Genomic DNA, 54534 nt, shown 5'->3' with positions numbered 1-54534 from the left:
GGACTTGCCCACCAAGTAGCGGTTGTAGTTCCACTTCATCGCCAGCGAGTAGAAGTTGTCCTTGCCGCCATCCTGGTATTCATAGTCAGTGCGGTTGACCAACGAACCGAGGGAGAACGCGCCCAGTTCGTCATCCCAGAATTGGTAGCCCGGGCCGGTACCCACGGTGCGCTGGCGAGACAGGTCTTCGACTTTGTCGCGCTTGTAGGTCAAGCGCCCCTGCCAGAACCAGTGTTCGGTGAGAAAGCGGTCCAGGTCGTACTCCAGCGCCCAGTTGTCGGTGGTGGTCACGTCGTCCTGGAATTCGCGGTTGTATTCGCCCTGGGCGGTATGGCGCCACTGGCCATGGCGGGCGGTGGTCTTGAAGTCGATGTCGTAGTCGTTGGTGTCTTTTTCCGCGCGCTTGTAGTCCAGCGCCATGTCGACATTGCCCTTCCACACCAAGTCTTCGATCACGGGCTTGGGCTTGATGATCTGCTGGATGCTCGCCAGTTCGACAGTCTTGGGCGCCTCACCATTGGCCAGAATGACCTTGCCGTCATCAGCCGCCTTCAGGGATTTGGCTTTCTCGCCGGTGTAGGCATCCTGCTTGACCAGCAATTCCTGATCGCTTTCCAGGGTCTTGACCTGTTTCCAGTCCACCGGGATGGCGCCGGCATAATCGGTCTGGATCAGCAGTTTGCCACCGTCGAAAACCTTGATCTTGCCGGTCAGGCGGTCACCATTTTTCAACCAGACGGTATCGGCGAGCAGCGGGGTGGAGGCGCTGAAAACAGCAAGGCATAGCAGGGTTCTGGACAACATAAGCGAATACAGGCTCAAGTTTGGCGGAAAAAACGGGCATTATCGGGTTGGATAACTTCTTAGCAAGGACTGACTCGGGTATTTGAATCGAGTTCCGTTCCCAGCGTTACATTTGCAGACATTTCCCGCGAATAGACGGATATTTTCATCGGATATGCCCACCGTGAACAAAACGATCGACGCCCCGCAAAGCCCGGCCGAAATGCGCCGCACCGTGCTGTACCTGACCCTTGCCCAAGTGCCCGAGGGTTGCGTCATCAGCTATGGGGAGCTGGCGCACCTCGCCGGTTTGGGTCGTGCCGCACGCTGGGTGGGCCGCACCCTGAGCCAACTGCCCGAGGACACCAAATTGCCCTGGCACCGCGTGTTGGGTGCCGGTGGTCGGATAAGTCTGCCGGTGGGCAGTGCCTCAGGGGACGAGCAACGCGCGCGTTTACGCGCTGAAGGCGTCAGCATCCTGAACAATCGTGTTGATATTCAGCGTCATGGCTGGCGCCCGGTAGAGCACAGCGGTTAGAGTGCGCGCTTTATTTGCGTAATTCTGAGGCAGACTCCAGCCCATGCCCCGTAAAACCTGGCGCGCCGCGCTCGCCGCCTATGCCAGCCCCTCGACGTTAGTGCTGCTGTTGCTCGGCTTTGCTGCCGGCTTGCCTTACATGTTGGTGTTCTCGACGCTCTCGGTGTGGTTGCGTGAGGCCGGTGTGGCCCGCGAAACCATCGGGTACGCGAGCCTGATCGGCCTGGCCTATGCCTTCAAGTGGGTCTGGTCGCCCTTGCTCGACCAATGGCGCCTGCCACTGCTCGGCAAGCTCGGACGTCGTCGATCCTGGTTAGTCTTGTCCCAGACGCTGGTTATCCTCGGATTGATCGGCATGGGGTTCTGCGATCCGCAAAAACACCTGTCCTGGCTGATCGCTATCGCGGTCATCGTCGCCTTCGCTTCCGCCACCCAGGATATTGCGGTAGACGCCTACCGCCTGGAAATCGCCGACGACAGCCAGCAGGCCGCGCTCGCCGCCAGCTATATGTCCGGTTATCGCGTGGCCGCCCTGCTGGCCACCGCAGGCGCACTGTTTTTTGCTGAAGGCTTCGGTTCCACCGGGTTCAATTACAAGCACTCGGCATGGACCGGCACCTACGTGCTGTTTGGTGTACTGATGGTGCCTGCACTGCTGACCACCCTGTTCATGCGCGAACCCAATGTGCCACTGCGTACCCAATTGCAGGCCGGACGCTACAGCTTTGCTCACCAGTTAGTCTCGGTGTTCGTGTTGATCGTGCTGTTGGTGTCGGTGCCGGCGATGTTCACCCAGCTGTACAACACTGACTTCGCCAGCGTGCTGTTCCATGGTGTCAGCCTGCTCGACTTGTTGCTGGAAGACCGCGCGTTCCTGCGGGCCATCCTCTATATCATCCTGACCACCCTGTGCCTGTCGACCATGGGCCGCCGGGGCCTGGCGCCGGTACTCACGCCGGTCAACGACTTTATCCTGCGCTACCGCTGGCAGGCCTTCCTGCTGTTGGGGCTGATTGCCACCTATCGCATGTCGGACACGGTGATGGGCGTCATGGCCAACGTGTTCTATATCGACCAGGGTTTCACCAAGGACCAGATCGCCGGCGTCAGCAAGGTCTTCGGCCTGATCATGACCCTGCTGGGTGCCGGTATGGGCGGCCTGCTGATCGTGCGTTTCGGGATCCTGCCGATCCTGTTTATCGGCGGCATTGCATCGGCCGGCACCAACCTGCTGTTCGTGATGCTCGCCGACATGGGCCCGGACCTGCAGATGCTGATTTTCACCATCTCCCTGGACAACTTCAGTTCAGGCATGGCGACCTCGGCGTTTGTCGCGTACTTGTCGAGCCTGACCAACCTGAAGTTCTCTGCCACCCAATATGCGTTGCTCAGTTCGATCATGTTGCTGCTGCCGCGCTTGATCGGCGGGTATTCGGGGGTGATGGTCGAGAAGTTCGGTTACCACAACTTCTTCATGATCACCTGCCTGCTGGGTGTGCCGACGCTGATCCTGATCGCCTTGCACTGGTTTCAGGAAAGCCGGCGGATTCGGTTGAATCCAGCCAAAGAAGACTGAAAACACGCGGTGAATGTGGGAGCGGGCTTGCCTGCGATTGCATCACCGCGGTGTAACTGACACACCGTGTTGCCTGCATCACAGGCAAGCCAGCTCCCACAGAAGCCCTGCTCCAGCAACCAGATGCCTGTACGTCGGCGGCAAGCGCCCGTACAATCCCAAGTCATTTCAAGTCCAAGCAACCGACAACGGCCTACCATGCGCACCAGTCAATATTTGCTCGCCACACAGAAAGAAACGCCTTCCGACGCGGTCGTGATCAGCCACCAGCTGATGCTGCGCGCCGGCATGATCCGCAAACTGGCCTCGGGCCTGTACACCTGGCTGCCCATGGGTTTGAAGGTGATGCGCAAGGTCGAAGCCATCGTTCGTGAAGAAATGAACGCTGCCGGCTCTCTGGAAGTGTTGATGCCGAGCACCCAACCGGCTGAACTGTGGCAGGAATCCGGGCGCTGGGAAGAGTACGGCCCTGAATTGCTGCGCTTCAAGGACCGTCACGGCCGCGACTTCTGCGCCGGCCCGACCCACGAAGAAGTGATCACCGACCTGATGCGCAACGAGTTGAGCAGCTACAAGCAGCTGCCCCTCAACCTGTATCAGATCCAGACCAAATTCCGTGACGAAATCCGCCCACGTTTCGGTTTGATGCGTGGCCGCGAGTTCATCATGAAGGACGCCTATTCGTTCCACGCTGACCAGGCGTCCCTGCAGGTCACCTACGACCGCATGCACACCGCCTACTGCAACGTGTTCACCCGCCTGGGCCTGAAATTCCGCCCGGTTGAAGCAGACAACGGCTCCATCGGCGGTGCCGGCTCCCACGAATTCCACGTGCTGGCCGAATCCGGTGAAGACGACATCGTGTTCAGCAACGGTTCTGACTACGCGGCAAACATCGAGAAAGCCGAAGCCGTGCCACGGGAAACTTCGCGCCCTGCGCCAAGCGAAGAGCTGCGCCTGGTGGACACGCCTGAGACCAAGACCATCGCGGCCCTGGTGGAAAAATTCAATCTGCCGATTGAAAGGACCATCAAGACCCTGATCGTGCGCGCCGAGGAAGAAGGCAAGCTGATCGCCCTGGTGATCCGCGGCGACCACGAGCTCAACGAAATCAAAGCCGCCCAGCAGCCTGGTGTTGCCAGCCCGCTGGTCATGGCCACCGACTCAGAACTGCGCGACGCCATTGGCGCCGGTGCGGGTTCCCTCGGCCCGCTGAACCTGCCGTTGCCAATCATCATCGACCGTTCGGTTGAGCTGATGAGCGACTTCGGCATTGGCGCGAACATCGATGACAAGCACTACTTCGGCGTGAACTGGGAACGTGACCTGCCGGTTCCGACCGTGGCCGACCTGCGCAACGTGGTGGCCGGCGACCCGAGCCCGGACGGCAAGGGCACCCTGGAAATCAAGCGCGGCATCGAAGTCGGGCACATCTTCCAGCTGGGCAACAAGTACAGCAAGGCGATGAAGTGCGAAGTGCTGGGCGAGAACGGCAAGCCGATCACCCTGGAAATGGGCTGCTACGGCATTGGTGTTTCCCGCGTGGTTGCGGCTGCCATCGAGCAGAATAACGACGAGAAAGGCATCATCTGGAGCGACGCCCTGGCGCCATTCCAGGTTGCCCTGGTACCGCTGCGCTACGAAACCGAGCAAGTACGCGAAGCCACCGACAAACTGTATGCCGAACTCACGGCGGCCGGTTTTGAAGTGCTGCTGGATGATCGGGACAAGAAAACCAGCCCGGGCATCAAGTTCGCCGACATGGAACTGATTGGCATCCCGCACCGGATCGTGGTCAGTGACCGCGGCCTGGCCGATGGCAACCTGGAATACAAGAGCCGGACCGAAGCCGAAGCCCAACCGTTGCCGGTGGCTGACGTGCTGTCTTTCCTTCAGGCGCGTATTCGTCGCTGAAAACCAGATCAAGAGTCGTCATGTTCAAGCGAAACACCATAGCCCTGGGGGGCGCCACGTTATGTGGCGCCCTGCTGGTCAGCGGCTGCGCCAACCAAATGTCGCAACGCAGCGAACACGAGGAACGTATCGAGCGAAAATTGCTCGATCACAGCCTGCAGATCGACGTGGGCGAACCCAAGGTACTGGAGCTGCCGCAACGCAGGGTTCGCATTCACGAACAAAAGACCTTTGAGGTCACCGAATTCGAAGTCACCCGTCGTTACGACCGCTACACGCCCTACCAGCCTTGGCGCAAACTCTACGAGATGCCCTTTGGCGCGGTGGCGCTTGTGGCGGGCGTCGGCGCTAACGTGGCGAATGTCTTTGCCCTGGGCAACCTGCCTTCCAGCATGACCCGCGATTGGCTCACCTACGGCGTGGACGGGATCAACCCGTTCATGAACGTGCAATCCAACGGTCGGGCGCAACAGAACCTGGCGGGTATCGATGAAGTCCAGCGCGACAAGCGCGTGGAGTATTCGAGCCTGCCCTGGAGCGAGCGCCCGGTACAGGTGACGGCTGGCAAGCAAACCCATGAACTGACCACCGACCGTAATGGCGTGCTGCGCCTGAACCTGCTGGACAGCCCGTTTGCCGAGCAGGACCTGAACCGCATCAGCACTCTGAAGATCAGTGTGGAAGATGCCCAAGACGATGTGCACTCAGACTCGTCCCTGGCCGTCAGCGGCACGCTGCGCAGCAAATTGCTCGAAGCCCACGCCTTGATCTACGACGACCTGGAAGACGACGAAGTCAACGAGTGGGTACACCGGGTCAAGCGTCTGTCGGAGCTGGGCCTGGAAGAAGAAGCCAGCGAGCTGGAACAAAGCCTGATCGAACTGACCCGCAATGATCCGGAATTGCAGCAGGAATTCTTGCAGGCATTGACCAAGGATGCGGGTCGCCTGGTGGCGGATCCCGGGGAACGCTGAAGCACTTAATGTGGGAGCTGGCTTGCCTGCGATGACGGTCTGGCATTCAACATTGAGGTTGACTGTTACTCCGCTTTCGCAGGCAAGCCAGCTCCCACATTTTTATCCGGTTTCTACCAGGGAAATTGGAGCTGCTCGTTGCCGTTACTCAAATCCAGCAAGCGCACACCTATTCCCAGCAATCGCACCGGCTTGCCGCCGCGATTGAACGCCTGGGTCAGCAACTGCCGGTAACTCTCCAGATCCCGCCCTGCCCCGGCCTGCTCCAGGGTGGTCTGGGTAAAGTCGTGAAACTTCACTTTGACAAACGGCTTGCCCGCCCGATAACTGCTGTCGATGCGTGCCATGCGCCCGGCCAGGGTGTCCATCAGCTCAGGCAGTTTTTCCAGGCAACTGGGCAAGTCCGGCAGGTCGACATCGTAGGTGTTTTCAACGCTGATGGATTGCCGGCGGCTGTCGTTCTGCACCACACGGTCATCAATCCCACGGGCCAGGCTCCAAAGCCGCTCGCCGAAGCTTCCAAATTCACGCACCAGAGCCAGCTTGTTCCACTCTCGCAGTTGCAGGCAGTCTTCGATCCCCAGCCGCGTCAGCTTGTCGGCCGTTACCTTGCCCACGCCATGGAGCTTTTTCACCGGCAGCGCCGAGACAAAGTCTTCCACCTGATCAGGGGTGATCACAAACAGCCCGTTGGGCTTTTTCCAGTCGCTGGCGATCTTGGCGAGGAACTTGTTCGGCGCCACGCCCGCGGAAACGGTGATGTGCAATTGATTGGAGACCCGCCGGCGAATGTCCTGGGCAATGCGCGTGGCACTGCCGCCGAAATGCGGGCTGTCAGAAACGTCCAGGTAGGCTTCGTCCAGGGACAACGGCTCGATCAGGTCGGTATAGTCACGAAAGATCGTCTGGATTTCCTTTGAGGCTTCTTTATAGGCATCCATGCGCGGCTTGACGATGGTCAGGTCCGGGCACAGCTTCAAGGCGTGCCGGGACGACATGGCCGAACGCACACCGTAGGCCCGTGCTTCATAGTTGCAGGTAGCGATCACGCCGCGACGGTCTGCCGAGCCGCCAACCGCCAGGGGCTTTTGCGCCAGGGTCGGGTCGTCGCGCATCTCGATGGCGGCGTAGAAGCAATCACAGTCAACGTGGATGATTTTGCGCTGCGTCATATATAAGGCAGTGGTTCTGGGCAGAAAACGAACAGGCGGGCAGTATCTCACTCACACCTGTATATAGCACCAGTAGTTTGAATCTTCCGCCTAAGCGGTAGGAAAATTCGTAGATGAATTCATTTTCTCAATCGAAACACACCCCCCAATAGAGCTGAAAGCCTCGGCCAGACTGGCCCCGAGCCCGATCAAGGGGCCACCTTGGAGAGCTAACCGATTGAACCACAAGCGCTTTTCTTTGAATCAGCGGTTGACACACTCCCGTTCCTCTGTAGAATGCCGACACACAGACGCGGGATGGAGCAGTCTGGTAGCTCGTCGGGCTCATAACCCGAAGGTCGTCGGTTCAAATCCGGCTCCCGCAACCAAACATCAAAAAAGGCTGCTCGAAAGAGTGGCCTTTTTTGTATCTGACGAAAAAGTCCTTTTGAAACAATGGCATGGCATCTTTCATGAAACCGTACACGGTTTGTAGAGTCCATCTCATTGCAAGCTATGCTAAGTCTTCAAGCACTGTCCTTCTACGACCATTGGGCGCTGTCGCCGCACCGCGCGATACGCGTTAATATTTGTAATTATTTTGTACATAGGGATTGGTAACTTGGCTGGATACCTCCATCCTGTCGCGCACAATCCACGAGGTGATTGATGCGCGCCAACTCGTCTGAACCACAAGACTCTGTCACAGCGACACAACCGATCACTCCCACCCGTTTGCGCTGGCTGGATCTGTTGAGCAAGTACCGCCAACCCATCGGATTGGCCGTCACCTTGTTGCTGTTCGCAATCGCCCTTATCGCCTGTCGCCACCTGCTGCTTGAGCTGGACCTGTACGCGCTCCACGATTCGATCCTGGAAGTGCCGAAGCCTGCCCTGCTCGGCGCATTCGGTGCCGCTGTTGCCGGTTTCATCATTCTGTTGGGCTATGAATTTTCCGGCGCCCGTTATGCCGGCGTGAAACTGCCTGCCAAGACCCTGGCCTACGGCGGCTTTACCGCTTTCGCCATCGGCAATGCGATTGGCCTGTCGATGCTCTCGGGTGGTTCGGTACGCTACCGTTTATATGCACGGTACGGCATCGGCGCCTCCGAAGTGGCCCGCATGACCGTGTTTGCCAGCCTGGCCCTGGGGTGCGCACTGCCGCCACTGGCTGCGCTGGCCACCCTGAGCAACCTGCCCGCTGCGTCCAACGCGCTGCATTTGCCCGCGAGCTTGCTCGGCGGCATCGCCGGCGCTGTGTTGTTGTTAACAGCCGCACTGTGCATCGGCATCTACCGCCGCCGCCTGCCGGAACAACCGTACCCGGACAACCTACTGGTCAAGGCCGGGCGCCGCACCCTGCGCCTGCCAGGCCGTCGCCTGACCTTCCTGCAACTGATCATCACCGCCCTCGACGTTGCCGCGGCCGCCACCGTGCTGTATATGCTGCTGCCGGAAGCGCCACCCTTTGGCCCATTCCTGCTGGTGTATCTGCTGGCCCTGGCCGCCGGCGTGCTCAGCCATGTACCGGGCGGCGTCGGGGTGTTCGAAGCAATCCTGCTGGCCGCCTTCGCCGACAAGCTTGGCGCCGCACCACTGGCCGCCGCATTGCTGCTGTACCGGATGATCTATGTGGTACTGCCGCTGTTGATCGCCTGTGTGTTCCTGCTGGTCAATGAAGCCCAGCGCCTGTTCCATACGCAACAGAGCCTGCGGGCGGCCTCGGGCCTTGCTGCACCCATCCTGGCCGTACTGGTTTTTTTGTCAGGCGTGGTCTTGCTGTTTTCCGGCGCAACCCCGGAAATCGACTCACGCCTGGAAAACATCGGCTTCCTGATTCCTCATCGCCTGATTGACGCTTCGCACTTTGGTGCCAGCCTGATCGGCGTGCTCTGCCTGCTCTTGGCCCAGGGCCTGCGTCGCCGGTTGTCCGCCGCGTGGATGCTGACCATGGTGCTGCTGCTGACGGGCGCCCTGCTCTCCTTGCTCAAGGGTTTCGACTGGGAAGAAGCCAGCCTGATGACCATGACCGCGGTGCTGCTGGCGATCTTCCGACGCTCGTTCTATCGCGCCAGCCGCCTGACCGAACTGCCCTTCTCGCCGCTGTATCTTGTTGCCAGCGTGTGCGTACTCGGTGCGTCGATCTGGCTGCTGCTGTTCGCCTACCAGGACGTGCCCTACAGCCATCAGCTGTGGTGGCAGTTCACCCTCGACGCCAACGCCCCGCGCGGCCTGCGCTCGTTGCTGGGCGCCGCCGTGGTGTTGGTGGTGGTGTCGCTGACCTGGCTGCTGCGTACCGCGCGCCCGATCATCCACCTGCCAACGCCTGAGGAACTGGAGCGCGCCACCAAGATCCTGATGAACTCGGCGCAACCCGATGGCGGCCTGGCACTGACCGGCGACAAAGCCCTGCTGTTTCACCCCAACGACGAAGCGTTCCTAATGTACGCTCGTCGCGGTCGCAGCCTGGTGGCCTTGTACGATCCGATCGGCCCGACCCTGCAACGGGCCGAGATGATCTGGCAGTTCCGCGACCTGTGCGACATTCACCACGCCCGTCCGGTGTTCTACCAGGTGCGCGCCGAGAACCTGCCGTATTACATGGACATCGGCTTGACCGCGATCAAGCTGGGTGAAGAAGCCCGGGTCGACCTGAAACGCTTTGACCTGGAAGCCAAGGGCAAAGAGATGAAGGACCTGCGCTACACCTGGAACCGCGGGACCCGTGATGGCTTGTCCCTGGAGATCCACGAACCCGGCCAGGCCCCGATGGAGGAGCTGAGAGTCATCTCCGACGCGTGGCTGACCGGCAAGAACGTGCGGGAAAAAGGCTTTTCCCTCGGACGATTCAGCGACGACTACCTCAAGCACTTTCGTATTGCGATCATTCGCTTCGAAGGGCATCCGGTAGCGTTTGCGAACCTGCTTGAGACCTACAGCCACGACCTGGCCAGTCTCGACCTGATGCGTGCGCACCCGGACGCGCCGAAACTGACCATGGAATTCATGATGGTCGGCCTGATTCAACATTATAAGAACCACGGCTACGCCCGCTTCAGCCTCGGCATGGTGCCGTTGTCGGGCCTGCAACCACGACGCGGCGCCCCGCTGACCCAACGCCTGGGCTCGATGGTGTTCCGTCGTGGCGAGCAACTGTATAACTTCCAAGGCTTGCGCCGCTTCAAAGACAAGTTCCAGCCTGACTGGGAACCCCGTTATATGGCCGTGCCCGCAGGACTTGATCCGCTGGTGGCACTGGCCGACACCGCCGCCCTGATTGCGGGTGGCTTGACTGGATTGGTGAAACGCTGATGATTCGACGCTCCTGGCGGTATGTATTGGCAATCTTGGTGGTACTGGCACTGATCCTCGGTGGTGGTTACTGGTACTGGAACCGCCCTGCACCGCAACCGACTCTGGAACAACTGCCCCAGGCCGATGGCACGGTCCTGACCCGCGTAACTCCAGGCACCGCACCTAAAGCCCGGGTGGCCGTGGCCGTGCTGGCCGACGAAACCCTGACCGACAGCCAGCTGATCGCCCTCAGCCAGGGCGGCGCGGCGCAGATCGTCCAGGTGATCTTGCCCAAGGACGACTGCAAGCTGCAGGAACAAGCCCTGCAAACCGCCCTGGGCCAGCTTGCCGGCCCGGCGACCCTGGTCAGCGGCATCGGCCCTGGCGCATCGCTGGCCTGGCGCTGGCTGGCCGCACAGAACGACGACAAGGCCAATGCCATCTCCGTCGGCTTCGCGCTGGCGCAGCCGGGCTGCAACGACCCGCTGCCGAAAACCTCGGCCCACGGTAGCTGGCTGGTGGCCTGGAACGATAACCCTGACGATGATGCCGCCAGTTTCGTACGCGACACGCCGCGCGCCACCACCAGCATCAGCGACTACGACGTTCACTACCCGCAAGTGCTGAACAACGAGCTGCGCAAGCAACTGGTGGGTTCGGACAACGGCGGCCTGGCGATCCCGGTGGTCGAAGTGCCGGCTGGCCAGGCCAAGGACACCGTCACCCTGTTCCTCTCCGGTGACGGCGGCTGGCGTGACCTGGACCGCGACGTGGCCGGTGAAATGGCCAAGATCGGCTACCCGGTGGTCGGCATCGACACCCTGCGCTACTACTGGCAGCACAAGACCCCGGAACAAAGCGCCAAAGACCTCACCGAGCTGATGCAGCACTACCGGCAGAAATGGGGCACCAAGCGCTTCGTGCTGACCGGTTACTCGTTCGGCGCCGACGTGTTGCCGGCCATCTACAACCGCCTGCCGGAAAACGAGCAGCAGCGTGTAGACGCGATCATCCTGCTGGCCTTCGCCCGCACCGGCAGCTTCGAGATCGAAGTGGAAGGCTGGTTGGGCAACGCTGGCAAAGAAGCCGCTACCGGCCCGGAAATGGCCAAGCTGCCGCCTGCCAAGGTTGTGTGCATCTACGGTGCCGAGGAAGTCGACGAGAGCGGCTGCACCGATAAGACCGCAGTCGGCGAAGCCGTGAAGCTGCCTGGCGGCCATCACTTCGACGAGAACTACCCGGCGCTGGCCAAGCGTTTGGTCGATATCATCGAGAAGCGCCAGGGCAAGACCCCCGCCGAATAAGCGCCCACAAAAAAGCCCCCGCTGCCGCAAGGCACCGGGGGCTTTTTGTTGGGCTTACATTTCTACTTGAGTGCCGAGCTCGATCACCCGGTTAACCGGCAGCTTGAAGAAGCGCAGGTTGCCATTGGCGTTCTTGAGCATGAAGGCGAACAACCCTTCACGCCAGCGCGCCATGCCCTTGATGCGGGAGGCGATCACGGTTTCGCGGCTGAGGAAGTAGGTGGTGCGCATCGGGCTGAAGTCCAGGTCATCCAGATGGCACAGTTTCAGCGCCTCGGGCACGTCCGGCTCATCGACAAAACCGAAGTGCAGGATCACCCGGAAGAAACCCTCACCATAGGAATCAACTTCGAACCGACGCTGGGCGGGTACACGCGGGATGTCTTCGTAGACCACCGTCAACAACACCACCTGTTCATGCAACACTTGGTTATGCAGCAGGTTATGCAACAAGGCGTGAGGCACGGCATCCGGGCGCGCGGTCAGGAACACTGCGGTGCCTTGGACGCGATGAGGCGGCTGCACACGGATACTGCTGATAAAGATCGGCAGCGGCAGCCCACCTTCGTCCAGCCGGTCCACCAGCAGCTCCTTGCCGCGCTTCCAGGTGGTCATGAGGATAAACAACACAATCCCCGCCAATACCGGAAAGGCACCGCCCTGCACGATCTTGGGCACGTTGGCAGCGAAGAACAGCCCATCCACCAGCAGGAAACCGATCAACACCGGGATCGCCAATACCGGCGGCCATTTCCACAGCAACAGCATCACCGCCGACACCAGGATGCTGGTGATCAACATGGTGCCGGTCACCGCCACACCGTAGGCCGAGGCCAGGGCGTTGGAAGATTCGAAGCCCAGCACCAGCAGGATCACACCCACCATCAGCGACCAGTTCACTGCGCCGATGTAGATCTGGCCTTGTTCGGCGCTGGAGGTGTGCTGGATGTGCATGCGCGGGATGTAACCGAGCTGTATCGCCTGGCGGGTCAGGGAGAACGCCCCGGAGATCACCGCCTGCGAGGCGATCACGGTGGCCAACGTCGACAGCGCCACCAGCGGGACCAGAGCCCACTCCGGTGCCAGCAGGTAGAACGGGTTACGGGCCGCCTCTGGATTTTCCAGCAGCAGCGCACCCTGACCAAAGTAGTTGAGCACCAGCGCCGGCAGCACCAGGGCGAACCAGGCACGGGCAATCGGCTTGCGCCCGAAGTGGCCCATGTCGGCGTAGAGCGCTTCAGCACCGGTCAGTGCCAGCACCACCGCGCCGAGAATCGCCACGCCCATGCCAGGATGAGCGGTAAAGAAGCGCACGCCCCACACCGGATTCAGCGCATTGAGCACTTCAGGGTGCTGACTGATGCCGTGCACACCCAAGCCGGCCAGCACCAGGAACCACACCACCATCACCGGCCCGAACAACTTGCCGATGCGGTCAGTGCCGTGTTTCTGGATCAGAAACAGCCCGACCAGCACCACCAGCGAAAGCGGCACTACCCAGCGCTCAAGGCCATCAAAGGCCAACTCCAGGCCCTCCACCGCCGACAATACCGAGATCGCCGGGGTGATCATGCTGTCGCCGTAAAACAGCGCCGCACCGATCAGGCCGAGAATCACCAGCACCGAACGCAACTTGGGATAAGGTGCCGCCGCCCGCCGAGCCAGTGCCGTCAGGGCCATGATGCCGCCCTCGCCCTGGTTATCCGCGCGCAGGATAAACAGCACATACTTGATCGAAACGACCCAGACCAGCGACCAGAAAATCAGTGCCAGGATCCCGAAGACCCCGTCATGATTGACCTGAACCCCATAACCGCCAGCAAACACCTCTTTAAGGGTGTAGAGCGGGCTGGTGCCGATATCGCCGTAAACCACACCCACTGCCGCCACGAGCATGCCGATCGGCTTTGCGTTGGACTGCTCGGCACCTGCTGCCTGACTACTTGCCTGACCCATCAACCACTCCTGCCCTTTGACCTGCGGTCTTTTATAAACAGCGCGCCTGCTGCGGGCGCCTATGCTGTCCACAGCATGCGCTGTTTTACTTCTCGTTACAGACGATTTATTGACCGAGGAAATTCACTCAGGTGCAACGGCGCGAAGCATAGCGCAGCACTCGTCGTATTTCCCTGCATAAAGCTGGTCAAGAGCGATTCCCGTCGCTAGAATTGCGCACTTTTTGATCAGAGGCGCGCTAAGCGCCCGTCCGCCGCCTTTCGTGCACGACTGGTGGCGTCATTCAATACCGAGGTTAGACATGTCCACCACCATCGCAAAAGCCAACCCCAAGGTCGGCTTTGTATCCCTGGGTTGCCCAAAGGCTCTGGTCGACTCCGAACGCATCCTTACGCAACTGCGCATGGAAGGCTATGACGTCGTGTCCACCTACCAGGACGCGGACGTGGTGGTGGTCAACACCTGCGGCTTCATCGACTCAGCCAAGGCCGAGTCCCTGGAAGTGATCGGCGAAGCCATCAAGGAAAACGGCAAGGTGATCGTCACCGGCTGCATGGGCGTGGAAGAAGGCGCCATCCGCAACGTTCACCCGAGCGTGCTGGCCGTGACCGGCCCGCAGCAGTACGAGCAAGTGGTCAACGCCGTGCACGACGTAGTGCCGCCGCGCCAGGACCACAACCCGTTGATCGACCTGGTGCCGCCGCAAGGCATCAAGCTGACTCCGCGCCACTACGCCTACCTGAAGATTTCCGAAGGCTGTAACCACAGCTGCAGCTTCTGCATCATCCCGTCGATGCGCGGCAAGCTGGTGAGCCGCCCGGTGGGCGACGTACTGGACGAGGCCCAGCGCCTGGTGAAATCCGGCGTGAAAGAGCTGCTGGTGATCTCCCAGGACACCAGCGCCTATGGCGTCGACGTCAAATACCGCACTGGCTTCTGGAACGGCGCACCGGTGAAAACCCGCATGACCGAACTCTGCGAAGCCCTGAGCAGCCTCGGCGTGTGGGTGCGCCTGCACTACGTTTACCCGTACCCGCATGTCGACGAGCTGATCCCGCTGATGGCCGCCGGCAAGATCCTGCCGTACCTGGACATCCCGTTCCAGCACGCCAGCCCGAAAATCCTCAAGGCCATGAAACGCCCGGCCTTCGAAGACAAGACCCTGGCGCGCATCAAGAACTGGCGCGAGATCTGCCCGGACCTGATCATCCGCTCCACCTTCATCGTCGGTTTTCCCGGCGAAACCGAAGAAGACTTCCAGTATCTGCTGGACTGGCTGACCGAGGCCCAATTGGACCGCGTCGGCTGCTTCCAGTATTCGCCGGTGGAAGGTGCTCCGGCCAACCTGCTGGACGCTGCCATCGTTCCAGACGACATCAAGCAGGACCGTTGGGAGCGCTTCATGGCGCACCAGCAGGCTATCAGCTCGGCACGCCTGCAACTGCGCATCGGCCGTGAGATCGAAGTCCTGATCGACGAAGTCGACGAACAAGGTGCGGTTGGCCGCTGCTTCTTCGATGCGCCGGAAATCGACGGCAACGTGTTCATCGACGACGCCAGCGGCTTGAAGCCTGGCGACAAGGTCTGGTGCACCGTGACCGACGCCGACGAGTACGACCTGTGGGCTGAAAAGCGCGCATAAGGTGTAAAGAATTGAAAAAGCCCTGCTTCTGGACAAGATGCGGGGCTTTTTTAGGTCTATCGTTTTGCCCATCAGTGCCAAACATCAGCAAGGGGCAGCGGGCATGCGCCAGCATTCGGTTATCCATACACCCAAATCCAGCGATTATCAGGAACTGACCCGCATCTGGGAGGCTTCGGTGCGGGCCACCCACGACTTCCTGCCGGACAGTTACATCGAGTTGCTGAAAAACCTGGTGCTGACCCGCTACCTCGACGCCGTGATGTTGATCTGCACCAAGGACTCGCGCCAGCGCATTACCGGGTTTGCCGGAGTAGCAGCGGGCAAGGTCGAGATGCTGTTTATCGACCCCGAACACCGTGGCCAGGGCATGGGCCGACAATTGCTGCGCTATGCCATCGAGTCCATGAACGCCGACCAACTGGACGTCAACGAACAGAACCCGCAGGCACTGGGCTTTTACTTCAAGCAGGGTTTCGAGGTGATCGGACGCACGGACCACGACGGCATGGGCCAGCCTTATCCGTTGCTGCACATGCGTTTGCGCCAGGCCCAGCAACAGGCCCGCCGCGGCTAAATGAAATGGAGCCGGGATTAACCGGCGCCACACAGGTACAATAGCCGCCCCCTTTTGTTTCGGCCCTTGTCATGACTGAACCCCTACGCCTCTCCAAACGCCTCATCGAACTGGTCGGTTGCTCCCGTCGGGAGGCCGAGCTGTTCATCGAAGGCGGCTGGGTCACGGTGGACGGCGAAGTGATCGACGAGCCGCAGTTCAAGGTCACCACCCAGAAGGTCGAGCTTGACCCTGAGGCCAAGGCCACTGCGCCGGAGCCGGTGACCATCCTGTTCCACGCCCCCGCCGGTGTGGATGCCGAGACGGCCATGGCGTCGATCAACGCCGAGACCCTGTCGGAAGAACACCGCTTCAGCAAGCGCCCGCTCAAAGGCCACTTCCTGCGCCTGACCGCCAGCAGCGACCTGCAAGCCAAGGCCAGCGGCCTGCTGGTGTTCACCCAGGACTGGAAGATCCTGCGCAAGCTGACCGCTGACGCGAACAAGATCGAACAGGAATACGTGGTGGAAGTGTCCGGCGACATGGTCGCCCACGGCCTGAACCGCCTCAACCACGGCCTGACCTACAAAGGTAAGGAATTGCCGGCGGTGAAAGCCAGCTGGCAGAACGAGAACCGCCTGCGCTTTGCGTTGAAAAACCCGCAACCGGGTGTGATTGCCTTGTTCTGCGAAGCCGTTGGCCTGAAAGTCGTCGCCATTCGACGCATCCGCATTGGCGGAGTCTCCATCGGCAAAGTGCCGGTAGGCCAATGGCGCTATCTGTCCGGCAAAGAAAAGTTCTAAGACTTTTTTCGCCGCCGAATCTCTCGACACCGCCTGCCTGGGCGGTGTCCACAGTTGAATGACCAGGATTGCCCACCATGATTCACAATGACGTACTGCGCAGCGTGCGCTACATGCTCGACATCAGCGACAACAAGATGGTCGAGATCATCAAGCTCGGCGGCATGGAAGTCACCAAGGAAGATTTGCTGACCTACCTCAAGAAAGACGAGGAAGAAGGCTTCGTGTTCTGCCCGGACGAAGTCATGGCGCATTTCCTCGATGGCCTGGTGATCTTCAAGCGCGGCAAGGACGAAAGCCGTCCACCGCAGCCGATCGAACTGCCGGTGACCAACAACATCGTCCTCAAGAAGCTGCGAGTGGCCTTCGAACTGAAAGAAGACGACATGCACGCGATCCTCAAGGCTTCCGAGTTCCCGGTGTCCAAGCCAGAGCTGAGCGCGCTGTTCCGCAAGTTCGGCCACACCAACTACCGCACCTGCGGTGACCAGTTGCTGCGCAACTTCCTCAAGGGCCTGACCCTGCGCGTTCGCGCCTAAGCCCGTGAGCTACAGCGTCTCGCCCATCGGCTTTGTCCGCTCCTGCTTCAAGGAGAAGTTCGCCATCCCGCGCCAGCCACAACTGGCGCCTGCCGCCCGGGGCGTGCTGGAGCTGGTGGCGCCGTTCGACCAGGGTGAGGCGGTGCAGGGGCTGGAGCAGGTCAGCCATGTGTGGTTGCTGTTCCTGTTCCATCAGGCGCTGGAAGACAAACCCCGGCTGAAAGTGCGCCCGCCTCGCCTCGGTGGTAACAAGTCCATGGGCGTGTTCGCCACCCGCGCGACCCACAGGCCGAATGGCATTGGCCAATCGGTAGTCAAGCTGGACAAGGTGGAAGACGGCCGCCTGTGGATATCCGGCATCGACCTGCTGGATGGCACGCCGATTCTCGACATCAAGCCGTACGTGCCGTACGCAGACATCGTTGACACCGCGACCAACAGCATCGCCAGCGCTGCGCCACAGCTGATTCCCGTGCAGTGGCTGAAGACTGCGCTGCAACAGGCGCAGGGCCACGCTCAGCGCCTTGACGAGCCATTGGTGGCGTTGATCGAGCAGTGTCTGGCGCAAGATCCACGGCCGGCGTACCAGACGCCGGGGCCAGAGCGGGAATACGGGGCGCAGTTCTGGGACGTGGATGTGCGGTGGCACTATCCCGAAGCCGGGATGATTTGTGTGCTGGAAGTGGTGTCGGCTGGATAACCGGAAACAAATGTGGGAGCGGGCTTGCTCGCGAAGGCGGTGGATCAGTCAATACATCTGGTGACTGTTACACCGCCTTCGCGAGCAAGCCCGCTCCCAAATTTTTTGCGGTTCGCTTATTTCTCGACGAACGCACGCTCGATCAAGTAGTCACCCGGCTCACGCATACGCGGGGAGACCTTCAACCCGAAGCTGTTCAGCACTTCGCTGGTTTCATCCAGCATGCTCGGGCTGCCGCACAGCATGGCGCGGTCGTCTTCAGGATTGATCGGAGGCAGGCCGATGTCACTGAACAGCTTGCCGCTGCGCATCAGGTCGGTCAGGCGGCCTTCGTTTTCGAACGGCTCGCGGGTCACCGTCGGGTAGTAGATCAACTTGTCACGCAGGGCCTCGCCGAAGAACTCGTTCTGCGGCAGGTGCTCGGTGATGAATTCGCGGTAGGCGACTTCGTTGACGTAACGCACGCCGTGGCACAGGATCACTTTTTCGAAACGCTCGTAGGTTTCCGGGTCCTGGATCACGCTCATGAACGGCGCCAGGCCAGTGCCGGTGCTGAGCAGGTACAGGTGCTTGCCCGGCTTCAAATCGTCAAGCACCAGGGTGCCCGTCGGTTTTTTGCTGATGATGATCTCGTCGCCTTCCTTCAAGTGCTGCAATTGGGAAGTCAGCGGGCCATCGGGCACCTTGATGCTGAAGAACTCCAGATGCTCTTCCCAGTTCGGGCTGGCAATCGAGTAAGCGCGCATGAGCGGGCGGCCGTTGGGCTGTTGCAGGCCGATCATCACGAACTGACCGTTCTCGAAGCGCAGGCCCGGATCGCGGGTGCACTTGAAGCTGAACAGAGTGTCGTTCCAGTGATGAACACTGAGGACACGCTCGTGGTTCATGTTGCTCATGTACGGGGGACTCCTGGAAATGGGTCTGCGCCAAATGATGGATGCGCAATTGCACAGCATTCTAATGGCGGCGACAATATCTGTTAACTGGATTATTAAGATAAGGGTTATCGGTTATATCGATATGCGATTTACTCTACGTCAACTGCAAGTCTTCGTCGCCGTCGCCCAGCAGGAAAGCGTCTCGCGCGCTGCTGGCCTTCTGGCCTTATCTCAGTCCGCCGCCAGCACCTCGATTACCGAGCTGGAGCGTCAATCCAGCTGCCAATTGTTCGACCGCGCGGGTAAACGCCTGAGCCTCAACGCCCTGGGCCACCAGCTATTGCCCCAGGCGGTGGCACTGCTGGACCAGGCCAAGGAGATCGAGGACCTGCTCAACGGTAAGTCGGGCTTCGGCTCCCTGGCCGTCGGCGCCACCCTGACCATTGGCAATTACCTGGCCACGCTGCTGATCGGCAGCTTCATGCAACAACATCCCGAGAGCCAGGTGAAGCTGCATGTGCAGAACACTGCGCATATCGTGCATCAGGTGGCGCACTACGAAATTGATCTGGGTCTAATTGAAGGCGACTGCAGCCACCCGGACATCGAGGTGCAAACCTGGGTGGAAGACGAGTTGGTGGTGTTTTGTGCGCCCCAGCATCATCTGGCCAAGCACGGCCAGGCCACCATGGAAGAGTTGACCCATGAAGCGTGGATCCTGCGGGAACAAGGCTCCGGTACGCGCCTGACCTTTGACCAGGCCATGCGGCATCACCGCAGCGCGCTGAACATTCGCCTGGAGCTGGAACACACCGAGGCGATCAAACGCGCGGTGGAATCAGGATTGGGGATTGGCTGCATTTCCCGGCTGGCGCTGCGCGACGCCTTCCGGCGCGGCAGCCTGGTACCGGTGGAAACCCCGGACCTGGACCTGGCCCGGCAGTTCTACTTCATCTGGCACAAGCAAAAGTACCAAACCTCGGCCATGCGCGAATTCCTCGAGCTGTGCCGTTCCTTCACCGCCGGGGTACAGCGCAGCGACGAGATTGTGCTGCCGACCATTGCCTAGATCAGGATCACGGCCCAGACCAGGGTAATCATGGTCAGTGCGACAAACTGCGCGGCGCTGCCCATGTCCTTGGCGTTTTTTGACAACGGATGCAGGTCCAGGGAAATCCGGTCAATCGCCGCTTCGACGGCGGAGTTGAGCAATTCGACGATCAACGCCAGCAGGCACACGGCAATCAGCAGCGCCCGCTCTACCCGGCTGACGTTCAGGAAGAAACTCAGCGGGATCAGGATTGCATTGAGCAACACCAACTGACGAAAAGCCGCCTCGCCGGTGAAAGCCGCACGCAGGCCATCCAGGGAATAGCCCCCCGCGTTGAAGATACGTTTGATACCGGTTTGACCTTTGAAAGGCGACATAGAGTAGGCAACTGAGCAAAAAGGTGTGGGGAAACTAGAGCAAGCAAAGTCAAAAAAACGTGAATGAACAGCGTCTTAATGCTGCGAAATTGACTCAAGTTGTTGCAGGAGCAATGCAGCCTGGGTTCGCGTTCGCACGCCCAGTTTGCGGAAAATCGCCGTAACGTGGGCTTTGATGGTCGCTTCCGACACGCTCAACTCGTAGGCAATCTGCTTGTTCAACAGGCCTTCGCAGACCATGGTCAGCACGCGGAACTGCTGGGGCGTCAGGCTGGCCAGGCCATCACGGGCGGCCTTGGCTTCGTCGGAGACATTGATCTCTTCAAAGGCTTGGGGCGGCCAGGAGACATCGCCATCCAACACCGTGCGCACGGCTTTCTGGATATCTTCCATGGAGCTGGACTTGGGAATGAAACCGCTGGCACCGAACTCCTTGGAGCGCACCACCACCGAAGCCTCTTCCTGCGCCGAGACCATCACCACCGGAATTTGCGGGTATTGCCCTCGCAGCAGCACCAGCCCGGAAAAACCGTAGGCACCCGGCATGTTCAGGTCCAGCAGGACCAGGTCCCAGTCGGATTTTTCGGTGAGGCGGGTTTCCAACTCGGCAATGCTGGCGACTTCGACGAGGCGTACATCCGGCCCCAGGCCCAGCGTGACCGCCTGGTGCAGCGCGCTGCGAAACAGCGGGTGGTCATCGGCAATCAGGATTTCGTATGTGGCCATTGATTAAATGATCCTGTTTTTTATGGGGGCACTGATGGGTTCAGTGCTCGCCAACACGCAAGGTGGCTGCCAGGCCAGCAGTCACCAAAGGGCGCGCTCAACGTCAAAAGACGACGTATCCAATCTGTGACAACGCCCCAATCGGCGCCAAGCATGCCCAGCGTAGCCTGGGTGGTCAAGCGCTACGCCCGTGGCCATTCTAGCGGGCCGCGCATTTGCGCGGCCATCATGCAAAGGTCGGCTGGCCATGACACCTATAGATAAGGTGCAAGGCGAGTATGGACGACATCGGCCGGGTCCAGCGCCAACTGAAACTTGGCGGCCAGGTAGTGGGTGCTGAACACGTCCAGATAGGCGTCGAGCACTTCGCTGGCCGCATGATCCTCAGCGAGTTCCAGGCACAGGGCCGCCACTTCGGCGGTGCAGAAATGATCATCACGCTTGGAGCGGCGCAGTTTGTAGCGCGAGAGTTGCTCGGGGGCCAGGCTCAGCACCGGCAAGTGCTCCAGGTACGGGCTCTTGCGGAACATCTTGCGCGCCTCGCTCCAGGTACCGTCCAGCAGAATGAACAGCGGGCGCTTGCCCTCTTCCAGACTGACCTGGTTGACCACCCGCTCCGGCGCCACGAATTCGCCGGGAAAGACGATATAAGGCTGCCACTGCGGGTCGGCCAACAAGGCGAGCAACTCAGGCTCGACTTCAGTCCGTGACCAGGGGAATGCAGTGGTGTCGTTGATCACATCGGCAATCAGCCAGCCGGTGTTGCTGGGCTTCATCGGCTCTACGTCATGCATCAGCAGGCACATGCCGGATTTGGCCTGGACCTTGGGCCGCCAGGCACACAGGCAATACTCGGGAATCACCCGGCAGCCGGGGCAGCGCTCGGCACGGGAGCCTCGCGCAACAAACGGTTTAACGGCGCGGGCCAGGCGCTGGGTGCGCAAACGGGAGACTGCATGGCTCATCGGGTGCGCCGCTGCATGAACGTGGAAATCGACACGGATAGAACTCGGGAAGGCAAAAGTTACCGCAGTTTACCAGAGGCGCCCTCGCCTACCTGCACTTCCCGGCAATAGGCTGGCCGTAGTGGCAGGCGGTCACCTATAATCCCGCGCCACTGAACGCACAGCGCAGTGGCTGGTCTATGCACCAGTAACCGAATCAGGAGAGTTTCATGCTGCGTCTTATGCCACGCCTTGTAGTTCCGTCCGTCGCCCTTGCGTTGGTGTTGCCCCTGGGTGCCCAAGCGGCCTCGTTGCTGGAGGCTCAACTGAACAGGAAGCTGCAAAGCGTCGCAGAGGAAAGCAACAAGAACTTGCCTCGGGAAATTGACGATAAAACCCTGGAAGTGGCCTACACCGTTGAAGGCCTGCAACTGATTGATCATCTCAGCGTACTGCCAGACCGCGCCGAGCAAATGCGCGCCAATCCCAAGGCGGTGTACTTCCAGCTGGGTCAAAGCGTGTGCCTGAACACGGGTTATCGCGAGCTGATGGCCAAGGGCGCGATCATGCGCTACGAGATCACCGAGAACAAAACCAACCGCCCGGTGGCGTCGGTGAAGTTCCAGGAAGCAGACTGCCCGGCGCCTGCGGCGGCGAAGAAGAAAAAGTAAGCGATGCCCCCTGTCGCGCGCCGCTGATCAGCGGCGCGCAATACGCCCCTCTGCACTCTGCGCCATTGCCCGCCCGCGGCACCGTCTAAACTCCCTCACAAGTGATCAATAAGCGATTGCCAGCCAAGACTTTATAGGCTCATGATCAATTCATCCTGAAAGCCTGGAGCATCGGGTTTTCACACCGTTCTGTAACATTTTCAGGGCAAAAGAGGGTTGCCCTCCTGAGCGTGCAGTGCAAAGGTTTTTAAACATAAGGAATATACAGAACCGGTTTCGCCCACCTCGTTAATCAGAGGCAACGACACATGCAGTGTCGTGGTCCCGACGAATTTCTCGCCGGCACCCAGGGTTCTGTGAAGAAGGAGAAGTTGAATGCCTTACGAACCGAATGAACTCCTGATCCGTCAATTTCAAGAAAACGGCACCGACCTCACGCAGCAGGTCGACGCACAACTCCACCTGATTGCGCCCAGCAGCCCGAACATCCCCCTTTATCGCGACATGATCTTTACCGTGTTGCGCATGGCCCAGGACGACCGCAGCCGCTGGAACGCCAAGATCACCCTGCAGGCAATCCACGAACTGGACCACGCCTTCCGGGTGCTCGAACAGTTCAAAGGCCGACGCAAAGTCACGGTGTTCGGTTCGGCGCGCACGCCAGTGGAAAGCCCGCTGTATGCCTTGGCCCGGGAAGTGGGCGCGGTCCTGGCCCGCTCGGACCTTATGGTGATTACCGGCGGTGGCGGCGGCATCATGGCGGCGGCCCACGAAGGGGCGGGGTTGCAACACAGCCTGGGGTTCAACATCACCCTGCCGTTTGAACAGCATGCCAACCCGACCATCGATGGCACCGAGAACCTGCTGTCCTTCCACTTCTTCTTTACCCGCAAGCTGTTCTTCGTCAAGGAGGCCGACGCCTTGATCCTGTGCCCAGGCGGTTTCGGCACGCTGGATGAAGCGTTGGAAGTGCTGACCCTGATCCAGACCGGCAAAAGCCCGCTGGTCCCAGTGGTACTGCTGGATGCACCGGGCGGCAGCTTCTGGCAAGGCGCCCTGGACTTTATCCGCAGCCAGCTTGAAGCCAATCGCTACATCTTGCCCACTGACCTCAAGCTGGTGCGCCTGGTGTACAGCGCTGAGGAGGCGGTGGAAGAGATCAATCAGTTCTACGCCAACTTCCACTCCACCCGCTGGCTGAAGCGCCAATTTGTGATTCGCATGAATCATCCATTGAGTGACCGTGCACTGGCCCACCTGCAGGAGGCATTTGCCAGTCTTCGCCTCAGTGGCGACTTCCAACAAATTGCGTACACCGGCGAGGAGCATGACGAACCAAGCTTCAGCCATCTGACACGCCTGGTATTCAACTTCAACGGGCGTGACCAGGGACGGTTGCGGGAGTTGGTGGACTACATCAACTTGCCGGAAAACTGGGCCCAGGCTCAGGGAAAAACGCAGCAGCGGGTGACGGAGACGGCGTGATTTGCCCCTGAAACGCAAAAAGCCCGCTATTTTCATAGCGGGCCTTTTGGGTTGTGTCAGGTAGAACGATGCGCAGGTTGGGGCAGCTGCGCAGCCCAGCGGGAGCAAGCCCCGCAATAATCAGAGCAACCATTTACCAGACACAGCCTTCAGTCATCCATATCCCGACCGCTCAACAAGCGGCTGATCATCTCCATCGAAAACCCGCGATAGCTCAAAAAGCGACCTTGCTTCGCCCGCTCCCGCGCATCAATAGGCAGATGACCGGCAAACTTGCGACGCCAGGTATCTTCCAATTGTGCCTGCCAGTTGATGCCGGACTCACGTAAGGCGAGTTCGATATCAGCACGTTGCAGGCCACGCTGGCTTAGCTCTTCACGAATTCGCGCAGGGCCATAGCCGGATCGGGCTCGGTAGGAGACAAAACTTTCGAGGTAACGGGATTCCGACAGCAGCCCTTCTTCCGTCAAACGGTCAAGGGCTGCGTCGATCATCTCAGGATCTGCGCCGCGCTGACGCAGTTTACGCGTCAGCTCGACTCGACCATGCTCGCGTCGTGCGAGCAGGTCCATTGCAGTGCGCCTTACGGCGACGGGTGTATCGAGGACAACGCTCATCGTTTGCTTCAGATGTCAGTGTCGACTTCTTCTACTTCTTCAACCGGCTCGCGGTTGGCGGCGGCCTTGACGTCAGGTGCCGGGGTCAACAGCTTGTCGCGGATCTGCTTCTCGAGCGTAGCGGCAACATCCGGGTTATCCGCAAGGAACTTGGCCGAGTTGGCCTTGCCCTGGCCGATCTTGCTGCCGTTGTAGGCATACCAGGCACCGGACTTCTCGACGAAACCGTGCAGCACGCCCAGGTCGATCATCTCGCCGTTCAGGTAGATACCCTTACCGTAGAGAATCTGGAACTCGGCCTGACGGAACGGCGGGGCCACCTTGTTCTTCACGACTTTGACGCGGGTTTCGCTACCGACGACCTCGTCACCTTCCTTCACCGCGCCAGTACGACGGATGTCCAGACGGACCGAAGCGTAGAACTTCAGCGCGTTACCACCGGTGGTGGTTTCCGGGCTGCCGAACATCACGCCGATCTTCATCCGGATCTGGTTGATGAAGATCACCAGGCAGTTGGCGTTCTTGATATTACCGGTGATTTTACGCAGGGCCTGGGACATCAGGCGGGCTTGCAGGCCCACGTGCATGTCGCCCATTTCGCCTTCGATCTCAGCCTTCGGTACCAGGGCTGCCACGGAGTCGACCACGATCACGTCGATGGCGTTGGAGCGCACCAGCATGTCGGTGATTTCCAGCGCTTGCTCACCGGTGTCCGGTTGAGAAACCAGCAGGTCGTCAACGTTGACGCCCAGCTTGCCGGCGTATTCTGGATCCAGGGCGTGCTCGGCATCGACGAACGCACAAGTGGCGCCCATCTTTTGTGCCTGGGCAATCACCGACAGGGTCAGGGTGGTTTTACCGGAAGATTCAGGACCGTAGATTTCAACGATACGGCCTTTTGGCAGGCCGCCAATGCCGAGCGCGATATCCAGACCCAGAGAGCCAGTAGAGATAGCCGGGATCGCCTGACGGTCGTGATCGCCCATACGCATTACGGCACCCTTGCCGAATTGACGTTCGATCTGACCCAGGGCCGCAGCCAAGGCTTTCTTCTTGTTGTCGTCCATTAAAGTCCTCACGTAATCAATAAGGCCTGGCGGCCAACACCTGTATAAGTAGACAGTATTGTTCCACAAAGATCCGTGATCGCCTACCCCTGTTTTTCTATTTCTGCTGCAGCTCGTCGCAACAAGCCCTCTAGCGCGGCCTTTACCGTTTGTCGGCGGACCTCGTCACGGTTCCCAGGGAAGTGTTCAAGCTCGGTGGTAACCTCATCGCCCACGCCCCAGGCCAGCCATACGGTGCCCACCGGCTTGTCCGGCGAACCGCCATCGGGGCCGGCCACACCGCTGACCGCTACGGCAAAACGCGCCAGGCTTTTCTCCTGGGCACCCCGGACCATCGCCTCCACCACTTCGCGACTGACAGCCCCGACTTTGGGGAACAGCGCTTCCGGCACATTCAACTGCCGGGTCTTCTGGCGATTGGAATACGTGACATAGCCCGCCTCGAACCAGGCCGAACTCCCGGGAATCCGCGTGATGGCCTCGGCGATACCGCCGCCGGTGCACGACTCGGCCGTAGTGACGTGGGCATTGAGCACCTGTAAGCGTCGGCCAAGTTCAGCGGCGAGTTGAGTAATTTCCTTCACGGTCATCTCCTGGAGTGGACGGGCGTTTGCCTACCCTACAGGAGCCCATGGGCCATGCAAGTTACAAGAGACTAACGCGCGACAGCCCGGACATACGCCTGGCAGGCGCGCAAGGCGATCATGGCGTTATCGCCGTCGTCGGTGATGCCGATAATTCGTTGAGCATGCGCCGGGTCAAGTCGGGCTCGCGGGGCGCCATGAACCACGCTGCCGGGGGTGGCGGTGGCTGGCATTGGACAGCCGCTGGCTGAGTCGCTGGCGTCGAGAAGGACTGACAACCGCACATCAGCAGTGGCCAGGCGATCCCGCAGGTGAGCCTGATCGTGCTGTGCATCGGAAAGCTCTCGGGTGTGTTGTTGGTCGCTGGCGCTGAGTTGTTGCTCCAGTGCCAGCCGTTTGTCCTGTTCCAACCGTTGTTGACGCTGAGCCGACAGGCTTTGTTGGCTCAGCGCTTCGGCGTGCAGCACCTCCAGGCGCTCAAGTTGGATGCCATACCGCCAAGCCTGTACCTGCCAGGCAATACCCGCCGAGACCGCCGCCAACAGGAAAAAGCCAAGCAGGCGATATGACGTCAGGAAGCCCATAGAACCGCCTTCGCCCGAGCCCACAACTGCATACGGTTTTCCAAGCCATTGAGGCCGCCATTGATACGCCGGGTGATGGTGGTGAACTGGTCCTTGTCAGCCAGTTCGTTCAAGCCATTGCTCTGCCAGAACCACGCGGCGGATTCGCAGGCCCATTGCGGTTGCTCCAGCAACTCCGGTTGCTGCAACAAACGCTCATCGCCGAACAACGCCTGGCTGCATGCCAGGTAGTTGCGCCGGCCGGTGATCTGGATCAGGCCACGCCCGCGATACTTCTGACCATCGCCATCGGCTTCGGGGGTGTTGCCCAGGCGCGCGGCCAGGGTGCCGGTGTCGTACTTGCTCAGGTATTGATCGCTGCCCAGCTCACGTACGTAACGCAGTTCGCCGGATTCGTGGCCGATTTGGGCGAGGAAGGCGGCGATGCGTTTGGGGGTGGTGATCTGGTAGTCGGCCATGGCAGCGTTTAAAGCAGATATAAAAACGCCGGCTCTAAGGCCGGCGCCGGGCAAGATTGCCTGAAGCTGCGAAATTTGCATAAAAACTCCGTCAGGCATTACTCCACCTGCTGTGAAATCCAGCCTGGAGCCTTTGGACGCTTGTCCATTGCCGGAAACTCCACAGCCTGGGGCCAATCTCGAAGTTGTTGCAAATAGGTAAGCAACTCGAAAAACTGCGCGCTACTCAGCGTCGTGTTTGCTGCCATATCTGCTTCATCTCGATGGCGTTCGCGTAGCCATTTGATGCTCTCAATCTGAGAGTTCCGCCAATCACGTTCCAGACTCTGCATAACCGGCCCGTCTTGAGGTACGGGAATTCCGCCCTCCTCCAGCCATTGCTCATATTCGGCCCAGAAACGGTGAGAACGCGGAACCGTTGCTCTATCGACCAAGCGTAAAACGGTGTCTGGATCATGTGTTAACTGATAGCTCATAAACCCTCCTAAAGTTCGGCATCAGCCGCTGCGTGGATGTAATAGGACTGTGTGGCCAAACCGACATCCGAGTTATCCACCCAGACGGACCGGGTTGATGCGGTGTAGGTTCGCGCATTGCCGGATGAGACCAGGTCACTGCCAGATCGCCATTGGCCGGGAGCTCCAGTGCCAAGCGCGCGGTAGAGCGTTGTGCTGGGAATCGCACGTTTCTCGACCTTGAAAGACCACTGAGTCGCCGGCTGGCCCGAAGAAGCCACCTGCCCTTGCATAACGATTGAAATCAGCGAACCCGCCGTAGATCCGGCCGCGTCACCAGGTACAACATCTTGACTAAAGGTCTTCTCGTAGTAGCGCTGACAAAGGCTCAACTCTTCACCGTTGGTTCTTCGCTCAAAGAGAGTGGCTACAGGTCCTTCTTCCAACTGCACTTGAGCCAAGTCGATCGTTTGCAGTGAATTCAGTGCAAGATCCAACTCAATCCGCAGGCAGTCGCTGTCTCCAGCGCCCAGCGTCTTGCCAGCAATGGACGGAACCTGAAATGTCGCCTGGCACCTCGTCCAGCCATTCGTCACCTGAAACGAGTTAACCAGCGTAGTGGCCGGGAGAGATCCACCATTGCCGAAGTACTGCGTAATCGAAAAAGTCACACGACGCGGCGCATCACCACGGACCCAAAACGAAACCGTCGCCACTTTTCCAGCCAGCGTTCTTACCGACTCGATTTTTTGCGAAATCTTATGAGTGGTTGCGCCCGAACCGGCTACCACTTGCTGCCAGCGCAAGAAAAACCGCGGCTCGTTGGGTACATCAGTCTGACCAGGTGCAAAGCTCTGCCGAGAGATGTTCACCCCGGCAGCACCGTCCCAATCACAGCGAAATCGGTCGGCAAGAAACCCGCCTGCATTGGGCCCGACATTGACTACACCTCTCTGCCAAATATCAAACCCGCCATTGATAACCAGATTCTTGCGATAAACCTGAACCGGAAAATTTTGTTGCGGGTCCAGCTTTGCCAACTCTTTAATCGCCAACGCCAGCTGATTGTTTTGAGACTCGTTCGGCACTAAACCGGCCGCAGTAATTGCGTTAACGATCTCCTGCGTAACCCCATTCCCCCAAGCCGCCGGAATCAAACTCCCCGGCGTCCCAGTCACCGGGTTCTCATCCACAAACTTGCCATTCACCAGCCCAACGCTGGGCACACTCTTTGGATAATCCACGCTTCTACCCTCTAGTCATAATTGATGTGCACCTGCGTATGAGCAGGTGCGCTGCGATGAATCAGGCACTCCAGGGCGTTCCCCGGATTGACGCCAAACCGCTCTCCCCAATAACTCGCCCCAAACCGCCGCCCCAGGTGCTGGCGGCCGCCGGTGTTGAGCGTCCACATGAAGTGCGCCTGCCAGGTGCCAAAATGCGCAGCGCCGAACCGTGAGCGGCCCATGCGCGGGGCGCGGTGCTCTGTGACACTGGCGTCGGGATAACCCTGGCTGCGGGCGATTTCGATGTAGTACGCGGCGCGCTGGCTGCCCACCGCCAACAGGCGTCTACGCACCGCCAGGCGACGGTCGTCGTACAGCGGGCTCAAGCCCAGGCAGGGATCGGGCAGTTGCATCACCCTTTCCCACTCCGGCACCAATTCGCTGACGGTCGCGGGGTCCATTTCGTTTTGCAGGTCGCAGGCCCGGGCGTCGATGCGTGTGAGTTCTTCGGCGATGCCTTTGAGCACCGTCTCCAACTGCGGCACGGTTTCCAGATCCCAGGCCGGACCGCTGGGCAACAAGGCGGTCAGTTGTTCTTGATACTGGCCGGCAGTTCTTACTCCAGCCATGTGATACCTCCGAACACCAGCAACTGATTCGTCGCCGCTGTAACGTCCGCCAACGGGTTTGTGAGGGTGTGATCGGTCTCGCCGGTCGCGGTACTGATGGCTTCGGCGATATGGGTCAGCAACAAGGTGTCGCCCAAGCCGGCCTCGCGGTTGTGCAGGTCACGCAGTTGGGCCTCGACAGCCGCGCGCACGGCGCTGGTGTCAGGGGTCAGGCGCAGTTGGTAAGCCACCGGTTTCATCACTGGCGCTAACACATACACATCAGCGGTGACGGGCCGCAGCGGCTCGATATGGGCTTGAACCTGCGCCAGCTGCGCGGCATTGGGGATCGGCTGCGGGTCGTCGTCACGCATCACGAACACCCCCACCGTCCCTGGCCCCAGGTAATTGCCGCGACACCATGCGCGGGTAATGCCGGGCACTTCGAGGGACCAGGTCTCGTAATCCTGTGCCGAACCGCCCTGGGGGATAACGCGATAGGAACGAATCACCCGCGCTCGCAGCGACTCCAGGGTTTCTCGCGCCACACCGCCGGTCAGCCCCGGCGCGAGCACGGTAAAGGTCGAACCAATACCTTGCAGCGGCTGGACCGCAATCAGGCTCAGCCCGGCATCAGCGTTGCCCAGGGTGCCGGCGTCAATCGCTTGCACGGTGGCAGTGTTGAGGCCCGCATGGGTCGTGGCGGCAGCGGTGACTTTGAAGCTCCGCCCATCACTGCTTTGCAGCACCGTATCCACATCCAGTACCGCGCCCGCCGCCGCGGTAAAACTCACGCTGCCACTGGCGGCCACCGCCGCCTTACGCGCCTGGTTCAACCGCAGCGCGGCGATGCGCTCCAGGGTGGATTCATCCGCGGTATCCGGCAGGATCTGCTCAGCGATCCAATCGAGATAACCGTACAGGCCGAACGCCGCACCACTGAGTGTGCGCGCCAGGACCTGGGCATCGGACTGGCGCAGCGAATCGCTGGCCAGGTCGCTTTGGGTGCGTTTGATCAGCACCGGCAGCGAAGGGGTTTCAAACGGCATAGATCACCTGCCAACTGTTATCAGGGTTGATGTCCAGGCGCTCGCCATCGGCCAGAGTCAGCTGCGTGCGCAGATTGAGCCGCTGGGCGTCGAGGCGTTCACTGAGGACTTCGATGGCGCTGCAATGCCCGTCGTCGATCAGCCATTGCAGGGCCTCGCGGGCATAGAATTCGGCGTCCAGTTGCGTCTGGCGGGTCAGCTTGACCCGGCGCAGCAGCCACAGCCGTGAGCCGATACGGTCGTCGGCCACGCTGGGGAAACTGTCGCCCCACCAGCCAAAGCGCTCGCCATCGTCTACTGCGTCGTCCGGCGCGGCACGGCGCCAGGTGAACAGGCTGATCAGCACCGAGCGGGTCAGGGCATTTTTCAGGTTGTCGGAGACAAACATCACTGGCCTCCCGCCGGCACGCCGGTCTGGCCGCTGCCGGGCTGTACGCCCACATGCACGTGCCGGATCTGGCTGATGCCGCCGGCAATCTGATCGCCCTGGGAGATGATCTTGCCGCTCTGGGTCAGGGTCGGCGTATCAATGTTCACCGCCTGGCTGGCGCGGATATTCAGGGTGCCGGTTTCAATGTCGATCACCCGCCCGCGCTTGAAGTGAACCTTGTCGCCTTCGTCGGTGTAGATCGCTACTTCGCCCGGCGCCAGGGACTGCAACCGATAGCGACGGTCAGCCACCACCAGCACGATGGCATGAGAGCGGTCCCCGCCCAGGAACGTGGCGATGCCTTCAGCACCGGCCAGCGGGTTGCTGGTAAAACCGTAGGGTTCGAAGTGCTCCATGTCGTCGTTCACTTCGCCTGCGGTCAGGCGCATTTGCAGCGATTGCAGCTTGGTGGCCGAGTGGGCGAGCACGACAGTGCCGCGCGCCAGCAGGCGAGTCAGTAGGCTCATGGAAATTCCTTGATGGTTAAGCGGATGGCAACGGATTGGCATCAAAGGTGGACGGAGGCGCCACCTGCAGGGTGGTGATCGAACCTTGGTCAGAGAGCGACCAGGTGACCTTGGAGATCAGCATGTCCTGGTCAAATCCCAGCACCGGATCGATCACCCGCACCAACAGGTTGTGGTGCCACAAGTCGCCGTTGGACTGCCGCCAGCCTTGCACGGTGTAAGTAGTCGTCAGGGCTTTTCCGGTACGGGTAGCGCGTTCCCAGTCGGCACGTTGCTGGGCCAGTTCGGGCGTCAACTGCGTCGGTTCGCTGATCACCGTGACGCGTTTTCGCGCGGCTTTTTCATCCCGGGAAATCCCTGAAACCTCACTGACCGCCGCTGCACTTTTCTGATCATCGCCCTTGTGCTGGCCGATGACGCGGTACTCGGAAAACACCGAGCCAAAGTCCATCGGTGCATTGGCAGAAAGGATGTTCTTGCCCAGCTCCAGGCTGTCATTCGCACGCCCTGCACTACCGGGCAATGCCAGCACCAGGCGTCCGTCCGCATCGTCGGTGGAGAACACCCGATACAGCGTCAGCAAGCGGTCGATGGATTGGAATACCGTCTCCCCGGGCACGATGCTGTGGGTATGCAAACGTGTGGTCTCGGCAATCTCGCTGTGCACCTCGACGCCATAGGTGGCCGTCAGCGCACGGACGATGCTCAGCACACTTTGCCCGCGCCACTGGCCGGGCTGGTTTATCGCTGCGCAGTCCACCAGGTCCTGCGTCACTGAACCGCCCTGAATACTCAGGCTGATCTGCTGGCCGTCGTAAGTGACGGGCGCCTTGAACACAAAGCCGGTGAGCACCAGATCGCAACCAATGCGCACCTGGCAACGGGCGCCGGGCTTGATCGGCGCTGTCAGGGTTTGCCCGGGCCATTGCCAGGTGATGTTGAGGGTGAAGGTGCGAAATTGACGCTCCAGGTCGGCGCTGATTTCCACGCTTTTCCAGCCGCCATAATCCAAGCCATCTACGGTCAGGGTGACGGCATTGTCCAACTCGTTCATGGGTTACTCCCTGACCACTTGCAGATCCGCCGGCGGCAGGAAGCCCGGATGGGCCACCCGATTGCGCTGCACCACCTCGCCCACTCGCGTCGCGTCACCGAAACGCTGATACGCCAACAGCAAGGCGGGCATGCTGCGCATTGGCGTCAGGTTGACCAGCCGTACACCGGACGATGCCACCGCCGTCAGATGCGTGAACATCTGTTGGCGCAAGTCGTTCAGCGCAACGTAGTGCCCGGCGTCGGCCTTCAATGCGGCTTGCCACATGGCTTCGTTCAGAAGGTCACGCAGCACCAGCACATCGTCAGCCACCGGCACTTCGCGGCGCTGCACCGGCTGTGCCGCCTGTTGCGCCAGGGACGGCGTGGTGCTTAGGGTCACCGCCTTGGTCGCCACCGGTACGTCCGCCAGCCAATGGGCGATCTTCACCCACAACGCGTCCTGTACCAGGTTGGCAGTGGCCTGCACGGCGGCCACGCTGTCCTTGCCGGTGGTCAGCTTTGGCACGTCGATATTCCGAGCCGCTTCCACCTGCTGCGAGAGGTTGGCCAGCATGCCGCGATAGCCGCTGCGGGCAAATGCCTTCAACTCCTTCACATCACCGAGCAAGCCCTTGAACTCGGCGCTCAGCTCCTTGGGCACTTCCTTGATGGCTTTGACCAAGGCATTCAGGTCGCCATACAACTGAATCAGGGGGGCAAACTGCTGCTCAATCACCTGGTAAACCTCTGCCAGTCCATTGCGCAACGCCTGGATGCCCACCCGCGCCTGCTTCACCAGTGCGACGGCCTGCTCAAAACGCAGCACCGCCGACCCCAGCAAACTGTCGGCCGACACCAGCAACAGCTGGCGGGTATTGACCGCCGTAGTGGGAAACTTCAAAGGTTCGTCGGGATAGAACTTCAGGGCAAAGGTCACCAGCCCGCCGTCCTGGCGGGTTTGGGTCATCTCGCATTCGCCGACTTTGACCTGCAACCGTCCAAGCCACGGGTGCACCAGCTCGCCGGCGCCCTCCTCCAGGGCCTTGAGCAACTTGTCACGTTGCTCAAGGCAGTCCTCGCCCACTACAAATGCCGTCAGCTCATGCACCCTGGACTGTTGGCCCAGCCCTTCAAAAAACGGCAGGTCGCGCTGAGGGTATTCGTGCAACTGGCCCTTCTTGCCGACCGGGACTTTTGCCTGGTCGACCCAAAACCCGACGCCACGAAACGACGCCGGCAACAAACGATCACGCCAGCTCATTGGAGCCTCCAAGGGACAGGGAACGGTAGCCGACACGTGGGGTGACGCTCAGGCCGGGCTGGTTGGTTCTGGGCTGGTCGACCCGCAGGCCGGCTGGTGCATTGTCGAAGCTCACCCGCAAGTCGCCATTGAGCTGCGTGCGGTTGTTGGCAGCGGTTTGTTGCAGCAGCGAACTGGAGCTGGACGCCAGGGGTGATACCAAGCCAGGCCCCTTGCGGAACCAGGATGGATTACGCGCGCTTTCGGCATTGCGTTCCTGTTGCTCGGTGGTCAACTCCACCACACTGCCGGTCGCCTGGTTGATCACTTCACCCAGCCCACCGTTGAACAACTTGCGAATCGGCGCGGTGATCACCGCAAGCTTCTCCGACAGCGCGGTGAACCAACTCAGCACCGGGGCCCACATGACTTCAAGTTGCTCCATCGGATGCCAATCGTCGAACAGACCACTCAGCACCACAAAGGCGTCCTGGGCCTGCAACTTGAGATCGCTCCAGATCGAGGCAAATGCGCCGCTGACGCTACCCCAGACGGCAGAGATCTTGTCCAGAGGCGACCAATCGAAGTAACTGCTGACGATGGTAAAAGCCGCGAGCGCGGTGAGTTTGAAGTCACTCCAGATCGCCGCAAACATCTCACTGATCACACCCCAGTTGGCAATGATTTGCCCTTCGGGTGACCAACTGAACAGGCTTTTCATGAACTCGACTACTGGCACGCTCAGTGCTTTGAGCAAGTCCCAGAGGGCCGCAAAAAAGCCGCTCAACGGCGTCCAGTTGTTGACGATCAAACCCATTGGCGACCAGGAAAACAGCGTGGTGAAAAAGCCGACCAGGGGCTGCGCCATCACCTTCAGCGACGTCCACAACCCTGCAAAAAAGCCTGTGATCGGCCCCCACAAGCGCATCACCTGTTCCAGCGGACGAAACGCAAAGACCGTCTGAAAAAACTCGCCCATCGTTCCAATCGCCGACATCACCCGTTCGCCGAGCCCGACAAAAAACGCCGAAATCGGCTTCCAGTTGGCAACGATCAATCCCGCCGCCACGGCAATGCCCACAGCCACCAACACTATCGGGTTGGCGCTGAGCACCAGTTGCATCAGCCCCAGCGCCTGGGACACGCCGGTGACAGCCGTTTGAATGGCGGTAAACGCCACCGCACCCGCTGCGAGGCCCTGCACCAGTTGCGGATTCTCGGTAAGCACTTGGGCCACCGAGGTCAGCAACGGCTCCAGCCCGACCACCACCGCCGTGACGGCTGGCAACAGCGCGGTACCGAAAGCCACTGATACCTTGTCCAGCGAGGCGTTGAAATCCTTCAGGCCCTGCGCCGCCGTTTCGGTAACGCCCTGCCCCACGGCGGTATTCACTTCGCCGACCTCAGCCTTGAACGCCAACGCCGATTTGATGCCGCTGACAAACGGTGCCGCCAGCCCGCCGCCCTTCACCAAACCGGCGATATCCAGCTTGCCGAGACCGGTCTGTTCCAGGTTCTGCCTGAAGCGCCCGACCGTGGCCTGCAGCGCAGCGAGCTTGGGCGACAGCTGGTCGATCCCGGTCAGGCGCACGGCGGTACTTTCTACTTTCTGAGCTTCTGCCATCACTGCACCTGCTGCATCGCATTGATCCGTTGCGCATGCTCCAGGGACTCCCGGAGCGTATCCAAAGGCCTGGCCAGCATCTGTTCGGGGTCAACCTTCCAGAACCAGGCCAGGTCGTAGGCCACCGCAATCAGCTCCGCGACGGAGCCTGCGCCGCACTCATGAAAAAACCGGCGACGGCCCAGCTCAGCGCGTTGAAGTCCACCAGGTCGAGTTGGTTGACCGACGACGGCGGAATACCCGCGCACACCGCGATGTACTTGGCGGCGACGTCGAGGTCCAGACTCACGTCTTCACCCTTGTCGATCTTGTACGGCAGCGCCTTGATCGCCCGTACCTCCTGCACCGTCGGGCGGCGCAGGATGAGTTCGGTCAGTGGCTCGCCGTGGGCCTCGATGGCCACTTGCAGCTTCACCGTGTCGGTCATTGCCAGGTCCCCTTGATGCCTTCGAATTTCAGCTCGATCACGGCGTCGTCGCCCTTGGCCACCGGCTCTTCCACCAGGTAGGCACCGGCCAGCACATAGACCTTGCCGTTGTTGAATTCGCAGGTGACGGTCATGTCCGTGCCGGCGATCAGTTGCTTCAATGGAAAGTCCGGCGTGTGCAGCGCGGTGACTTTGAAGGACGGGGTGATGTCGGTTTCCTTGTAGAAACCCGGCACCACGGTTTCCCGCTTGACGGCCATCAACGGTGCTTCGCAGCCGCCGTTGATGGTCAGTTGAGCGCCGTCCACTTTGACGTAGCAGGTGCCCGCAATCAGTTGACCCATGATGTTTCTCCCAAAAATAAGCCCGCACTCGGCGGGCTGGAATCAGTTGCGAAAAGCGCGGGGCTTACACCGCCGCGTCGTACTGCAAACGGAACTGGTTGAGCAGCGCAAACACCCGCAGCCCGTTGACGTAATCCGGCGGGAACAGCACGTTGATCCGGCTCGGGTCCTGGCTGTCGCGCTCGACGATCAGGTGCTCGGCGAACAGCTCGGCGTTCTCCACATGACCTTCCAGTTCCAGCTTGGCGTACTGGGCGATCAGCTCACCGCGGATAGTGCTCGGGGTGACGATCGGCTGGCCGGCGCCAAAACGCGTGCCGTCTGCGGCGAGTTTGTGGCGCCCGTACTTGCTGGTGATCACGCTTTGCAGACGGCGCACGATAAAGGCCGACTGGTGCAGGGTTTCGCTGTCCAGGTAGGAGTTGTCCGCCTGGCCGAAAGCGTTCTTCTGGTAGGTGGTGATCGCCCGCTGGATGCGCACGTAACCGCCTTCGTAGTAGGCGGTGGCGATGCCGTAGTTGAGCAGCGATTGGCGCTCGGTCAGGGTGAAGCGCTCGCTGGCGTCCGCCGGGTCGAGGCCTGGCAGGCTGCCGCTTTGGGTCGGACGGCTGGCATCGGCGGAGATAAATACCGCCGTGCGTGCGGCCAAGGCGGCTGCCTGGACCCAGAACGGTTGCGGCACGCCCGGCTCCATGGCCTGGATGGTCACGTGCTGGTCGTTACGCCCTTGCCCGGCCGCCACCAGGGTGCCGATGGTGCCGCGCTTGGCGGTGTACACGTGACCGAACAGTTGCTTGGCCCAGGACCAGCGTCCGCTGTTGTCATCCATCACCGCTTGCCAGGCGTTAAGGCTGGTGGTGTCGGCCCACGGCATGCAGATGAATTCAAACGGCTCATCGCCCAGCGCAGCCAGCGCCGCGAGTTGGTCCGGTACACCGGCGCCCGCGGCCATTTTGCCGAGGACAGCGGTCAGGCCGTCAGGGAGTTGTTCACCGTTGCTCTGACCCAGGCGGTTGAGTTGCAGGCTGATGTCGTTGCCACTGTCACCGGTCCATTTGGCGGTCAGGGTGACGGTGCCATCGACGGCTACCGCACTGACCGGCAGGTCGGCACTGGCGTTGATTTTCAACGCCAGGGCGGTGGCGGCAACGGCAGCAGTCGCGCCATTGATCACGGTGGCTTGAACACGGGTGCCACCGACGTACAGGCTGAGGATGCCACCTTGGGTCGCGGCGCCGGTCAGTTTGAGATCGGCCTTGGCCGCGCTGCCTTCAGTACTGTGCAGCGGCAGGCACCAGATCTCGCCCACCGGGTCACTCTTGCGGAACGTCTCGTACATCGACGCCAGCATCGAACCCTGGCCACCGATACGCTTGGCCATGGCCACGCTAGATACCAGCACCAGACTGCCGATTTCCGGGCTGGTGACGTTGTCGTTGACCTGGGCCACGATCAGCCGGCGCAAGGCCGACGACGCACTATTGGCCGCCGAATTGTCCATCTCGGCGTAGAACAGCGGCACACGAATGTCCGCCGGAATATGACTGAATCCAATCGCCATTATTTGGCTCCCTGTGGTTTTGCCGCCTTGACGGCTTTGGTTGTGATGTCGCCATCGGCCAGACGTCGACGCCACCAGGCGTTGTCCGGGACTTCGCGGCCTTCGGCGGGCAACAGATCGCCCGCCTCCGGGTCAGGTACGGCACGGCCGGCAACCGGCAGTACGGTGATGCGTTTGCTCATGGTTTTACCTCGGCAGAAAACGTCATTTCCAGGCGCCCGTCGGGGCCTGGGCGTTGCAGATTGGGGTCGGCCGGGTCGATGGCATCGACCCGCACCGTCACCCCGTTGAAGGACGGCAGAGCGTCCAGCTCAAGCTCGAGCCAGGTTTCGGCTGGCTGTGTGCTGAGGTTGCGTCCCAGTTGGAACTCGGCGAAAAAGCGCAGCCGGTAGAGCCCGCGGGTCTTCGTCAACAGCAGCCAGTCGCCGCCTTCGTATTGGATGGGCTCGTAGAAGCGCTCGGGCTTGAATCCCACCAGGGCGCGCCAGACTTCGGCGCGCAGAGCGTGGAGTTGGTCCATGGCCAGGGCTTGTTGGCCGTCCACCAGGTCGAGTACCAGCACCACGCCAAAATGCTCGCGGATAGTTTGCCGGGTGGTGTTTTGCGAACTGTTCGCGGTGGCTGCGTCAGTGATCGGCGTAACGACCGCAGTGGGTGCACCGGGCAGGGTTTGCAGGGCATCGAGATCGAGGCCAGCGTGCACCTGTTGGTTGAAACCGGGGCAGTGATCACGCAGGTGAGTCAGTAACGGGGTGATCTTCATGGGGGTCACCGGGCAATAAAAAACCCGCTCGGGAGCGGGCTTGGTTAAAGGGGGAGCGGCTAGACCGTCAAACCACTGGCGACAATCGAACTGCGATAGCCCGTCTTCGGCACCCCGGTATGCGTCACCGTTTTGATCGACCACCGTCCTTGCATGTACGTCGGCCAAGTCTCGTCCAGCAGCAAAAGACCTTCGGCCGCCAGCAATGGGTTACCTGGGCAATCAATGGTCAGCGTTCGTCCTTTAAGGCTGGCCCGGCCCAACTCGCGCTCCGCCACCACCCGGGCTTCATTTTCGCTCTGATAGCGCTGGCGCAGGACCGTGAACGGGGCAACTCCGACCTGGACTACTCGCAGCTTGCCTGCCGCCGCATCCCACCAACTGGTTTGGCAGCCGGCGTATTTAGCGCGGGCTTTCTCCTCAAACTTGGCGCTGATAAATGCCTGGTCGCCGGGGCGGTTGTTCAGGGTCACGGAGAGTTTTACCTCCGGCAGCATCTGCCCAGAAAGCGTTTTGACCTGCCCGCTGTCAGCCAGTACATACAGCTCGTTGAAGGGCTTGCTGACCCCACCGTACTTCCCGGCAAGACGGGTGATAAAGGCCATGTCGCTTTCATTGGACTGATCGATATGGGGAATGAAAATACCCTCCAGGCTCGGCGCAACACGGGGTGAAAAGCCGTGGCGGGTCACCAGTTGGCGGAACAGCGCCCCCAGGGTCGTCGGCCCGTAACTGGCGGAACGACGCTGCCGATAGCCGGTTTGATCCTGCACACTGAACGGAGCTGCGGTGGCTCCCACCACCAGGCGCATGGGAAACAGGAACGGCGTTAGATGGGTAACCACAAACTCGCCCTTTTCCACCAGCCCCGTCTCCAGGTAGCCCGCCCGAAAACCGATCTTCCCGCTCAGGCTCGGCAAGCCTTCCAGGCCTTCGATGTTGAGGGTGAGTTCCAACTGGTCAGATTCAATACCGGTGGTATCCGTATGGCTCCACTGCATGATTCGCTCGTTGAGCAGGGCCGCGTTGGCGCCGTAGAACTCGACGATCGGGGTAAATCCCATTGCCATGAAACCTCCTTAATCCCAGGCCGACACCGGGCGCACCGCAGCCGGGCGCGACTCCACTTCGGGCACGATTACCCAAACACCCGCCGGCAAGACCGGGCCCTGCTCGGCAAGGTCGGGATTCAAGCGCCAGAGGTTTTCTTCAGCCATGTCATCGCAGCGGCCAAGCTCGCGGTAGAGCAGCAGGTTGACCGAGTCACCGGCAATACTTCGCACTCTACGCATTGACGAACTCCTCCAGCACCAGTGTCCAGCCGATCACCAGAGCGGTGCCGTCATCGATCACACAGGACTGATCTTCCGTGACCGAGGTGATGCGCCACAGTCCCCAGTTACGACCGATACCGTCCACCAATGGCAGCGGCGCCCGACCGTTCTGCAGGGCGCGCAGCTCGTCCAGGCGTTGCATGCCCACGGCGTACGCGGTTTTACCTGTGAACGTGAGCTTTTCCAGGTTTTGCCCTTTCTGCCGCGACTGCGGCTTGCTGGCAATAATCTCCAGATTCGCCCAGCCACCGTCCGTGAGGCGGTTGAGACCGGAATAGGCAAACCCGCGCGACAACCCGAAAATAAAATCCCCCAGTACCATTTGCTGTCGCATCAGGCATATCCCCTTAAATCAGTCAGCGATGCGTTACGCCGCACGCTCAAGGCGTCGGTCAGTATCGGTAAGGTTTGGTATTGCAGCGCCTGAATCACGCCATCGATGATGGGTTGGGCATCGGCAAGACTTACACCGCTGATCTGAATGCTTGGCGCGATGGTGATCTGCAGGTTGTCGGTGCTGGCGCTACTGAGTTCCTTGCTTACCGTGTTGGGTGATGGCAGACGATCACTTGGGCCGAACAACTTGTCACCGAGCCAGGTGCCCGCCTCGCTGCCCAACAAACCACCGATGGCGCCGCCGACAGCAGTGCCGACACCGGGAAAAATCAGGGTGCCGATAGCGGCGCCGGCGGAGGCTCCCGCCCAGGCGCCGCCCGCGGTGCTGAGGCCGGAGGCGACCGCTTTTGCGTCGCCATTGCGCACGCCCTGCACCACATCCATGGCGGTGTCGACGTACTTCAACGGGCCGAGGCGGCGGGTGCCTACCGATTCCAGTCTGGCAAACGCTCCCGATAAACTCGCGGCCAGGCCTTTGCCTGCACCGCGCGCCACACGGCGGTTTGCCGACGGCGCCGCGTAGGAGGCAAACGAATTACCAGGTAGGTTGGTCGACGCCTGGGCGGCCTGTTTGGCAGAGAACGGAACAAGCGGCTGGCCCATCGCATTGAGCTGGGGCGCGGCATTTGCCGAGGCGGGAAGATGAAGAGGTTTGAGATCCGCGGCTTTGCCATCGACGGTTGCCTTCGATTCACGCGGAACCGTTTGGCCAGGCTTGGGAAGCTTGACGCGCCGCTTCTTCAAATTCCCGGGGGTGCGAGCTTTGTCTTTCTTGCGGACCGTCTCTCCAACGCTTTCGGGTAACTGTGCGGCCGCCGTTTCAAGTGGGCCGGTGGTGCCAGGGCAACATTGCTTGTCGCCACCCTTGTCCTTGTCTTTATCAAGCCCCCCGTCCTTGAACAGTTTCCCTACTCCGGGAATCCTGCCGAACGTCACATCGACCAGATTGCCGATCACTCGGGTCTTGACCGTATCCAACAGGCTCGAACCCAAATCTTTCCCGATATCGGCCCCGGCCTTGAGGCCCTTGTCCACCCAGGAATCGGAGGCTGTTGCTGGGTCCTTTTGCTCGTTCTTCGGCGCACCAGCGGCGACATCGACCGTCTTGGTCTCCAGCGAGTGGCCGTTAATGAACAACGTGCTGTTGAGCGATTCGAGGGTCTCGCGCAGCCGCACCTGCTCCAGGGTCAGGCCGTTGATTTCGAGGCTGGCACTGGCCAGCGCCAGGCTAAGATCCGTCAGTGCGGCAGGCACCGCATCCAGGGAGGCAGGCCCGGTCAAATCCTCGGCCGCCGGTGACAAGTCCCCCGAAAGCCCTCGGTCATACGTTTGCCCGGCAAATGCCAGCGCATAGTTAATCTGCATCCCGCTCTACTCCTGTTTGACGCCAAGGCGAGTGATCGCGATGTCGTAGCGGCGCAATGCTTTTCCGACTTCCCAGTCCAGGATTTCCGCTTCGTTCACCGAGTAAACCAGCGGCACGACGTCGAGGATTACTTCGATGTCGCGCTCCGAAAGAAGGCCGCCGGTTGATTTAAAAAATCGTCGATGCGCTCCTGCAGTTCGGTCCAGTCGGGCACGGTCAGGTCCGCCAGGTCGGGGATCATCAGGCCGGAACAATGGGCAGTGATGAACTCGGCGCGTTCCTTGGCCGTGGTGAGTTTTTTCATCACTTTGGTGGCACGCAGCGCGGGCATTTCCAGGGTCACATCAGTCAGGGTTCGGCCCGCTGCGTTCAGCGGCAGCAGCAGCTTCACCTGTTCGGTGATGCTGGAGTCGCCAGGCTCGCGGGACTCGTCCAGGAAGAACGAGGCCGGGCGGGTCGACATGTCATGCACGTATTGCGCGATGGTCACGTAGTCCGGACGCTTGAGTTGGTCGAGTTCCTTTTCCGACAGGCCGGTGGCGAGTTTCGCCAGTTCGAAAAACTGGTCGTCCTCATCATCACCGGCACGGGCCAGCGCGTCTTTTTGCGCGGCGTAGAACAACGGCTTGAGTTGAATCTGCTCGATCGTCGCGCCAGTGTCGGCGGTGATCGGCGACAGCAGGATGTGCAGCGGAGGCATCCAGGCCATGAGTCAATTCCTTGGTGAAGTATGGGAGCGGGCAAACCCGCTCCCGGGGGCTTACGGCATCAGTACCGCGCGGCGGGCATCGCCGAGAATGTCGACGCCGTTGAGCACGAACTTCTGGGTACGCACGTCGATGTCGATTACCGGGATGCCGTTTTCCAGGCGGTTGTAGGTGCGGCAGGACAGCTCCAGGGTGGTGGTCGCCTTCTCACCCATCTTCAGCTTCGCTTCCTCCAGGGATTTGAGCTTGCCGCCGACGGTGTGATAGGTGAAATAGGTGCGGCCATCCTGGTCCTGGCCGGCTTCACGCACGTTCAGCAGGATGTCGTCACCCAGGCGCACGCCCAAGGCCAGCATGATTTCCGGGCCGGCGCCTTGCAGGATCAGCTTGGCATTCAGCACCTTGGCGCTCTTGGCCATTTCCTCGGCGATAAAGCGTCCGCCGGCCATGGCTTCCATCTCGAACTCAATCTTCGGCGGAGTGAATTCTTCCACGGTTGCGGACAACGGCAGGCCTTGAAGGGTGGCCGCAATGGCCTGTCTTACACGGTTGGTAAACATTAGAGAACGTCCTCCAGGAACTGCTCGATGATTTCATCGCGGGCGTTGAGTTGATAAATCATGTGTTCGTTCGGCGCGTAGCGGCCGTAGTCGATGACGATGAACCAGGTGCCGTTCTTGTACTTCTCGACACTGTTCAATTCCGGGTGCAGGTACACGCTGCCGCCGGGGATGGTTTCGTCGGCCACCAGGGTTTGCAGCCAGTCGTTGATGCGCTTGACCTCCTGGTCCATGAACGACTTGGTGAGGTTCTTGGCCATGGCTTTCTGGCCGGCCTTGACCAGCTTGCGGCTGATGGCGTCTTCCAGGCCCACGTAGCTGATGAACTTGCCGGTAATGGAGCGGTTACCCAGCAGCGAGAAACCGCCGAGGATGGTGCGGGCGTAGTAGCTCACGCCGTAACGGTTGAGCAGGTCGCCTTCGGTGGAGGTGTCCAGGATGTTGTACTCAACCACGCGGGAAACGTCTTCGGCGAAGGTCACCTGATTGCCCGGGCTTTCCCACTGCTTGACCTTGGCCAGTGCAGCGATGGCCAGGGACGACGGGGCCAGGAACACATTTTTCTTCGCGGCCTTGGAGTACACCGACGGCATGTTGTGCACCAGCAGGCAACGGTCGAAACCGAGGTCGGCACCGCCCAGTTCGCCGCTGTAGGTCACCTGATCGGCGACGGTTGCGTCCTTGCCATCCAGCACCACACGGGCCTTGATGCGCTTGCCGAAGGAGGCAAATTCGCCGGCCACGGCTTTGGTGCTGGTGAATCCCGGGGCGCCGATGATGGTCAGGTCTTCGGGGACGCTGGCCAGGGCGGCGAGGCCCAGTTTACGGCCGGTGACAGGCTCTTCACCGCCGATCACATTGTTGAGGGTATCGGCCGGGGTGGTGCCCTCGTCGACGATCACCACGTAGACCGGTACCTTGACCACTTTGAGTATCTGATACACCGCGTGGAACAGCGTGCCGGTTTCAGCGCCGGTAGGGTCCAGCAGCGCCTGGGTGGTGAAGCTGTTGATGCGGAACGGGGCGTTTTTCGGAATCGACGCATGGGCGTTGGGGGCGGTGCCCACCAGGCCGATGACGTTATCGCCCAGGCCACCCATGGCCTCGGGGGATTCGGTGGCATTCACGGTGATGCCGTTGTGCTCGAAGTTCAAAACCTCAGCCATGATCAGTCAGCCTTCTTGGGGGTGGAGTTGAGGACGCTGGTGAGTTCCAGGCGGCCAGCGGTGCGCAGGGCGGATGCTTCGACGTCCAGCAGTTCCAGTTCCTCACCGGCGGTAGACCAGTGGCCGTTGCCGGTGGGGAATGGGATGAGGACGGTGTAGGTTTGGCGGTTAAACATGAGTGGAATTCTCCGGGTGAAAAACGCCAAAGCCCCTGCGAGAGGGGCTTTGGGCGGGCGAAAAAAAACCGCTTTCGCGGTGTGTGGTTCAGGTGCGATCAGGCAATGGATAAAGTGCTTTGATCTCCGCAACTTTGTCGCGCCACGCCTTTTCTTTCTCAGGAGTTTCGTCGTATTGCCACTCAAGGAAAAGCGGGTCGGCTTCAGTCACATACAGGGTGCGACGCGCCGCGATGGAACTCTCCAGTTGAGTAGTTTTCGCGGCCTCAATGCAGAGCTGTTCTGCTTGTTCGACGGAAAAACCAAGATTTTTGAGAATCTCAATATCCGCTGGAATATTGATCAACTGCTCACCTGCAGGTGTCACGGCAGTTTTAATAGAAAGCGTCATTCAAACCCCCTTCGATGCGTAGATTTTGTCGTTGTCGTAGGAGTACGCCAACCGCTTCTCGGGCAACGTTGCTCCCAGGACCGCGTCGGCATCCGCCAAACGATACGGTCGAACGCACCAACGAATTTCCCAATCACCTTGAGTACTTTCGCCAATAGCTACCTCGCTATCGGAACGGCTGAAACCAACAGCACCGGCAAACGATTTAGTCACCGTGTACCCCAACCCTCCGCGCAAATAAACACCGGAATGCATTGCTGCCTGAATGACTTGACCGTCTGCTACACCTTGATACAGCGGCCTGACGCCCGTGATATGTCGTGCAACACAGATCATCCCGAAACTTACACCTCGAACCGACTCCCGGTAAGTTTGAGAAATACGCTTAATGCTCAATAAGTTACCGTCGCCGTTCCAGATGTAACCGCAACCTTCCATCTGCAAATTCAGCCCCGCAATGTGATAAACGCCCTTACCAAAAGGTTCTAACTCTTGGTCGCGACTGTAGATCCGGGAGAGAGTAATTTCTGTTTCACCACTTTCGTTGCCTGGCATCGTCCACCAGACGGGGTAAAACGTATCGGTCGGTAGCCCTGTTAGATCAATTTCCTGTTTATAAAGCGCGCGACCATTAATATCTTTGGCTTGCACGCTGTTACGCCAAGCGGTGAACTGACTCGACGCGGCCTCTACCCGTGCATCAATTTTGCCAATCTGGTTAGTCACCGTATCCGTCAGCTTATTACACGCATCCACCACTTTCGTGATAGTAGTTTCAATTCCCATCATCAACTCCCTGTCAATTAAACTTCCAGCACTTTTGTCAGTGCAACTACTTCGCTTCGAGATGCATAACCCGCAACATCAGATCAACGTGACGAGACATATTGCCAACCGAAGCCGCCGCCATGATTGCGATCTCTTCAGCCATCAACACATTCAGATTTTCACTCCCCACCACAATCGTCACGCTGTCCGCCGGCAACGGCGAAATATCCAACGTGAACTTCTGCAGCACCCGAGCCGCAGCCGCTTTATACGTCAGCAACTTCCCCGCCACGGAATACACCGCCAACAAGGTCCCACTGGCGAGGTAAAACCCAAACTCGCCAATCTCATACTCAGCCTCGCCATCAAACAGCGCGGCCATCCTGAGTTGTCGGTCGCCCAAGTCCTCGTAGTCCACAATGGCGACCCGTTGGCGCTCGTCACGCAGGGCAACTTCGGTGCCGTCGGGGTTGTAGCGGCCAGTACCGGCGCCAATGTGGGTGATTTCGCCTTTCAAGCCCTGGTTCTTTGCCTGCAGCACTTCATCCAATCCCTTGGAGGTGAAGCGCACCAGGCGTGTAATTTCATCTGTCATGGCTGCGCCCTGAGGTAGTAGTCGTTAATGGTGTAGTGCCGGGCTACCCCGGCACTGTTAAGCCGGGCCGCCAGCCCGAATTCAGGCAGTACGCCGCACAGCTGCAACTCGCCATCGCTGAGCGGTGTGTGCGCCACGCTGCTACAAGCAAGTACCCCGTGCAGCTTCACCTCGGGTAACGCCCCGGGCTGGCTCTCATCGCCGATGCTCAACCCTGGATCAGCGGCTGCAGCGACACGTAAACCCTGGGAGGTCTCGTGCACGATGGTGATAGTGGCCAGGTCCCGCTCGCTCTTGGCCGCGTTGATGCGGCGGATCAAACGGTTGTGATCGCCACTGGACCAACTGCGACCGATGATTGCCTGCACGTCAAAGGTGTAAGGCAGACCGGTTGGCCGCTGTTGATACCAGGCACTGATATTGGGGGTGAATCCCAGCGATTCGACGGCATAGCTCAGCGCCTTGGGCGTACCGGCCTGACGTTGGATCTGCCAGGACAAGGCCACAGTGAGGCGCTTCTCCGACTCGCTGGCAGCGGCGTCCCATTCACTGACGCCGCGATCAGCGGCCAGGTAGGGAAGGAACTCAACCGGCGTTTGCAGCGGGTTCATCAAGGCGGGAAAGGGTGGCGTCACCCGGTCAAGCAACTGCCCAAAACCCAAGTCCAGTGCCTTCTCCAACGGCGAACTGTTGGCGGGCAGCAAGCTGCCTTTTGTCTCTTTCATAGCGTGCGCACCTCCACCTCGACGCCCGTGCAATACGGGGCCTGGAATGCCGTGGTGACGATCGGCTCCAGCGGCTCAAGAATTTGCAGTTGCGCAGCGCCCGCCGAGTGGATGGCGTAGTCGATCCAGCTCGGGTCCACCCGCCCTTCCAGGCAATGACAAGATTCTGCATAGTCTTGCAGCAGTTTCTGGGCGGCGACTTGAGTGAGCCCGGAGTCCGGGCCGGCGTTGATCTTCGCCACCACGCGGATTTTGTAGCGCAGGATCTGAGCCGCCTGCACCGTGACGAGATCCGTTTCCGGGCGCACATCAGGCCGGGCAAAGTGCCGGCGTACACCGTCGAGCAGATCAGCAGAAGGTGTGCCATCCCCGTCTCGGGACAGGACCGTGACCATCACTTCACCGGGCGCAGTGCGACGGCCGTTGCCATCCTTGACCCGCGCCGCGTAACCGTCGGGGTCGAAGGTATAAGTGACCGTCACCACCCCCGGCGTAGCACTTTGCACTTTCACTGATGGACGTTCACCGAGGGTGAAAACCTCCCGCCGATACTGCATCCGCGAACCCGCCGCCGGAGCGTGAGGCGCGAGGTAATAACGCAACCGGGCGTCGTCGTCGCTCTCCAACGTCGGCGGCACGGGCGGGAAAGCCGCCGGGTCACCAGGGTCGAGCACCTGACGCTCCAGGCCCATGTCGGCAAGGCGTGCGTCGAGGTTGCTGCCGGTGGCCCACCACGCCAGCATCTGCTTGATGCGGGCGTTGTATTTACGCTCGTGGGTCTGCAGGCGAACGCAGAAAGCCTCCAATGCCAGCGTCAGCAGTTCGCTTTCGTTCTCCAGGCTGACCTTCAGCTTGGCCGCATTTTCCGGCGCACGAGTCGCGACGTAATCAACGACAAACGCCTTGAACTCCGCCAACAGCGGCTCGAATTCATCGACGGCAATGATCGCTGGCTCAGCCAACTGGTTCTGGCCAGGTATCAGCATGCTCATGTCACCACCTCGAAGGTTTGTTTGCGGTTTTTCCAGGTGCCGGCGAAGCGCAGCAACAGGCCGGCGCCCTGGCGGTTGGCGACGATGACTTGCGGTTCGAAGTCGGCGATGCCGTTCTGCGGGTTGTAGAACGCCTGGGCGGCATGGCTCTGGGCGAGAATCAGCAGGTCATCGCCGAGGTTTTGCCCGAGCAGTTGCGGGATCATCGAGCCGTACAGCGGACGCTTCTGGCGAGTGCCCAAGGGAGTGGTCAGCGCTCGGGTGGCGCGCTGGACGAATTGCAGCCAGTCATCGACCGCCGCCCCGGTGTTTCTATCGATTCCGATCATGGGATGTCCTTATCAGGGGCTGATGACTCGACCTTGGTGGTCCACCACCGGGCCGCTGAAGTGCGCACCGCCGGCGTCCAGCAACAGGCTTGTACCGCCAACTTGCAGCGTGATGGCCTCGGCGCTCATCGTCAGGCTGGCGGCGCCGACCTTGACGTCTACCTGCTCACGGGAACCGGTGAACGTAGTCGGGCCGTTGACCCAGTTGAAAGTGTGGCTGGCGTCGTCGTAGTCGCTTTGTGTGCCGTCTTGATGGCGGCGCCGGGTCAGTGTCGGAACGCTTGAGACCGGCGGAAAACGGTCGCTGTTCAAGCCGAACAACGCCACCGATTGTGCCCCGCCCTCCCCGCCGCCGTAGTTGAGCAGCAAGCATTGCTCGCCCACTGACGGGATGCGGGTTTCCGTCTGCGCACCGGCGCTGGGGTTGAAAAAGCGGATCGCCGGCGTGAGCAGTTCACCGTGGCTGACCTTGCAGGTATTGCTGGCCGCGTCGACCTCCTGGCACACGCCGATGCGGCAAAAACTTTCGGCGCGTCGATACAGGTCTTCGAGCTGGCTCTCCATTTCTGCCAGTCGTTCGACGATCGGTCCCAGTTGCATGCGTAACAGCGCGTCGAACATGGGCTACTCCGCCAGCGGCTTGTATTGGTCGGGGTCGTCGATGTTCGAGACTTCCCAAGTGCAGGCGAACAGCGGTTGGCCTGTGGGATCGTTGAGCAGCGGCGGTCCGATATAGAGGGTTTGGGTGAAACTGACGGTCCAGGTGTCGTAGTCCGTTTCTGCGGTGGTGCGTATTGAGGGCGCAGCGACGATATTGGTCGGCAGGTCGCACTGCTCCTGCGGCAGGTTCCAGCGGTTATCCAACACCAGGTCCATCAGTTGGCTGGCCAGGTCGCAGGCATCAAAGGGCAAGGCACCCGGAGCAACCATGGTCTTGAGTGAAATCCCCAGGGCGTGGGCCTTGCGCCCTTCGCGGGAGCGAATGCCCGGGCCATTGCCTTCGACCGTGATCAACACGCCGGTGTTATCCGCGGTGCCCTGGAAGTCCTGATGATTGCCGACCTTCAGATTCGGAAAGGCAACCCGCAACGCCTCGTTGATGGCCTGGGGCAGTTGGGAAGGTTTTTCGATGAGTGTCATTTAAGTAGCGTCCTTGCAACGGTTACTGCGGGTCCCGGCCTGGGCCTTCGTTGACGCCGATGCGCTTGGCCGCCCAGCGTTCATAAAGGCCGATGGCCACGTCGGCGCCGGCCATGGCGGTCAGGCAACCAATGGCGCCGGCCGTCCAGATCGACATGCCGGCGGCGTAGCACAGCATCAGGGCTGACACCCCGCACACCATGCAGGCCCCGGAACGCAGGGCCAGGCGCCGCACCAGCGACCAACCGCGGGCGCCCTCCTTGTCGGCGCGCCACATTTCTCCGGATACACCGCCGATCAGGGCCAGTGCGATCACCAACCAGATAGGCATTTCCGCTAACGCTTGCTGCTCGTTTGTCATGTCACGCCTCCTGGCTGAGCATTACCGGCGCAGTGCCGGGTTTTGGGTAATTCCATTTATAGGTAGGCATTCCAAAAAGCCCGGTTGCCCGGGCTTTTCAGTAATGATTTCCTCGAACTTTCGGCGCTACTGGCGCGGTACGGTTCTTTCCTAAATGTTTTTCCGACCACGATCCCTGTCTGCCGGATAACTGCTTCTGGTGCTTTACGCTGCACACCCGGGCCAGTTGCCAACCCTCTGAACCGTTAAGGCCGGTTCATCGCTGCCTGTTCTTGAAGCGGTTTGAAACTAAAGAGCGTCGGCATCCTTGCCGGTGTTGCCTGGCATCCGTGCCATCGCTTCGATGGCGTCCTTGCCGGTGTTGCGTAACGTCCTTGTCTTCCTTGGCAGCATCCTTGCCGCCTCCACCAGGCCTTCTTGGCTGGCTTGAGACGAAGAATATGCATGTATGCATATACAGTCAATGCACAAATGCATTTATTTTTGCAGCGCATATGCATGGATGCATTTGCAGCCTTATGGGCAAAGGGTTTGGTGGTTTTGCACGGACGAAAAAAAGCCCGCTCATTGGCGGGCTTTGTCTTACGAAGAAGGGTTAGCGGGCGTACATGCCCCACCAGAAGACGTGACCGAGGATGCTGATCTGCTCATCCTGGATGTCCTGGAAGCTGTAATCTTCATCCGGGTGTTCATCGCGGTTGAAGCTGCGCAGGCGAATCCCCGAAGGCAGGCGGTAGAGCTGTTTCACCCGCAGTTGGCCGTTGTGGTTGATGGCATACAGGTCGCCGTCGACGATGTCACCAATCCCGCACTTGCCGGCGTTGACGCCGACGGTCGCGCCGTCACGCAGCACCGGCAACATACTGTTGCCACGCACCGTGACGCACTTGGCCTGGTCGAACTGCACCCCGTTATGCCGCAGGCTGCGCTTGCCGAATCGCAGGCTGGCCTTCTCGCTTTCCTCGATGACGAATCTTCCTGATCCAGCAGCCAATTCAACCTCGCGCAGAAAGGGGATCGACACCTCGTCATCATTAACGGGCGTGTCGTCGTCCCACAGGCTTATGTCCTTGAGTTCCGAATGCATCGGGTCACGCTCGTCCGCCCGCGCCGACACCAGCCCTGCGCGCCCGCGCAGCTGATCGGTGCTGACCTGAAAGTAATCGGCGATGCGTGAGATGTGCTTGTCCGACGGATCAACGATCTTGCCGCTGAGGATCCGGGACAACGTGGATTGAGGCACACCGGTACGCCGGTGAAGCTCCGTGGGGGAGATCCGGTCGCGGTCCAGCAGCTCTCTTAAGACGATAGAAACGTTGCGTTTTTGCATAACGCGGATAGTGCAGGCAGTTTTGATGCTTGGCAAATGCTAATTTGCATATTTAATGCATTGATTGCCGAGATTTACCTGACCGTTTGTGAACTGCGAAGCCCCGACCTCGCGTGTTAACCTTGCGCCCATTGCAAAAAATGCTGGGCCAAGCGCCCCCTTTGCCCCATCACTTTCAACGAATTTGCTAACTATCCAATGAGTAAAAACACTTCCGATCTGTCCTCCCACACCCCGATGATGCAGCAGTACTGGCGCCTGAAAAACCAGCACCCTGATCAGTTGATGTTCTACCGCATGGGCGACTTCTACGAGATCTTCTATGAAGACGCAAAGAAGGCCGCCAAGTTGCTGGACATCACCCTGACCGCGCGCGGGCAGTCGGCCGGGCAGGCGATTCCGATGTGCGGGATTCCTTATCATTCGTTGGAAGGTTACCTGGTCAAGCTGGTGAAGCTGGGCGAGTCGGTGGTGATCTGTGAGCAGATCGGCGACCCGGCCACCAGCAAGGGCCCGGTGGAACGCCAGGTGGTGCGCATCATTACGCCGGGGACGGTGAGTGATGAGGCGCTGCTGGATGAGCGTCGCGACAACCTGATCGCGGCGGTGCTGGGGGATGAGCGGCTGTTCGGCCTGGCCGTGCTGGATATCACCAGCGGCAACTTTACGGTGCTGGAGATCAAGGGCTGGGAAAACCTGCTGGCGGAGCTGGAGCGCGTCAACCCGGTGGAGCTGATGATTCCGGATGACTGGCCAAAGGATCTGCCGGCGGAACGTCGCCGCGGGACCAAGCGTCGCGCGCCGTGGGATTTCGAGCGTGATTCGGCGCTGAAAAGCCTGTGCCAGCAATTCTCCGTGCAAGACCTCAAGGGTTTTGGCTGCGAAACCCTGACCCTCGCTATCGGCGCCGCCGGTTGCCTGCTCAGCTATGCCAAGGAAACCCAGCGCACCGCCCTGCCGCATTTGCGCAGCCTGCGTCATGAACGTCTGGACGACACCGTGGTGCTCGATGGCGCCAGCCGTCGCAACCTGGAACTGGACACCAACTTGGCCGGCGGGCGCGACAACACCTTGCAATCGGTGGTCGACCGTTGCCAGACCGCCATGGGCAGCCGCTTGCTGACGCGCTGGTTGAACCGTCCGCTGCGGGATTTGACCGTGCTGCAAGCCCGTCAAACCTCTATTACGTGCCTGCTGGATCAATACCGCTTTGAAAAGCTGCAACCGCAGCTCAAGGAAATCGGGGATATCGAGCGGATCCTGGCGCGGATCGGCCTGCGCAACGCACGGCCCCGCGACCTGGCACGCCTGCGGGATGCCCTCGGCGCCCTGCCGCAACTGCAAGCAGCGATGACCGAACTGGAAGCTCCGCACCTGCAGCAGCTTGCCGTCACCACCAGCACCTACCCGGAACTGGCGGCGCTGCTGGAAAAAGCCATCATCGACAACCCGCCCGCGATCATCCGTGACGGCGGCGTCTTGAAGACCGGTTACGACACCGAGCTGGACGAACTGCAATCCCTGAGCGAGAACGCCGGGCAGTTCCTGATCGACCTGGAAGCCCGCGAAAAAGCCCGCACCGGCCTGGCCAACCTGAAAGTCGGCTACAACCGTGTACATGGCTACTTTATCGAGTTGCCGAGCAAGCAGGCCGAGCAGGCGCCGATCGATTACCAGCGTCGCCAGACCCTCAAGGGTGCCGAGCGCTTTATTACCCCGGAACTTAAAGAGTTCGAAGACAAGGCACTGTCGGCCAAAAGCCGCGCCCTGGCTCGGGAGAAGATGCTCTACGAAGCCTTGCTCGAAGACTTGATCGGCAAGCTGGCACCACTCCAGGACACCGCGGCTGCGCTGGCGGAGCTGGACGTGCTGAGCAACCTGGCCGAGCGCGCCCTGAACCTTGACCTGAACTGCCCGCGTTTTGTCAGCGAGCCGTGCATGCGCATCGTGCAAGGTCGCCACCCGGTGGTGGAGCAGGTTCTGACCACGCCGTTCGTCGCCAACGATCTGTCGCTGGACGACGACACCCGCATGCTGGTGATCACCGGTCCGAACATGGGCGGTAAATCCACCTACATGCGTCAGACCGCATTAATCGTGCTGCTGGCCCATATCGGCAGCTTCGTGCCGGCGGCCAGTTGCGAGCTGTCCCTGGTGGACCGCATCTTCACCCGGATCGGCTCCAGCGATGACCTGGCCGGTGGCCGTTCGACCTTTATGGTGGAAATGAGCGAAACCGCCAACATCCTGCACAACGCCACCGAACGCAGCTTGGTACTGATGGACGAAGTGGGCCGCGGCACCAGCACCTTTGACGGCCTGTCCCTGGCCTGGGCGGCGGCCGAGCGATTGGCGCATCTGCGGGCGTATACGCTGTTTGCAACGCACTATTTCGAGCTGACGGTGTTGCCGGAAAACGAGCCGCTGGTGGCCAACGTGCACCTCAATGCCACCGAGCACAACGAGCGCATCGTGTTCCTGCACCACGTGTTGCCCGGGCCGGCGAGCCAGAGTTACGGCCTGGCCGTGGCGCAGCTGGCGGGCGTGCCAAGTGAGGTGATCACTCGCGCCCGCGAACACCTGAGCCGCCTGGAAGAAACCGCCCTGCCCCACGAGATTCCCGTGGCCAGCCCGGCCAAAGCCAGCAACAAACCCAGTGCGCCACACCAGAGCGACATGTTCGCCAGCCTGCCTCATCCGGTACTGGATGAGTTGGCTAAGCTTGACGTGGACGACTTGACCCCGCGAAAAGCGCTCGAAATGTTATATGCACTGAAGACTCGGATATAACGCAGACGCGTGCAAGCTGGTAGACTCTCGCGCGGTTTGGGATGCTGCGGGCTTTTAGCCTGGCCTGCAGACTATCGCTCCCGAACCTCGCGAGCCCTGCCACAAGGGGTTTCGCTGCCGCCGCCTGAGGAGAAAATTAGAAATGACCTTCGTCGTCACCGACAACTGCATCAAGTGCAAGTACACCGACTGCGTAGAAGTGTGTCCGGTGGACTGCTTCTACGAAGGCCCGAACTTCCTGGTCATCCACCCGGACGAGTGCATTGACTGCGCCCTGTGTGAGCCAGAATGCCCGGCCGTCGCAATTTTCTCCGAGGACGAAGTCCCGGCAGAAATGCAGGAATTTATTCAGTTGAACGTTGAGCTGGCGGAAATCTGGCCGAATATCACTGAGCGCAAAGACCCGATGCCGGATGCGGCGGAGTGGGATGGCAAGAAAGGCAAGATTGCAGACCTCGAGCGCTGATAACGTCGATGCCCTCCAAAAGGCCCCTTGCGGGCCTTTTTGCATTTCTGCGGGACGGGTTTCACTTTTCTACAGGCAAAAAAAAGGGGCGGTATGACCCGCCCACATTTTTTCCCTAGTCCCTGTGTTCCTTTTCATCATCCTGATGAATCGCATCCTGCGAGGTTCCCTGAGTCATCGTTCCGTGATGACCGTGTCAATCCGTGGACACAGGGCTGATCTTAGAGAGTTCCCGGGGAAGTTCAACGGGATCCAAACCGCAGAACTACAAGTTTGCGCGCTCGTTCAATAAAAAATAGTTGTTGTATTTCAAGTAGATAGAAATATAAGAAATCAATTCAAGACGTCTGCACCGACGAAAAAACCCAAACGCTTACGAAAAAGTAAGTGAATGCTTACACCAGCAATTACGTAAAAGGGTAACAAGCGGCACTTGGGTGTTCGCCGGGCAAGAAAAAGCCCCGACACAGTCGTAATGCTGTTCACTTAAGCATTTGAGCCCACGCCGGGCTTCCTAGAAAATCCGATACCAGACCTCTGG

61 protein-coding genes and 1 tRNA gene (1 of these 62 only partly in view) are annotated in these 54534 nt (G+C 60.3%); 17 read left to right on the top strand and 45 right to left on the bottom strand.

The window, feature by feature from the left end:
* Positions 1-804 carry the 5' portion of a DUF481 domain-containing protein gene (locus K0H47_RS09165; RefSeq protein WP_063027531.1) on the bottom strand. It extends 204 nt beyond the left edge of the window, so 804 of the gene's 1008 nt are visible here — the first part of the coding sequence; it begins with the start codon at positions 802-804; the stop codon falls past the left edge of the window.
* Positions 805-958: 154 nt separating this feature from the next.
* Between K0H47_RS09165 and K0H47_RS09160 the strand changes: the two genes are divergently transcribed.
* The 4 genes from K0H47_RS09160 to K0H47_RS09145 all read left to right on the top strand — a co-directional run bounded on the left by K0H47_RS09160 (position 959) and on the right by K0H47_RS09145 (position 5785).
* A complete protein-coding gene (locus K0H47_RS09160) occupies positions 959-1321 on the top strand; it encodes an MGMT family protein (protein WP_218263114.1) in 363 nt (120 codons plus the stop codon).
* Between the two features lie 43 nt (positions 1322-1364).
* Positions 1365-2897: an AmpG family muropeptide MFS transporter gene (locus K0H47_RS09155; protein ID WP_177070532.1), complete on the top strand. Its 1533-nt coding sequence runs from the start codon at positions 1365-1367 to the stop codon at positions 2895-2897.
* Positions 2898-3095: 198 nt separating this feature from the next.
* Positions 3096-4811 (top strand): proline--tRNA ligase, encoded by a 1716-nt coding sequence (locus K0H47_RS09150; protein ID WP_063027525.1) that lies wholly within the window; start codon positions 3096-3098, stop codon positions 4809-4811.
* 20 nt (positions 4812-4831) lie between these two features.
* Positions 4832-5785 carry a hypothetical protein gene (locus K0H47_RS09145; RefSeq protein ID WP_177070530.1) on the top strand — a complete coding sequence of 318 codons (954 nt, stop codon included), beginning with the start codon at positions 4832-4834 and terminating at the stop codon, positions 5783-5785.
* 113 nt (positions 5786-5898) lie between these two features.
* On the opposite strand, the gene dinB is transcribed toward K0H47_RS09145, so the two are convergent.
* A complete protein-coding gene (dinB, locus tag K0H47_RS09140) occupies positions 5899-6957 on the bottom strand; it encodes a DNA polymerase IV (protein WP_063027521.1) in 1059 nt (352 codons plus the stop codon).
* Between the two features lie 291 nt (positions 6958-7248).
* On the opposite strand from dinB, the gene K0H47_RS09135 reads away from it, so the two are divergent.
* The 3 genes from K0H47_RS09135 to K0H47_RS09125 all read left to right on the top strand — a co-directional run bounded on the left by K0H47_RS09135 (position 7249) and on the right by K0H47_RS09125 (position 11534).
* Positions 7249-7325, top strand: a tRNA-Met gene (locus tag K0H47_RS09135).
* 280 nt (positions 7326-7605) lie between these two features.
* A complete protein-coding gene (gene mprF / locus K0H47_RS09130) occupies positions 7606-10248 on the top strand; it encodes a bifunctional lysylphosphatidylglycerol flippase/synthetase MprF (RefSeq protein WP_063027519.1) in 2643 nt (880 codons plus the stop codon).
* Positions 10248-11534 carry a virulence factor family protein gene (locus tag K0H47_RS09125; RefSeq protein WP_017480176.1) on the top strand — a complete coding sequence of 429 codons (1287 nt, stop codon included), beginning with the start codon at positions 10248-10250 and terminating at the stop codon, positions 11532-11534. The genes mprF and K0H47_RS09125 overlap by 1 nt, the downstream gene beginning before the upstream one ends.
* A 54-nt stretch (positions 11535-11588) precedes the next feature.
* Here the strand turns inward: K0H47_RS09125 and K0H47_RS09120 are convergent, their stop codons facing one another.
* A complete protein-coding gene (locus K0H47_RS09120; RefSeq protein ID WP_063027516.1) occupies positions 11589-13490 on the bottom strand; it encodes a potassium transporter Kup in 1902 nt (633 codons plus the stop codon).
* Positions 13491-13791: 301 nt separating this feature from the next.
* Between K0H47_RS09120 and rimO the strand changes: the two genes are divergently transcribed.
* The 5 genes from rimO (at position 13792) to tsaA (ending at position 17730) form a co-directional block, all read left to right on the top strand.
* Positions 13792-15132 carry a 30S ribosomal protein S12 methylthiotransferase RimO gene (gene rimO, locus K0H47_RS09115; protein WP_017480174.1) on the top strand — a complete coding sequence of 447 codons (1341 nt, stop codon included), beginning with the start codon at positions 13792-13794 and terminating at the stop codon, positions 15130-15132.
* Positions 15133-15235: 103 nt separating this feature from the next.
* Positions 15236-15709, top strand: coding sequence for a GNAT family N-acetyltransferase (locus tag K0H47_RS09110; protein WP_219272414.1), 474 nt, complete (start codon positions 15236-15238; stop codon positions 15707-15709).
* A 71-nt stretch (positions 15710-15780) separates the two neighbouring features.
* On the top strand, positions 15781-16491 hold the full coding sequence (locus K0H47_RS09105; RefSeq protein ID WP_003208627.1) for an rRNA pseudouridine synthase: 711 nt from the start codon (positions 15781-15783) through the stop codon (positions 16489-16491).
* 77 nt (positions 16492-16568) lie between these two features.
* Positions 16569-17030, top strand: a complete 462-nt coding sequence (locus K0H47_RS09100; protein ID WP_063027512.1) for a DUF1456 family protein — start codon at positions 16569-16571, stop codon at positions 17028-17030.
* 4 nt (positions 17031-17034) lie between these two features.
* The gene (gene tsaA / locus K0H47_RS09095; RefSeq protein WP_063027510.1) at positions 17035-17730 is read left to right on the top strand and encodes a tRNA (N6-threonylcarbamoyladenosine(37)-N6)-methyltransferase TrmO; all 696 of its coding nucleotides are present in this window, start codon (positions 17035-17037) and stop codon (positions 17728-17730) included.
* 116 nt (positions 17731-17846) lie between these two features.
* On the opposite strand, the gene fpr is transcribed toward tsaA, so the two are convergent.
* Positions 17847-18626: a ferredoxin-NADP reductase gene (fpr, locus tag K0H47_RS09090; RefSeq protein WP_003189055.1), complete on the bottom strand. Its 780-nt coding sequence runs from the start codon at positions 18624-18626 to the stop codon at positions 17847-17849.
* 124 nt (positions 18627-18750) lie between these two features.
* Here fpr and K0H47_RS09085 point away from each other — a divergent pair, with 124 nt between their 5' ends.
* Positions 18751-19677, top strand: a complete 927-nt coding sequence (locus K0H47_RS09085) for a LysR family transcriptional regulator (protein WP_219272413.1) — start codon at positions 18751-18753, stop codon at positions 19675-19677.
* Here the strand turns inward: K0H47_RS09085 and K0H47_RS09080 are convergent.
* From K0H47_RS09080 to K0H47_RS09070, 3 genes are all read right to left on the bottom strand, one after another.
* Positions 19674-20036: a diacylglycerol kinase gene (locus tag K0H47_RS09080; protein ID WP_063027508.1), complete on the bottom strand. Its 363-nt coding sequence runs from the start codon at positions 20034-20036 to the stop codon at positions 19674-19676. The genes K0H47_RS09085 and K0H47_RS09080 overlap by 4 nt on opposite strands.
* A 75-nt stretch (positions 20037-20111) precedes the next feature.
* Positions 20112-20762 (bottom strand): response regulator transcription factor ErdR, encoded by a 651-nt coding sequence (gene erdR, locus K0H47_RS09075; protein ID WP_003208636.1) that lies wholly within the window; start codon positions 20760-20762, stop codon positions 20112-20114.
* Between the two features lie 254 nt (positions 20763-21016).
* Complete coding sequence (locus K0H47_RS09070) at positions 21017-21727, bottom strand: tRNA-uridine aminocarboxypropyltransferase (protein ID WP_177070521.1); 711 nt, start codon at positions 21725-21727, stop codon at positions 21017-21019.
* A gap of 209 nt (positions 21728-21936) precedes the next feature.
* On the opposite strand from K0H47_RS09070, the gene K0H47_RS09065 reads away from it, so the two are divergent.
* Positions 21937-22377: a PA3611 family quorum-sensing-regulated virulence factor gene (locus tag K0H47_RS09065; protein WP_017480169.1), complete on the top strand. Its 441-nt coding sequence runs from the start codon at positions 21937-21939 to the stop codon at positions 22375-22377.
* A 375-nt stretch (positions 22378-22752) separates the two neighbouring features.
* Positions 22753-23862, top strand: coding sequence for a TIGR00730 family Rossman fold protein (locus K0H47_RS09060; protein ID WP_063027504.1), 1110 nt, complete (start codon positions 22753-22755; stop codon positions 23860-23862).
* 149 nt (positions 23863-24011) lie between these two features.
* Here the strand turns inward: K0H47_RS09060 and recX are convergent, their stop codons facing one another.
* From recX to K0H47_RS08875, 38 genes are all read right to left on the bottom strand, one after another.
* Entirely contained in the window at positions 24012-24479 is a 468-nt protein-coding gene (gene recX, locus K0H47_RS09055) for a recombination regulator RecX (protein WP_218263119.1), read from the bottom strand.
* Positions 24480-24487: 8 nt separating this feature from the next.
* Positions 24488-25546: a recombinase RecA gene (gene recA / locus K0H47_RS09050; RefSeq protein ID WP_003208645.1), complete on the bottom strand. Its 1059-nt coding sequence runs from the start codon at positions 25544-25546 to the stop codon at positions 24488-24490.
* A gap of 83 nt (positions 25547-25629) precedes the next feature.
* Positions 25630-26130 carry a CinA family protein gene (locus K0H47_RS09045; RefSeq protein WP_177027012.1) on the bottom strand — a complete coding sequence of 167 codons (501 nt, stop codon included), beginning with the start codon at positions 26128-26130 and terminating at the stop codon, positions 25630-25632.
* 71 nt (positions 26131-26201) lie between these two features.
* Positions 26202-26714 (bottom strand): lysis system i-spanin subunit Rz, encoded by a 513-nt coding sequence (locus tag K0H47_RS09040; protein WP_219272411.1) that lies wholly within the window; start codon positions 26712-26714, stop codon positions 26202-26204.
* A complete protein-coding gene (locus K0H47_RS09035; protein WP_177027014.1) occupies positions 26702-27253 on the bottom strand; it encodes a glycoside hydrolase family 19 protein in 552 nt (183 codons plus the stop codon). Before K0H47_RS09035 ends, K0H47_RS09040 begins: the two co-directional genes overlap by 13 nt.
* Positions 27254-27270: 17 nt before the next feature.
* Complete coding sequence (locus K0H47_RS09030; protein WP_063027496.1) at positions 27271-27648, bottom strand: hypothetical protein; 378 nt, start codon at positions 27646-27648, stop codon at positions 27271-27273.
* 8 nt (positions 27649-27656) lie between these two features.
* A complete protein-coding gene (locus K0H47_RS09025; RefSeq protein WP_219272410.1) occupies positions 27657-28871 on the bottom strand; it encodes a carbohydrate binding domain-containing protein in 1215 nt (404 codons plus the stop codon).
* Positions 28872-28882: 11 nt separating this feature from the next.
* On the bottom strand, positions 28883-29482 hold the full coding sequence (locus K0H47_RS09020) for a YmfQ family protein (protein WP_177070519.1): 600 nt from the start codon (positions 29480-29482) through the stop codon (positions 28883-28885).
* Positions 29470-30510, bottom strand: coding sequence for a baseplate J/gp47 family protein (locus K0H47_RS09015; protein ID WP_093205564.1), 1041 nt, complete (start codon positions 30508-30510; stop codon positions 29470-29472). Before K0H47_RS09015 ends, K0H47_RS09020 begins: the two co-directional genes overlap by 13 nt.
* Complete coding sequence (locus tag K0H47_RS09010; RefSeq protein WP_093205561.1) at positions 30500-30898, bottom strand: phage GP46 family protein; 399 nt, start codon at positions 30896-30898, stop codon at positions 30500-30502. The genes K0H47_RS09015 and K0H47_RS09010 overlap by 11 nt, the downstream gene beginning before the upstream one ends.
* The gene (locus K0H47_RS09005; RefSeq protein ID WP_063027488.1) at positions 30898-31407 is read right to left on the bottom strand and encodes a phage baseplate assembly protein V; all 510 of its coding nucleotides are present in this window, start codon (positions 31405-31407) and stop codon (positions 30898-30900) included. The genes K0H47_RS09010 and K0H47_RS09005 overlap by 1 nt, the downstream gene beginning before the upstream one ends.
* Positions 31408-31423: 16 nt before the next feature.
* Positions 31424-32461, bottom strand: a complete 1038-nt coding sequence (locus K0H47_RS09000; protein ID WP_093205559.1) for a phage baseplate assembly protein — start codon at positions 32459-32461, stop codon at positions 31424-31426.
* 3 nt (positions 32462-32464) lie between these two features.
* Positions 32465-33703 (bottom strand): DNA circularization protein, encoded by a 1239-nt coding sequence (locus K0H47_RS08995; RefSeq protein WP_093205558.1) that lies wholly within the window; start codon positions 33701-33703, stop codon positions 32465-32467.
* The gene (locus tag K0H47_RS08990) at positions 33690-35306 is read right to left on the bottom strand and encodes a hypothetical protein (RefSeq protein ID WP_201140031.1); all 1617 of its coding nucleotides are present in this window, start codon (positions 35304-35306) and stop codon (positions 33690-33692) included. The genes K0H47_RS08995 and K0H47_RS08990 overlap by 14 nt, the downstream gene beginning before the upstream one ends.
* Positions 35306-35431: a hypothetical protein gene (locus K0H47_RS31005; RefSeq protein WP_010170085.1), complete on the bottom strand. Its 126-nt coding sequence runs from the start codon at positions 35429-35431 to the stop codon at positions 35306-35308. The genes K0H47_RS08990 and K0H47_RS31005 overlap by 1 nt, the downstream gene beginning before the upstream one ends.
* A 5-nt stretch (positions 35432-35436) precedes the next feature.
* Positions 35437-35733 carry a phage tail assembly protein gene (locus K0H47_RS08985; RefSeq protein ID WP_201140033.1) on the bottom strand — a complete coding sequence of 99 codons (297 nt, stop codon included), beginning with the start codon at positions 35731-35733 and terminating at the stop codon, positions 35437-35439.
* Entirely contained in the window at positions 35730-36077 is a 348-nt protein-coding gene (locus tag K0H47_RS08980; protein WP_010170089.1) for a phage tail tube protein, read from the bottom strand. Before K0H47_RS08980 ends, K0H47_RS08985 begins: the two co-directional genes overlap by 4 nt.
* Before the next feature lie 64 nt (positions 36078-36141).
* On the bottom strand, positions 36142-37638 hold the full coding sequence (locus tag K0H47_RS08975) for a phage tail sheath subtilisin-like domain-containing protein (RefSeq protein ID WP_177070511.1): 1497 nt from the start codon (positions 37636-37638) through the stop codon (positions 36142-36144).
* Positions 37638-37820 carry a DUF2635 domain-containing protein gene (locus tag K0H47_RS08970; protein WP_017480153.1) on the bottom strand — a complete coding sequence of 61 codons (183 nt, stop codon included), beginning with the start codon at positions 37818-37820 and terminating at the stop codon, positions 37638-37640. Before K0H47_RS08970 ends, K0H47_RS08975 begins: the two co-directional genes overlap by 1 nt.
* Entirely contained in the window at positions 37817-38401 is a 585-nt protein-coding gene (locus K0H47_RS08965; protein WP_093205551.1) for a hypothetical protein, read from the bottom strand. The genes K0H47_RS08970 and K0H47_RS08965 overlap by 4 nt, the downstream gene beginning before the upstream one ends.
* 59 nt (positions 38402-38460) lie before the next feature.
* Entirely contained in the window at positions 38461-39471 is a 1011-nt protein-coding gene (locus tag K0H47_RS08960; RefSeq protein ID WP_093205549.1) for a contractile injection system protein, VgrG/Pvc8 family, read from the bottom strand.
* 9 nt (positions 39472-39480) lie between these two features.
* The gene (locus K0H47_RS08955; RefSeq protein WP_063027474.1) at positions 39481-39693 is read right to left on the bottom strand and encodes a tail protein X; all 213 of its coding nucleotides are present in this window, start codon (positions 39691-39693) and stop codon (positions 39481-39483) included.
* Positions 39686-40069, bottom strand: a complete 384-nt coding sequence (locus tag K0H47_RS08950; RefSeq protein WP_219272408.1) for a phage tail protein — start codon at positions 40067-40069, stop codon at positions 39686-39688. The genes K0H47_RS08955 and K0H47_RS08950 overlap by 8 nt, the downstream gene beginning before the upstream one ends.
* Positions 40069-41496 (bottom strand): tail tape measure protein, encoded by a 1428-nt coding sequence (locus tag K0H47_RS08945; RefSeq protein WP_219272407.1) that lies wholly within the window; start codon positions 41494-41496, stop codon positions 40069-40071. The genes K0H47_RS08950 and K0H47_RS08945 overlap by 1 nt, the downstream gene beginning before the upstream one ends.
* Before the next feature lie 128 nt (positions 41497-41624).
* Entirely contained in the window at positions 41625-42206 is a 582-nt protein-coding gene (locus tag K0H47_RS08940; RefSeq protein WP_177027024.1) for a phage tail assembly protein, read from the bottom strand.
* Between the two features lie 51 nt (positions 42207-42257).
* Positions 42258-42764 carry a phage major tail tube protein gene (locus K0H47_RS08935; RefSeq protein WP_093205539.1) on the bottom strand — a complete coding sequence of 169 codons (507 nt, stop codon included), beginning with the start codon at positions 42762-42764 and terminating at the stop codon, positions 42258-42260.
* Positions 42764-43930, bottom strand: coding sequence for a phage tail protein (locus K0H47_RS08930; protein WP_177027025.1), 1167 nt, complete (start codon positions 43928-43930; stop codon positions 42764-42766). The genes K0H47_RS08935 and K0H47_RS08930 overlap by 1 nt, the downstream gene beginning before the upstream one ends.
* Positions 43931-43932: 2 nt before the next feature.
* A complete protein-coding gene (locus K0H47_RS08925) occupies positions 43933-44106 on the bottom strand; it encodes a hypothetical protein (RefSeq protein ID WP_003208665.1) in 174 nt (57 codons plus the stop codon).
* Positions 44107-44194: 88 nt separating this feature from the next.
* Entirely contained in the window at positions 44195-44497 is a 303-nt protein-coding gene (locus K0H47_RS08920; RefSeq protein ID WP_177036161.1) for a hypothetical protein, read from the bottom strand.
* Complete coding sequence (locus K0H47_RS08915; RefSeq protein ID WP_201140039.1) at positions 44498-45283, bottom strand: phage tail protein; 786 nt, start codon at positions 45281-45283, stop codon at positions 44498-44500.
* A gap of 46 nt (positions 45284-45329) precedes the next feature.
* Entirely contained in the window at positions 45330-45860 is a 531-nt protein-coding gene (locus K0H47_RS08910) for a hypothetical protein (RefSeq protein WP_201140041.1), read from the bottom strand.
* The gene (locus tag K0H47_RS08905) at positions 45857-46585 is read right to left on the bottom strand and encodes a phage tail protein I (RefSeq protein ID WP_219272405.1); all 729 of its coding nucleotides are present in this window, start codon (positions 46583-46585) and stop codon (positions 45857-45859) included. The genes K0H47_RS08910 and K0H47_RS08905 overlap by 4 nt, the downstream gene beginning before the upstream one ends.
* On the bottom strand, positions 46582-47577 hold the full coding sequence (locus K0H47_RS08900) for a baseplate J/gp47 family protein (protein WP_063027458.1): 996 nt from the start codon (positions 47575-47577) through the stop codon (positions 46582-46584). Before K0H47_RS08900 ends, K0H47_RS08905 begins: the two co-directional genes overlap by 4 nt.
* Positions 47574-47906 carry a phage baseplate protein gene (locus K0H47_RS08895; RefSeq protein ID WP_010170122.1) on the bottom strand — a complete coding sequence of 111 codons (333 nt, stop codon included), beginning with the start codon at positions 47904-47906 and terminating at the stop codon, positions 47574-47576. Before K0H47_RS08895 ends, K0H47_RS08900 begins: the two co-directional genes overlap by 4 nt.
* Before the next feature lie 12 nt (positions 47907-47918).
* Positions 47919-48527, bottom strand: a complete 609-nt coding sequence (locus tag K0H47_RS08890) for a phage baseplate assembly protein V (RefSeq protein ID WP_093205524.1) — start codon at positions 48525-48527, stop codon at positions 47919-47921.
* A gap of 3 nt (positions 48528-48530) precedes the next feature.
* Positions 48531-49046, bottom strand: coding sequence for a hypothetical protein (locus K0H47_RS08885; protein WP_219272404.1), 516 nt, complete (start codon positions 49044-49046; stop codon positions 48531-48533).
* A 22-nt stretch (positions 49047-49068) separates the two neighbouring features.
* Positions 49069-49407 (bottom strand): phage holin family protein, encoded by a 339-nt coding sequence (locus K0H47_RS08880; RefSeq protein ID WP_017480135.1) that lies wholly within the window; start codon positions 49405-49407, stop codon positions 49069-49071.
* 595 nt (positions 49408-50002) lie between these two features.
* Positions 50003-50737: an XRE family transcriptional regulator gene (locus tag K0H47_RS08875; protein WP_081253083.1), complete on the bottom strand. Its 735-nt coding sequence runs from the start codon at positions 50735-50737 to the stop codon at positions 50003-50005.
* A 198-nt stretch (positions 50738-50935) separates the two neighbouring features.
* On the opposite strand from K0H47_RS08875, the gene mutS reads away from it, so the two are divergent.
* Complete coding sequence (mutS, locus tag K0H47_RS08870; RefSeq protein WP_063027450.1) at positions 50936-53527, top strand: DNA mismatch repair protein MutS; 2592 nt, start codon at positions 50936-50938, stop codon at positions 53525-53527.
* A 142-nt stretch (positions 53528-53669) separates the two neighbouring features.
* Positions 53670-53993 carry a ferredoxin FdxA gene (gene fdxA, locus K0H47_RS08865; RefSeq protein ID WP_003208688.1) on the top strand — a complete coding sequence of 108 codons (324 nt, stop codon included), beginning with the start codon at positions 53670-53672 and terminating at the stop codon, positions 53991-53993.
* Positions 53994-54534 lie beyond the last annotated feature (541 nt).

It is taken from the genome of Pseudomonas sp. Xaverov 83, from assembly GCF_019352905.1.
Lineage (GTDB): Bacteria > Pseudomonadota > Gammaproteobacteria > Pseudomonadales > Pseudomonadaceae > Aquipseudomonas > Aquipseudomonas yamanorum.
This window is presented reverse-complemented; position numbering and strand designations above follow the sequence as displayed.

Coding starts and splice junctions, on each gene's coding strand:
- K0H47_RS09160 (WP_218263114.1), top strand. CDS start 959: ATGCCCACCGTGAACAAAACGATCGACGCCCCGCAAAGCCCGGCCGAA.
- K0H47_RS09155 (WP_177070532.1), top strand. CDS start 1,365: ATGCCCCGTAAAACCTGGCGCGCCGCGCTCGCCGCCTATGCCAGCCCC.
- K0H47_RS09150 (WP_063027525.1), top strand. CDS start 3,096: ATGCGCACCAGTCAATATTTGCTCGCCACACAGAAAGAAACGCCTTCC.
- K0H47_RS09145 (WP_177070530.1), top strand. CDS start 4,832: ATGTTCAAGCGAAACACCATAGCCCTGGGGGGCGCCACGTTATGTGGC.
- dinB (WP_063027521.1), bottom strand. CDS start 6,957: ATGACGCAGCGCAAAATCATCCACGTTGACTGTGATTGCTTCTACGCC.
- mprF (WP_063027519.1), top strand. CDS start 7,606: ATGCGCGCCAACTCGTCTGAACCACAAGACTCTGTCACAGCGACACAA.
- K0H47_RS09125 (WP_017480176.1), top strand. CDS start 10,248: ATGATTCGACGCTCCTGGCGGTATGTATTGGCAATCTTGGTGGTACTG.
- K0H47_RS09120 (WP_063027516.1), bottom strand. CDS start 13,490: ATGGGTCAGGCAAGTAGTCAGGCAGCAGGTGCCGAGCAGTCCAACGCA.
- rimO (WP_017480174.1), top strand. CDS start 13,792: ATGTCCACCACCATCGCAAAAGCCAACCCCAAGGTCGGCTTTGTATCC.
- K0H47_RS09110 (WP_219272414.1), top strand. CDS start 15,236: ATGCGCCAGCATTCGGTTATCCATACACCCAAATCCAGCGATTATCAG.
- K0H47_RS09105 (WP_003208627.1), top strand. CDS start 15,781: ATGACTGAACCCCTACGCCTCTCCAAACGCCTCATCGAACTGGTCGGT.
- K0H47_RS09100 (WP_063027512.1), top strand. CDS start 16,569: ATGATTCACAATGACGTACTGCGCAGCGTGCGCTACATGCTCGACATC.
- fpr (WP_003189055.1), bottom strand. CDS start 18,626: ATGAGCAACATGAACCACGAGCGTGTCCTCAGTGTTCATCACTGGAAC.
- K0H47_RS09085 (WP_219272413.1), top strand. CDS start 18,751: ATGCGATTTACTCTACGTCAACTGCAAGTCTTCGTCGCCGTCGCCCAG.
- K0H47_RS09080 (WP_063027508.1), bottom strand. CDS start 20,036: ATGTCGCCTTTCAAAGGTCAAACCGGTATCAAACGTATCTTCAACGCG.
- erdR (WP_003208636.1), bottom strand. CDS start 20,762: ATGGCCACATACGAAATCCTGATTGCCGATGACCACCCGCTGTTTCGC.
- K0H47_RS09070 (WP_177070521.1), bottom strand. CDS start 21,727: ATGAGCCATGCAGTCTCCCGTTTGCGCACCCAGCGCCTGGCCCGCGCC.
- K0H47_RS09065 (WP_017480169.1), top strand. CDS start 21,937: ATGCTGCGTCTTATGCCACGCCTTGTAGTTCCGTCCGTCGCCCTTGCG.
- K0H47_RS09060 (WP_063027504.1), top strand. CDS start 22,753: ATGCCTTACGAACCGAATGAACTCCTGATCCGTCAATTTCAAGAAAAC.
- recX (WP_218263119.1), bottom strand. CDS start 24,479: ATGAGCGTTGTCCTCGATACACCCGTCGCCGTAAGGCGCACTGCAATG.
- recA (WP_003208645.1), bottom strand. CDS start 25,546: ATGGACGACAACAAGAAGAAAGCCTTGGCTGCGGCCCTGGGTCAGATC.
- K0H47_RS09040 (WP_219272411.1), bottom strand. CDS start 26,714: ATGGGCTTCCTGACGTCATATCGCCTGCTTGGCTTTTTCCTGTTGGCG.
- K0H47_RS09035 (WP_177027014.1), bottom strand. CDS start 27,253: ATGCAAATTTCGCAGCTTCAGGCAATCTTGCCCGGCGCCGGCCTTAGA.
- K0H47_RS09030 (WP_063027496.1), bottom strand. CDS start 27,648: ATGAGCTATCAGTTAACACATGATCCAGACACCGTTTTACGCTTGGTC.
- K0H47_RS09020 (WP_177070519.1), bottom strand. CDS start 29,482: ATGGCTGGAGTAAGAACTGCCGGCCAGTATCAAGAACAACTGACCGCC.
- K0H47_RS09015 (WP_093205564.1), bottom strand. CDS start 30,510: ATGCCGTTTGAAACCCCTTCGCTGCCGGTGCTGATCAAACGCACCCAA.
- K0H47_RS09010 (WP_093205561.1), bottom strand. CDS start 30,898: ATGTTTGTCTCCGACAACCTGAAAAATGCCCTGACCCGCTCGGTGCTG.
- K0H47_RS09005 (WP_063027488.1), bottom strand. CDS start 31,407: ATGAGCCTACTGACTCGCCTGCTGGCGCGCGGCACTGTCGTGCTCGCC.
- K0H47_RS09000 (WP_093205559.1), bottom strand. CDS start 32,461: ATGAACGAGTTGGACAATGCCGTCACCCTGACCGTAGATGGCTTGGAT.
- K0H47_RS08995 (WP_093205558.1), bottom strand. CDS start 33,703: ATGAGCTGGCGTGATCGTTTGTTGCCGGCGTCGTTTCGTGGCGTCGGG.
- K0H47_RS08990 (WP_201140031.1), bottom strand. CDS start 35,306: ATGGCAGAAGCTCAGAAAGTAGAAAGTACCGCCGTGCGCCTGACCGGG.
- K0H47_RS08985 (WP_201140033.1), bottom strand. CDS start 35,733: ATGACCGACACGGTGAAGCTGCAAGTGGCCATCGAGGCCCACGGCGAG.
- K0H47_RS08980 (WP_010170089.1), bottom strand. CDS start 36,077: ATGGGTCAACTGATTGCGGGCACCTGCTACGTCAAAGTGGACGGCGCT.
- K0H47_RS08975 (WP_177070511.1), bottom strand. CDS start 37,638: ATGGCGATTGGATTCAGTCATATTCCGGCGGACATTCGTGTGCCGCTG.
- K0H47_RS08970 (WP_017480153.1), bottom strand. CDS start 37,820: ATGAGCAAACGCATCACCGTACTGCCGGTTGCCGGCCGTGCCGTACCT.
- K0H47_RS08965 (WP_093205551.1), bottom strand. CDS start 38,401: ATGAAGATCACCCCGTTACTGACTCACCTGCGTGATCACTGCCCCGGT.
- K0H47_RS08960 (WP_093205549.1), bottom strand. CDS start 39,471: ATGGCAATGGGATTTACCCCGATCGTCGAGTTCTACGGCGCCAACGCG.
- K0H47_RS08955 (WP_063027474.1), bottom strand. CDS start 39,693: ATGCGTAGAGTGCGAAGTATTGCCGGTGACTCGGTCAACCTGCTGCTC.
- K0H47_RS08950 (WP_219272408.1), bottom strand. CDS start 40,069: ATGCGACAGCAAATGGTACTGGGGGATTTTATTTTCGGGTTGTCGCGC.
- K0H47_RS08945 (WP_219272407.1), bottom strand. CDS start 41,496: ATGCAGATTAACTATGCGCTGGCATTTGCCGGGCAAACGTATGACCGA.
- K0H47_RS08940 (WP_177027024.1), bottom strand. CDS start 42,206: ATGGCCTGGATGCCTCCGCTGCACATCCTGCTGTCGCCGATCACCGCC.
- K0H47_RS08935 (WP_093205539.1), bottom strand. CDS start 42,764: ATGTTTACCAACCGTGTAAGACAGGCCATTGCGGCCACCCTTCAAGGC.
- K0H47_RS08930 (WP_177027025.1), bottom strand. CDS start 43,930: ATGGCTGAGGTTTTGAACTTCGAGCACAACGGCATCACCGTGAATGCC.
- K0H47_RS08925 (WP_003208665.1), bottom strand. CDS start 44,106: ATGTTTAACCGCCAAACCTACACCGTCCTCATCCCATTCCCCACCGGC.
- K0H47_RS08920 (WP_177036161.1), bottom strand. CDS start 44,497: ATGACGCTTTCTATTAAAACTGCCGTGACACCTGCAGGTGAGCAGTTG.
- K0H47_RS08915 (WP_201140039.1), bottom strand. CDS start 45,283: ATGGGAATTGAAACTACTATCACGAAAGTGGTGGATGCGTGTAATAAG.
- K0H47_RS08910 (WP_201140041.1), bottom strand. CDS start 45,860: ATGACAGATGAAATTACACGCCTGGTGCGCTTCACCTCCAAGGGATTG.
- K0H47_RS08905 (WP_219272405.1), bottom strand. CDS start 46,585: ATGAAAGAGACAAAAGGCAGCTTGCTGCCCGCCAACAGTTCGCCGTTG.
- K0H47_RS08900 (WP_063027458.1), bottom strand. CDS start 47,577: ATGAGCATGCTGATACCTGGCCAGAACCAGTTGGCTGAGCCAGCGATC.
- K0H47_RS08895 (WP_010170122.1), bottom strand. CDS start 47,906: ATGATCGGAATCGATAGAAACACCGGGGCGGCGGTCGATGACTGGCTG.
- K0H47_RS08890 (WP_093205524.1), bottom strand. CDS start 48,527: ATGTTCGACGCGCTGTTACGCATGCAACTGGGACCGATCGTCGAACGA.
- K0H47_RS08885 (WP_219272404.1), bottom strand. CDS start 49,046: ATGACACTCATCGAAAAACCTTCCCAACTGCCCCAGGCCATCAACGAG.
- K0H47_RS08880 (WP_017480135.1), bottom strand. CDS start 49,407: ATGACAAACGAGCAGCAAGCGTTAGCGGAAATGCCTATCTGGTTGGTG.
- K0H47_RS08875 (WP_081253083.1), bottom strand. CDS start 50,737: ATGCAAAAACGCAACGTTTCTATCGTCTTAAGAGAGCTGCTGGACCGC.
- mutS (WP_063027450.1), top strand. CDS start 50,936: ATGAGTAAAAACACTTCCGATCTGTCCTCCCACACCCCGATGATGCAG.
- fdxA (WP_003208688.1), top strand. CDS start 53,670: ATGACCTTCGTCGTCACCGACAACTGCATCAAGTGCAAGTACACCGAC.